Source organism: Marivirga aurantiaca (assembly GCF_016679925.1).
GTDB lineage: Bacteria > Bacteroidota > Bacteroidia > Cytophagales > Cyclobacteriaceae > Marivirga > Marivirga aurantiaca.
On the sequence record NZ_JAEQBW010000001.1, the window covers coordinates 1 to 57,671 of the forward strand.

Below are 57,671 nucleotides of genomic sequence, written 5' to 3' on the forward strand. Positions count from 1 at the left end.
ATAAACTCGATAGACCTGAGAGTGAATGGCTGAAATATCAAAGCAGATTTCGAGCGCTTCGAAAATTGATTGTTTATAGTGGAAACGGGCTAAGTACAGAAACTGCATTTAAAGTTATTTATGTCTCTGATGAGTATAATATTTTGTACGACTATTTTGAGATATCAAAAATTCATGACCAGACCTTAGTTGGGTTTTGTGATAAATTTGTTGTTGAACCGAGTGAATATTATAATGCCTCAGAAGTATTCTTTGATATTTCGAGGAAACTAATTCGTCAGGAAGAATTGCTTAATGAATAAAATACGAAAGTTGCCAACATCACCTATGAATGAATGGGGGTTCATCAGTCAGGAAATTTTGGAGGTACTTGGAAAGTCAGCCACAATGTGTAAATTTATTAATTGCTGTGGCTATGTGCGGATGGCAAGCTTAGTGGTTTCTAAGCCCCACTCATCATAGCCATAGCGTTACCCACCATTGACTCATGCAGGATATAAAAACTCTCATATTAAAAGGATATCAAAAGTTTGAATTTTCATTAGGAGATGAATCAGTGATAACTAAATATTTAAAATACCTTGAAACTCCTGACTTAGAAATTAGAAAGCAAGTAGAATTATTTCATCTCGAGCTTTTAGAGAGTCTTATCTCTATTCAAGAACATGATATAAAATCCTCCAATAGATACATTAAAAATCTAAAAAGTTCAGAAAACCTTAGAAACTTCTGGGGTGAAAAATTTGAAGTCATAATTCATAGCAAGCTAATTAAATTGGTTGATCAGAATGCAATATCCACAGTAAGAAGGGGAAAGGACGGTAAAGAACCAGATTTACTTTTTGATTTTGAAAATCATCAATTAGGAATAGAATTGACCACATTAAAATTTGAAAAAAGTCCAAATAAGTTAGAACTAGCTTCTTTTAAAAAAATGATGGACAAGATCAGTGAAAAAAATAATAATGTCTACGCCAATAAAAATACTGTCCTGTTTATTGATATCTCAAACATTGAATTCTTAAATGCATTAATGACAGGGAATTCGTCAGTAGATTTTCTTGATAAGTATAAAGACCAATTAGAGGCTTTATCAACAAAGCTTAATTTTAAATTTATTCTATTTCTGGAAAGTATTTTTTATTACGACTCAATGAAAAATTTAAAACGATGTCTCAATCCTATTGCAGGTATAACTGACAATGAGAAACCTAACTCTGTTAATCGATTTCTTAATCTGGCATTTAATGATTTTAAGAAGGGAGACAATAAAATATATAGACATCAAAACATATAATACACGGTGGGTAACATTCTGTATAAATCATGGCTGTTAGTAGGTCATTGTTCCTTCAGCTCTTTGTAGAAAGCCCGTCAATCCGCAGGATTGACTTATTGGTGAAGATTAATTTAATAAGCCAATCCTGCGGATTGCCTCGGTAGTTAACTGAAATTTTTATACTTTTAATCAGCCACGAATTTATACAGTGGCGTTAGTAGCAATTCCAGAACTTGCAAATGAAATTCTTAACGGACAGATATATTAGATCCTTATTTTTGATCGGGTTGGGTATTTATTTTATCGTAGAACACGAGATACGGGAAAGACCGCAATCAACGGAAGACCTAATCGACCTTCATGGGACAATTACTGATTATTCATTTAAGGATAATACAGGTTGGAGAGGAAACGGACGTCAGTATTATATATATTTGGACGGATATCCAACTAAATTTCAAGTAAAAGCGGACTATCTAAGATTTTTTAATAAACAACAATTTGAGTATAACTATAAACGTGATAGTCAAGTAAGACTGAGCATCCCTAGGTATCAAAAGAGTTTAGTAGGAACAGATGAGAATGTTTTTTTGACATCAATTTCAGTTAACGGATTTGAATATCTTTCAAAGGATGAGACAATTAGTAGAGAAATTACCATGGCAACTTCAAACTCGGATTACATTTTGGGAGGTGTTTCTATTGCAATAGGAATATTGGTTTTCCTATTCTATGACAAAATTAAAAAAAGCTACTAACATCACCTATGAATGAATGGGGTTTCATCGGTCAGGAAATTTGGGGGGCACTTGGAAAGTCAGCCACAATGTGTAAATTTATTAATTGCTGTGGCTGTGTGCGGATGGCTAGCTTAGTGTTTTCTAAGCCACACTCATCATAGGCATAGCGTTATGAGTAACTAGTATGGCTAAACATAAATTTACGTATTCTGAAAAATATGCAGTCTGGGAAACTCACGGTTATTGCTGTTATTGGTGTGGAGACCCGTTAGAAATTCAACAAACTACTGTTGATCATGTCATACCTGAACACTTAGAAGAGAAAGAAGATGAGTTGAATTGGGTAAAAGAACATTACGCTTTACCCAAGGAGTTTGAAGTGAACGCCTTTGAGAATTGGGTGCCTTCGCATAGCAACTGCAACAGTCGAAAAAGTATAACTCTGTATAAACCATCTCCAGCTTTTATTGCGATACTAGATTCAATAATTAAGAAAGGATCGATTGCTCGAAAGAAGTTTGAATCCATTACAAAAGCAAAGGATCGCGACAAGGTCATTGGAAAAATTATGATAGACCTTGAAGACGGCAAAATCACAAAGGATGATTTAATAGCTCTATTAGGTACAACTAATGAAAAAGTTCCAGATATATCAGAAGACGTAGACGGTAAATTACATATTCGTGTTTCTAATAGATGGAAGGTTGTTAACACAATGGATAATGATCTTGCAATGGTATCTGATGGTCGAATGGCTGGGATAACTCCAACAAATGAAAATCCGCATATCTCATGGAGTTGTCCGAATTGTGGGAGCTACGGCCCTTGGAACGGAGTAATGTGCATGAACTGCGGAATGAAGAGTGATCCATTTGATTAAAATACTCATAACATATGCTATGTATGAATGGGTTTTCATCAGTCAGGAAATTTGTAGGGATTGGAAAGTCCGCCACAAATGTTAATTTTAAATCAAGGCGTGGCTATGTGCGGATGGCAAGCTTAGTTGTTTCTAAGCCCCACTCATCATAGCTAGGCGTTGTGGTGCATCGGGGCAAACTCATATGAAATACATTTTTGCATTAACTCTTACGTTTTTCCTTTTCAACATTCAAACGAACGGGCAGGAACTTGTCAACAAATGGGCTAACTCAGTAAGCAACATTGAAGGTTTTCTAGAAATTGATAAGTCCAAGTTTGATAAATGGGACTTGAGTAATATTCTATCCAATCAAACTCAGATAAATCCACTATCAACGTACATTGGGGTATTTGGACCCAAATACAGAAGAATAGACTTTCATCTGATGGCCAGCAAAAAAGAAGGAACATATGAAGTCACTGGCAAAAGCAAGCTGGGCAATAACATCCAAAACTTGAACGGTGAATTCAACCTTCGGAAAGTGTTTTATCGCAAACAGGATTATATATCTGACACGTTGTACATCGGAGTGTTTGACTACATCCTTCGTGAACCTGGCTTAAAGGAGGGTGACGGTGAATTCAGAGGAACGTTCTCTGTTGTTTTCTATCGTATAAACAATCAAATTCAGATTTTCAAAACCTCTTCTGGTGACGAACCAAATTTCACAAACACTTTTGTAGGCGCTTGGAAACGCTACAACTCTGACGTTGAACGAACGGTAATATTCTCTTTTCATCCTGCTGGACTATACGAACGCCTTCCTTATTGTGAACCTTTGTATTCGACCAAAGACATGAACGATGATTTCACGATCATAAAAGAAGAATTCATTCAATATGGCTGGGAAGACTTTAACTACAACGGTCAAAAATCAAACTGGTGGAAATAGACGCACCACAACATTCAGTATGAAATCATGGCGGGTCAGTGGTGTACGATAGTTTTCTGCTTTCTGGAAGCTCCGCCAAATCTGCGATTTGGCCGGTGTCGAACAAAATTTGGTTGGCCAAATCACAGATTTGGCTATCTTGTACTTGAAAGTTTAACTATATCAAACCGCCACGATTCATACAGTGGCGTTGCCAACAATAATCTGTAATGTGAAATACCCTATTATGTTATAATCTTACTACTCTGCATTTCATGTACACAAGAAGCTAAATGCATTCAATTCAGCTTTTAAAACAAATGTTTTGCTTGTCAAAATCCTTTAATAAAAGTTCTCTTTTTAAGAACTAAATTTATATCTTTGTTGTAATTTTGAAACTTTTACATGGATAGAATATTTGCTAAAAGAACCTTAAGAGAATTTTGGGAAAAACATGCTGACTCTGAACAATATCTCAAAACATGGTATGATACAGCTATGAACAGTCAATGGAAAACCCCGAATGATGTTAAAAACACCTATGCAAATGCTAGTATACTAAAAGATGAACGAGTTGTATTTAACATCAAAGGAAATTCTTACAGACTTGTGGTGAAGTTCAATTTTGAAAAGCAGTGGATATTTATCCGCTTTATTGGAACGCATGCCGAATACGATAAAATTGATGCCAACAACATTTAAATAGATAATTATGACAATAAAACTTATAAAAACAGATAGCGAATATCAAGAGGCCCTCAACAGACTTGAAGAAATCTTTGATGCTAAAATAGGAACTCCAGAAAGTGATGAAGCTGATATCCTAGGACTTCTTATTGATGAATATGAGAAAAAACATTACCCTATAGATGCCCCAGACCCCATTGAAGCAATTAAAATTAGAATGGAGGAAATGGATTTGAAACAGAAGGATTTAGTCGGTGTTATTGGTGGAAAAAGTAGGGTATCTGAAATTCTTAATCGAAAGAAAAAGTTGACCGTGGATATGGTTCGCAACTTGGCTGTAAGATTAAATCTATCAGCGCAAATTCTAATAAACGACTACAAGCTAATAAAATAGTAAAATTGGCAACACTAGCTAAAAACAATGGCGGTTTTGCAGGTAATTGAAAAATACTCTCTTTTTGCTACCTTTATTTAAGCTGGAACGTGGGGAGGATTTAATCCGCCACAGTTTTTAGCCTAAACGTTAGCGGTCAGGATGGTACAGTAAAGGGACATAGTTTACAATGAATAAAAGAGAAACAGAATTAAAACATATTTCTAATGAATTCTCTATTTGGGAAGTTAAACTTCGGAATCTTAGCTCTATGAGCTTATATGATGCTCATCATTTGTCTGAAGATAGTATATGTGAACTTCTTAATACGATTTTTAATTACCAGCTCAAAAACTTGAATTCACTAAAAATGAATTACCCAGCAATTGACTTGGGGGACGAGTTCAATTCCGTTTGCATTCAGGTAACTTCAACTAAAACAACTAAAAAAATACAGGAGACTATAAATAAGTTTCTCGAAAAGGAATTAAACATAACCTATGATAAACTTTTCATAATTGTACTTGGTAAAAAACAGAAACGTTACACAACACTAAAAGTACCTGACACATTTACGTTCAATCCGGAAAGTCATATCTTAGATTTCGAAGACTTACTAAGACAAATAAAAACATTTCCAGTCAACAAGTTAGAGACTATTTCTAATCTTCTTACCGCTGAAAATAACTCTCATAATAGCAAGAAATCTATCTCTAATTCCACAAGATTAAAAAGAAATTTAGCCCTTAAAAAAAGACTTCAAAAAGACTTATTAATAGAACTCCCTAGAGAGCATTGGGAAAGGTCTTGGTACGAACCATGGATTAAATTTAAATATCATAGCGTTCTAATTAGGTCTGTTGATGATAACAAATGGCCAGAAGTTGACGATGCTCCTACAACTAAAATTAGTTCATGGTTTAAAGGGGATTTTTGGGATTTTTATGACAATGGTATAGAGTTAATAAGCGGAGGTGGAAGAGTGTTATTTGATAAAAACGGCAATTGGGATATTTTAAATTACGCTAATGATGAAAGAGATAATAATAAAAATTATCAATTGATTAATTATCATGAATATTTGAGAATACCATACGACTATATTGTTCAATATGACATGGAAACAGACCCCTATTACGGTATCCCTTCTATTTATGTCGAATATGCAAAAGACGGAATGCCCTATGAAGACATTCTACAAGGTATAGGTGGTTCTTATGAACTGAAACAGCATAGACTCCTCCTGGATAAGCAAAAAAGACGTAAATTAAAATAACAAACCGCCAACATGGAATATGAAATCATAGTGGTTTAGTGGGTTGTCATAGTTCTTCGCTACTTGCCATCGCCAATCCTGAAGATTGGCTTAATGGTAGATTGAACGTATATTGCAGTCAAAATGCTACAATTCATATACAGGCGTTAGCCTCAAGCGAAAAAAAATGAAGAACCTATTCATAGAAATAATATTTATCAGCCTAATCATCTCATGTCAATCAAATTCTGCGAGAATAAAGCAAGATACTGTTAGTGAAAAACTGGTAATCAATTATAACGGAGATGCAGATGTTGTTCAGTTCAAGATGTTTGAAGGACTTCATCAAACTTTAACAAAAGATACGATCACTGGAATATTTGAGGGATTCTTAGAAATCCCAAATCTCAATGAGGCAATATTTACTTACGATATTGTTGTTCATAAAAAAGACTCACTAAAACGGATGATTGAATTAGAGCCTGAAAGCCATCTGGTGAAACTAAATCAACATGACGCAATAGAAGAGAGAGACCAATTTCTATGGATAGGCAAAAATCGAAATGGCAATTATTTCAAAAATGAAGAACTCACAGGCTCACTGGTTACTAAAAGTATGACAAGTGAATTCTTAGAAGAAGAAAGAGAAATAACGGTATATACACCCAAGGGTGTAAGCTCAAAAATTCCATATATTTATTTTACAGACGGTTCGGTAGTTAAAGACTATGCGCCATATATAGACCGTCTAATCACAACTAATAAAATAAGGCCCATAAAGTTAATAGGCATCCATTCCAGTTCATCAAATAGATATAAAGAATATGTTAAAGGTGGTGACGATAATGAAGTATTTAGAAAACATCAAAGATTTGTTTACAAAGAATTAATACATTCAATTGAGAAGGAAACAGAAAACTGGGAAGGTAAAAGGTATTTATTTGGGTTTTCTAACGGAGCCGCTTTTTGCATGCACGCTGGACTAAATCAGCCAAATGTATTTGAGGAAATAATTGCATTCTCAACAGCAGATTATATTTCCTCAATGGCACAGTGGATCAGTCCGATAAAATTTGAGTTTGATGAATACCCTAAGTTCTATATGGGGGCAGGAAGGTATGAAAAAAGTATTTTTAATAATAATATTGAGTTTTTAGACAAGCTGAAAGACAATGAAATCCAAGTGCAGTTTAAGGAATTCGTCTCTGGTCATGACTATAATGTATGGAGAATAGAATTTCTGGAATATTTAGAAAATCGTTTCAAAAAATAAAAAGCAAGAGGCTAACACTACATATAGCTTATGGCGGGTTCAGAGGGAAAAGAAAATTTAGTACATTTAAATAAGTTTGGTGTAGGTAAACAGGAAAGCGCTTCTAAAGCCGCCACCAAGCCATATGCCTAAACGTTGGCAAACATTTAAAAAAAACTGAATGAACAAAATTCTAACATTTATAATAGTTCTAGCTTTCTACTCTTGCAACGCACAAACTAATTTTAATTCGACAATTGAATTTACTTCAGATTTAGAAAAGTTTGAAAATCTATCGGGATTGAAAGAGTCCTTAAAAGGTGTAGAAATAATTGCACTTGGAGAAAATACTCACGGACTTGGAGAAGTATTTACAGCCAAAACAGAATTAGTTAAATTTTTACATCAAGAATTAGGATTTGATTTAGTGCTTTTTGAATCAGGATATGGAGATGCTGCATTGGCTTGGGAGCAATTGGACTCACTATCTACTAGAGAATTCACAAGTGTTTTTAGCTCAAATTTTTACTACAATTCAGAAGAAATTGAAAATCTTGTAAGCTATGTAAAATCACAAAATGGTGAATTAAAAATACAAGGTTTTGATTGTCAACCACAGCAAAACTACCTAATAAAGCGAATGACCGAAATTGTTCAATCTGTGGATTCTGTATTGGCAAAATCCGTTCTATTGGAAATGAGAAGTTTTAATAACCTCTATCAATATGAAAACGATAATGACACATTGTCTTTCTACAAACAAAGAGACAGATTTATTGACTTTTTGAATAGTTATAACGATTTTTTGAATAAAAACTTAAATGAATTACTTAATTCAGGGGCGACAAAAAATGAAATTAATGCTTTGAAAAAATCAAATGAAATTTTTATAGATACGTATTCAAAAATCAATATCGGTGAGATAATGAGTTGGCCAGTAGCGGATAACATTAGAGATAAATCATTATTTGAAAAAGTAAAATGGTTTAAAGAAAGCAAACCCTAAATCAAAAATCATTATTTGGGGACAAAACAGTCATATTGAAAACAAGACAAAACCAAACTATAATGTGAATTGGATGGGACACAGTCTTAAAAATGCCTTTGCTGATAAATACTATTCAATTGGAACAATTGTTTACAGTGGAAAAAACCTAAACTATAACGGAACCTTTGATTTTGAGCATAAAGACAATAACTATCTAGCTTACCACCTTGACCAATTTCAAAAAGAAAAGTATGTATTGGACTTACGAACATACAATAAAAACGATTTTACCAGCGAACTACTTCTAGGAATGGAAAACAATGGAAATACAGCTGAATTTATTGCTAAAGACAGGTTTGACGGGTTACTTTTTATTAAGCATAGTGGTTTACCAAAGCTGATTAAAAAAGAATAAAAACGATTTGCCAACAATTTATACGTAATGCGGGCGGAAGTGCTGATATGAAAATAATTACATTTAATAAACTAACGGCTAAACGGAAAGTGAAGTGCTTTGAAATCCCGCACTACGCATAGCCTAGAACGTTATAGCACATTTTATGACAGACTCGCACCAAGACAATTTGACATATAAAAACACTTGTATGGCTTTTTACCAATACGAATAAAAAAAATAATGAAAACTTTAATACTAATCATATCAATTTCATTTATTGTGTTTCTTTTAATTAGAGCCATCCGAAAGAATAAAAACAAAGAAGAGAGCAAATTGAGCGTTTTTGAACACCCAAGTACCTTTAAAAAGCCTGACATTGAAATGGTTTCAAAATCAATAGGAGAAAATATAAATGATAAGAAGATCGAGACTATTCTTTTTGACGACCTAAATCAGAAAGAAGAAAAAGAATGAGAAATATCGAAATTGCATATTTACTTTTAGCCACAGCAATTTGGTTTGCAGGTTATTTCCATAATGGACGGTTTGTACGACCGAAATGGAAAATTCCGGGAAAATTTGTTTTTTATGTAGGAGTTTCGTTTGCCTTGACATATTGGTTTGGACATTGGGCTTTGATTTTCATCTTAGGACATCCAATTATTGGACTGATTTTTCACACAAAAGTTTGTAGAGAGAACAATATAAATTGGCTGAGCTGTGAACCAAGGGAAAAATACCTTGAATTACAAGAGAAATGGGCAAAAGGAGATTTTACTAAATCGACAAAGAAAGAATAAAAACGTGCTATAACACACAATATAAAGTATTGCGGTTGAAGTGTTTGTGTCCGGCATCCGGTTCCAAACCAACACCATCAACGGTGGACATTAGCGCGCTCCGAAAATCTGCAACGAATTTATACAGTGGCGTTATCTCTCATTAAAAATATGTTTACTAAGAATATATCCATCTTTTCAATAGTACTTTTGCTAACAACATCTGTTCAAGCCAGCCCTAATGATTTTGAACTAGATGTTATTAGCTATCACTTGACAATTGAACCTGATATTGAGAAGAAATACATTAGCGGTACTGTTGTCATTAAGTTTCAAATCGAAAATGATGCTAATTCTGTAGCATTTAAGTCTGGAAACCTTAGAGTTGATAAGGTGACTGGGGACAATGTTGTAGGTTTTGAGAATAGGGATGGTAGTTTAATCATCAAATTGTCGGAAAGAGAAAAAAAGGAAAACGAACTAACGATTGATTATCATGGGAATCCGACAAATGGGCTTTTGTTCGACTCGGACCGCGGACAAACCTTTACGATATATTCGACAAGCCAATGGATGATCTGCAATGACTCACCCGGAGATAAAGCCTTGTTCCATCTGAATATATCTATTCCATCGGATAAAGACTGTATTGCTAGTGGCCAGCTAGTGAGCCAGGTGCGAAAGAATGGTAAAATACAATATTCCTATCAACAGAATTATGAATCACCCACCTACACCTATGGATTTGCCATTGGCAATTTCAATCAAGCGGAAGAAAAATCAGGAGAAGTATTACTTAGATACTACTCACAAGATTATACTTCCGGCCAGCTTATGACCATCTTCAAAGAAACACCCACGATGATTTCTTTTTTTGAAGAGAAATCCGGTGTGAAATATGATCAATCCAGGTATTCCCAAATACTCATTGGAAATCATTATCAAGAGATGTCAGGTTATTCAACGTTGAAAGACACCTATGGAAAGCTGGTATTGCAAGACAGCACTGAAACAAATTTGATTTCACATGAACTGGCTCATCAATGGTGGGGTAATCGAGTTACTTGTAAGAGTTGGAATCACTTTTGGCTTAACGAAGCAATGGCGACTTACCTGTCTGCAGCTTACAATGAATATCGCTTCGGCCAGAAAAAGTATCAATCCGATATAGATTCTTACTATGAAGTATATGAAGCTATAAAAAACCGAGGTAACGATAAGTCTCTGGTTTTTGCGAATTGGTCAAACCCATCAAACGATGATCGAAACTTAGTCTACTTTAAGGGAGCTTATGTATTGCACCTATTAAGAGAAAAAATGGGTGATGAAATATTTTGGGACGCAATTAAATTTTATACTGCCAAATATTTTGGGGAGTCTGTTGAAACAACTGACTTTCAGAAAGCCTTTGAGGAATCATCAGGTATTCAGCTAGATGGCTTTTTCAATGAATGGATTTATAAAAACGAGAGATAGCATAATTTGAAATCATAGCCACACAATGCAAACGCACAGACCAAAGCTACGATTCATACATTTAACGTTATGGGCAATTCCCCATATAGCTAAGCCATTGACTTCGCAAGCTAACGGGAGAGTAGATAAATTGAAAGAATTAATGAAAATCGATAATATACAAATTACTGATTTTCAACATTTTATAAAACGTTAATCAGAACTCCTTAAGCTAATGGAAGGATAGGTCGATTGAAAAAAATAAGGAAGGACTAATAAGTACAAATTGCTTATTTTTAACACTTTAATAAAACGTTAGTCAGAATTGACCAAAACCTAAAAGAAGAATTATGAATGCTCACGCTGACAAAACCGAGGAGAATAAAAGCCAATCAGTTTCTGCTGTGGACTCTCAAATGGAGAGGGGTGGTGGGTCTACTTTTCAGTTTATTGATAATAGACCTGAAGCGGTTGCACAACTCAAGTTGCAAGAGATGGCTAATAATAGTTCGAGAGCAATGCAGTTGAAAGCTATACAAGATATGGCTAACAGCAGCCAACAAGCTAAACAAGCTCCTCAATTGCAATCAATTACTGATAATTATTCTTCTCAGCAGCCAACAATCCAAAAGAAAGAAAATAACACTGGGTTACCTGATAATTTAAAAAAAGGCATGGAAAACCTGTCTGGGATGTCACTGGATGATGTAAAAGTATATCGCAACTCAGATAAACCAGCTCAGTTGCAAGCACATGCCTATGCGCAAGGGACGGATATTCATTTGGGGCCAGGAAAAGATAAACACTTGCCACATGAGGCTTGGCATGTGGTACAGAAGAAACAAGGAAGAGTTAAATCTACCTTTCAGATGAAGAGAGGAGTTAACGTGAATGATGACGTTGGTTTGGAGAAAGAGGCTGATTTAAAAGGAGATGAGGCTTTACAATTCAAGTTGCAGCAACCTAAGACTGTTCAGATTAAAAAGCAACAGATTATGGTGGACGAAAAAAGTCAAAGTTATAAGGTAGTACAAAGAGTATGGAAGAAGGATGAAGCCGGAAAAACTTATTGGGAAGGAGCTTGGGATACGGCAAGACTTATGTGTAAACAACCTGATGGGGCATATGATGTAGAAGCTTATAGTCCTCCGAAACTGCTTTTTTGGAACAGTGATTCTAAAAAATATGAATCTACAAGTTCGAGTTTTGTGATCGAGAATTCAAAAACTGACAAGTTAAAGGAAGAAAAGGTAAGAGAGTATAACACCTTACTTTTTTGGAGAGAACTTGCAGATATGATCAACCTCAAAGAATCTAAGCATATTTTGGCACAAATAATTGATACAATTGACTCTGCCGATGAATCTAGTTCGGAACCCATTATACTGGCTTATAGCGGGACTTCTTTGCTGGGGATTTCAATTTACTCAGTAAAGGGGACTACAATGGGCGCACCTGAAATACCAAACAGTGAAGAGAATTGGCTTTATGTAGCATATTCAGCCGCAGACCCTCTTTCACAAATCCCCAGAGAGAAAAGAGGTCCTGTTTTTGGAGGTGTCGGTGCTGCAATGAATAAGCACTATGATCTTTTTGCAGCCATGTTTGAGCTCCCTGTTTATCGTCATGCTGAAAACCCAATATCATATGTTTCTCTAATAAGGGCAGGCTATACCGATGTTTATGCCGATAGGGATTCTTTTGAGTTACCCGAACTATGAAATATTCAAACTTAGAAAAGATTGACTCCTTGAGCTAAAGATGCAGCAGATGCTAAGAATTGAGAGAGTATATGTTTGGCTTTGTACTTTGTTGAGTGAATATGTTGTACTATTTTTATCGGTAGTCAGAAGCTTAAACAATCATTCTGCATAAATTAAAACAAATTGGATCAAAAATTGACCTTAAAACAATTACAACGCATCACATTAGAAAGTCAGGGATTGCTACAAACAGCGCCATTTGGAAAAGGAAAAAAGGCGGTACTAAATGCATTGGAACATCTGGGGTACTTACAGATAGATACATTGTCAGTCGTTGAACGGGCACATCACCATACACTTTGGACAAGAATACCGGATTATAAACCAGCGTATTTAGATGAATTGGTAAAAGAACGCAAAGTGTTTGAGTATTGGTTTCACGCTGCCTCTTATCTTCCTATGAAAGATTTTCGTTATGCTTTGCCTCAAATGTTAGATGTCAAACAGAATGAATCGCATTACTATAAGGCCGACCCTAAAGTGATGCAATATGTAATGGATGCCATTCGTGCAGAAGGCCCGAAAAAAGCCAGGGATTTTGAGAGTGAAAGCAAGAAAGCAGGGAGTTGGTGGAATTGGAAACCAACAAAATTAGCTCTTGAAAGGCTTTTTATGCAAGGAGATTTGATGATTAGTGAAAGAAATGGGATGCAAAAAACCTATGACATTACCGAAAGAGTACTACCTGAAAACATTGACTTAAGAGAACCAAGCTCAATTGAATTTACTGAATATCTGGTAAAAACATATCTGCGTGCTTATGGATTCACGACTGTAAAACAAATTACCCACCTGAAGACGGGAAAAATTGTAAGAAGAAATGTCAATGAAGTATTAGAATCAATGCTTCAGAAAGGCAAAATACAAAAAGTCAATATTGAAGGCATGCCTTCTGTGTTCATAAAAAGTGATTTAGCACAAAAAGCATTTAGTGAAAACGATTCAAATATCTGCCTTCTATCGCCATTTGACAATGCGATTATTCATCATGATCGCATCAAACAATTTTTTGACTTTGATTTTCGCCTGGAATGTTATACACCAAAAGAGAAAAGACAGTACGGTTATTTTTGTTTACCCATCTTGTTTGGCGATGTATTTATAGGCAGAGTGGACTGCAAAGCGCATAGAAAAGAGAAACAATTTGAGATTATACATCTGCACATTGAAAATCAAAATGTGGACATAGCATTATGGTTAGAACCTTTTATAAAATCAATAAAGTCTTTCGCAACTTTTAACGGTTGTCAATCTTTAGTATTAACAAAAGTAAGTCCATCAAAATTAACTGACACCTTGAAACGAGCGATATAAAAATCATGGAAGATAAAGTCGAAGACAAAACAATGTAAGCGGAATGAGGTCTGAACGGCTAAAAACGCGCATTTTGGCCCCTGACAGACTTTAATGGTGGCGGACATATAATCGCCTTGAAATCCGCTACTACTCTTACTTGATAGCTATCAGCAATCCTCCATATAGCTAATCCATTGAGTTCGCAAGCTATCGGAAGGATAGAGGAATTGAAGAATCAATGGAAAACTAATAAATATAAATTGCTTATTTTTTATACTTTAAACATTCAAATTGTCCCAAAACAGTCTTATGATGACCATTGGGCAATTAAATTTTACAATAAGGAACTAATTTTGAGATAGTGAATTGGATGTTACGGAAAAAGTGTTTAACTACTGCTAGGCTTTATTAGCAATACCACCTCCCTCCTTTTTTTTCATACCGCAAATTCCTACTTCAGGTGAACTTTGGTTAGGAAGTTATAAAAGGCACTTTAATAGCTCAATTTTAAAATATTTTTTGATATCTTGTTAAGGCACACCAAAACCTGAAAAGTAAATTATGAATATTTACGCTTTCAAAATACAGGAAAATAAAACCCGAGCTGCTGCGAATTCAGCTTCCCAAAGCAAGAACCGTAGTGAACCTACTTTTCAGTTTGCGGATAATCGACCTGAAGCGATTGTACAAAGAAAACTACAGGAGCTAGCAAACAGCCATGCTGCTCAACAACAACTGCCCCAAAAGAAAGCAAGCTCTGAGTCTGGTAGAAGGGAAAACAATACGGGTCTACCAGATAATTTAAAAACAGGCGTAGAAAATCTGTCAGGCTATTCCATGGATGATGTGAAGGTTCACCGAAATTCCGGAAAACCTGCTCAACTACAGGCGCATGCCTACGCACAGGGATCTGAGATACATTTAGGTCCGGGACAAGAAAAACACCTGCCTCATGAAGTTTGGCATGTGGTACAGCAAAAGCAGGGGAGGGTGAAACCGACCATGCAAATATTAGAGCAAAGCGGAAATAGCACCACAACGGAGAAAAGTAAAATAGAGATTAATGATGATAGTGGATTAGAAAGAGAAGCAGATGTGATGGGGGCTAAAGCACTACAAAATAAAAGTACTCTCCAGGAGAAATCTAAAATAGCATCTGATAGTTTTCCAATAAAAACAGCGCTCCAGGCTAAAGCACCTGTTCAATGCTTTTTATTGAATGATAATGGATTACGTTATAGAGGTTATTATTCGGAAAAAATACATGCAAAAAAAAATAGAACTAAAGGAAAGTACCTATTTAAAGAAATTAAAGCCATGATTGATGACGATATAGACTATCAACTTACCGTGAAGCAGGCTTTTTTAAAATTAAAAAAAGAAAAAATGGGCTCAAAACCTCAGTCAGCGAGTTCTAAAATAAAAGGAAGAGCAACAAAAAGAGATATTAGTGATGAAGAGTCGATAAAATACCTATATGGCTATACTACTCAAGGAGGTTCTGTATATAAAGAAGAGGAAGAAATATATGACGATTCCAGAAAAAGAGCAAGAACGCCCCTATCTGATGCAATTTCAGAAGATGATGATCTTAATACTTTTATAAAACGAAGAAGGGTAACGGAAACCAACAAAGTAAATCGACAAACCGAATATAGAAATGATGCTCCTCCAGAAGAAAGTAGAATGTTAATTAAAAATCACTACGTTAAACCTGCTAATTTTTACAAGAAAGCACATAAATTAAAAAGGCCATATGCTTCAGCTCATCGAACACCAAGCTTTTTTGATGCCAGAGGTGGGAAAAATGAAGGTGATGATTATAGAAATGCTGACATGACTTCTGATGCTCACAATAAACGTCACTCCAAATTTGAAGGAGGTATTCGAACAAAACTTAACCAAGATTCGAGCCTGGCTGATCTTACCTATAAAGTGGATACTAAACATAGCATTGTGAAAGACTCCAAAAACTTTGCTAAAAAAGTGAAAAAAGAACTTAAGCTTGTGGTAAGTAAGGAGCGTTTAGAAAAATTTTACAACAAAAGGCAAGAGATAGAGCCCGAGCTAGAATATATTTCTAGCGATCAAAGGAGTGTTTATGACTCCAATAGCACTAAAATTGATGAAATGAGCATTGGCCCTGATTATGAAATGGATTTACCACGTAAATTTTTTAGCCAAAAAGAACGAGACATGGAAGGATTTAGAAGGGCACAATATCATGGGAAAGGAAGTATCTACGAAACACTGGATAGCAATAGTGAAGATTCTGAATTAGATGATGAGCCTCCTGGAAAAGGTAGTAGAACAGATTATAGATCGATGACTAAATCTGAACTTAAAAATGTTATCGAGGAGCTTGAATATCATTCTGAAAAACGTTTAAGTAACGATGGATTAGAAAGTCTGAAAAAAATGAGAAAACATTACAATTCATTATAAAAGGTACTGATTATCCGAAATTAATCATAATCCGCTAATATGGGCAATCACAAAGCTGTCGAATAGTTCACTCCAATATTCTTTGTTTATATCGAGGATTAGGGTACTCTTGATAAATGCCTCACAGTCGCAAAACCAAATAAGTTTCTGATACTGGACTTAGGCACAACAAAGAATCAAATTCTCAATACTCTCTCCCAAAAATCTTCTTTCTGTGATTGGCTCCCCAATGTTGTAATTCCAAAATGACTTTTTGCAATGTTTTGGAATATTCAGTGGGTCTGTATTCAGTTCGGACCGGGAAACCGTTTAGGACTGTTCGTGTAATCAGTTGATTTTCTTCCATGTCTTTCAGCTCTTTAGACAATACTTTGGTACTTAACTTGGGGATGCTCCGCTCTATTTCTCTAAAGTGTTTATTGCCTTCCCAAATTGAAATTAGTATCAAAATCTTCCATTTACCACCGATTATATCCAATGTATCCCTTACCGGCAATAAAGCAGACATACACTCTTTATGTTCCATTTTTTTCATCTTTTTCCATTAATTGATTACCTAAAGGTAACTGATTACCAATAGGTAACTGATAACAATTGGTAATCAAAAATAATTAATTTTGCTTTATTAATAACAAAATCAAAAGAAAATGAAAAATAAGATTCTTACAGTTTTATGTGTTCTATTTGGGTTAATGATGCTTAATTCAGGTCTAAACAAATTCTTCAACTATATGCCTATGCCTGAAATGTCTGAAGAAATGATACAAATTATGGGTGGGTTTATGACAATTAAATGGATTCTTCCTTTAGTGGCAATTATAGAAATTATTGGGGGAATATTAATAGCCATACCTAAAACCAGGGCATTGGGAGCAATAGTAATTCTTCCAGTCATGGTAGGCATATTTGTTCATCATTTAACACACGATATAGCAGGTATTGGAATAGCATTGGTATTAATGGTAATTAATATTTGGGCAATTGTTGCTAACAGGAATAAGTACTTGCCAATTATAAGATAAGTAGAAAAGAAATCATTGAAAACAGAAATACCAGTGTAATACTACGAAAAGTGGTTTTATATTTAAAATATAAAGTACTACTGCCAACAATATAAGCCATAGCGGAGTTGAATGCTCTGTCTATGGTTTTTTTGTATATTTAACGTCTATGGTGGTACATCGACCATCACAATAGCTATCTTCTACTTCCGGTCAATGAGCCATCACTAAGCGTTTAGCGGAATAATTAGAGGAAATTTTAAATATCGAAAGTAATTGATTATAAATACGCTAATTTGGTATTAGTCAGAATTAGTAGTGCAACAAATTCTTCTTTGGATCGTCTACTGGAAAAGTTATCTACATTATGAATCAGAACAAATCAAAAAGCTCTTACCAACTTATTAATTATGAGTCTAATATTAAAATAAAACTGGCTTCACTTTGGACTACATTAATGTTCCTCTATATATATGCCGACTACTTTGAGCTTAAAACTCCGGGAACAATAGAAAACATGATTAGCCTTAAAACACCGGTAGGTGAAACAACTCCCGAACTATTAATTATTTTTTCTATTATTTTGATTATTCCTTCAATGATGATTTTCCTATCCATTTTTTTAAAACCTCTTATGAATAAATGGCTAAATATCATCTTCGGATTTATCTATGCAGCAATATCTATTCTTATTATTATTTCCGGAATAGGTAATAAGTGGCAAGGTTTTTTTGTGCTCTATAATATTGTGGAAGTATTTATTTTTTCAACCATAATATGGCAAGCATGGAAATGGCCGAAAACAAAGGAAATATAAGAAGTAACTAATAAAACCTGCTATAAAAAGCCACCTAATTAGCAAAACCTTTTATCATTTCCGGATTTACAATCCCTATAACGAATATTAATAGAAAGGAAAATAACATTATAAATACCAAACCCAAAATAAGTGAAAAAATGGCTTTTATGAAGTTCCATACTTTATTGCCTTTATAAAAAGCTGCTATAATGAATAAAAGATAGAGGTAAGTTATTGAGGACATTGCCAAAAAGGAAGTACTGTCTCCTGTGACCTTATAAACAATTACTAAAATTATGGATGCCCACAATGGATGAGCCTGGCCAAAAAAATTAATCACTGAAGTTTCTAAAAAATTATATCCTTTGTTTTTAAAGACTAGCCAGACGCCAAAAATGAAAAATGGCATCATTAAAAAAGAGATAAGTTTGAAATTATTCACAATAAATTGATTGAGTTTGTTTTGAAAAATTACCTGACTTTCAGTAGCATCGGAATTGATTGTGCCACTAACTGTCCCCATCATCTCAGACATGTCCACATTGATGATTGACATAAAGAGAATGTAAATGGTAATCATTACAAAATAATAGCCTACAGGACCCACATATTTTATTCTGTTGCCTTCAATAATAGAGTTAATTACTACATGCGGTCGGATGGTTAAATCCTTCATTGTTCGCAGAAAGTTGTTGTCAAAGCCAAACATTCTTTTCTGAAGTTCACCAAATACGGTGGACCAGGTTAGCCTTGAAACTCCTTGCTTTTGGCCACAATTGTGGCAGAATTTACCAACTGTTGCTTGCTCACAGTTAATACAAGTGGTAGTATTTTCCATCTCTTTTCTATTTTTAAAGGATGAATATATGGAAAACCTGCGATTAAAATAATAGAATTCTAAAGCAGTATCTGGTTTTTAAATAAATTGGAGTGGAATAAAAGAACGTCTCGTACATCTTTAGCGATCTATAGAGTGGAAATAATAGAGATCCCGGATAATACCTTCCGCTAAAGCTTCATGAATTTCCGGGATGACGTTTTAATGAAGTTTTTGGTGATCAAAGCTGAATAGGGTACTCTTGTTAAAGGCCTCAATGTTCAAAAATTAAATGATCTTTGCTATAATCGGGCGGGCTGGCCGACAAAAAGGCGGGGAGCGCGTTGAATTGCAGCGTGGGAGCATCTTTTTGTCTTGCCTGTCCCGCAACAGCGGGGATTTTCCCCGAAGGGATGCCTTTGGCATTGTTTCTTTTGTATCAAAACAAAGGAGAAAAATATGTTTTTAAGAGGTTTGAAATTTAAGTGAAAACCTCAGTATTGAGCAAAATTCTTATTTTTCGAGGGTTTATAGGCGAATTTAATTCCTGTATACCCTTAATAAAATAATTTAATCTAGTTTTAAATGAAAATTTATTCTTCATAAGAAGCCTAAATAGAAGTCTAAAATCCTACTCCTTACTTTCAGTATCCTTAACCGAACTCACCTTACTCAAAATAACCTGCTCTGAGCTTACTGTTTTAAGTTCATCTCCAATTTGCACCAATACATGATTGATATTTTTACCATTCACACTTGTATGGGAATAGCCTTTTTTGAAAATATTCTCGGGATTGACCAACTGCAATGTTTTCTCAATCATTTCCAGGCGATTGTTAGCCTTGTTGAGCTTTTGCTTAATAGCATATTGCCATTTTTGCCAAACCTGATCTAAATGATTTCCAGCTTTGTTGAAATGTTTGTTCATGGCATAGCGTAACCGGTGCTGATGCTCTTTAAGATGATATTGCTCTTTCTCAACCTTTTCATTAATAATGGCTAAGATGTTTTGTGTGGTTAATTTGATCTTTTCCTCATATTGTCGCATTCCTCTCAGCAGAAATTCAGCTACAGCTGTGGGCGTCTTCAAAGAGGTATGAGCCACTAAATCGCAGATGGTTTCATCACGTTCGTGACCTATCCCGGTGAAAATAGGCAAAGGAAACTGTGCAACATGGGAGGCTAGCTCATAATCATCGAAGCAATCCAGATCTACCTGGGCACCACCACCTCTTATGAGAACTACTGCATCAAATTCCGATGCCAAATGATGAACTTGCAGTAACGCATTTACTATGCTTTGTGCGGCTTTGTCGCCTTGCATAGTGGCAGTAAAGAGGCGGCTTTTCAGGCGGTAGCCAAACTCGTTCATCTCAATCTGGTTCATGAAATCACCATAACCAGCGGCTGATTCTGCACTTATAACAGCAATTCTTTGTGGCACCAGTGGCAATGACAATGTTTTGTTCATTTCAAATACACCATCAGCCTGTAGTTCTGCAATAATTTCCTGTCTTTTTCTCGCCCGTTCCCCCAAAGTAAAATTCGGGTCAATATCTTTCACATTGAGACTTAATCCGTATACTTCATGAAACTGTACCTGAACATTGGCTAAAACAGTGATGCCTGCCCTAAGAGGTTCCCCGGTAATAGATTGAAACCATGCGCTAATGCTCCGGTAACTATATGACCAGATGGTGCCCTTGATTTTGGCCATCAGCTTGTTGCCTGCTTCTTCCTTTTCAATAAACTCCAAATAGCAGTGGCCGTTCTGGTTGAGGCGTAATTCGCCAATTTCAGCTACAATCCAGTAGGAGGGTTCCAGTTTGGTTTGTAGTGTGTCCTTTATGAGTAGATTAAGATCAGCAAGGGAAATATGTTGCATAGAACCGGCTTAAATATTTTGGATGTTCCTGACAACGTCTTTAATAATAAAAAATAAAACTATAGCGAAGCTGATTAAAGAAAACCAAAACATAAATTTCTTATTGGCATAAGGCACTTCTTCAGAGTCTTCCTTGTCTGCAAATAATTTATCGTAAAACTTTTCTATAATTGCTCGCATTACAATTCTTTAATAAATTCCAAAAAGCCGGCATTTTTCCCCTTTGGCCTGACAACCATCAATGGAATATCAGAATCCAGCTGAATCAATCTTTCAGTGATGCTTCCCAAAAAGAATGCAGTAGTGGTTGTTCTGCCTTTAGCACCAATGATAATGGCATTTGCTTTTATTTCACGTGCTTTGTCCAACATGTCAGTAGTCACATCATCATTGGTGTCCTGCGAGTACACCGCTTTTAACTTGATACCTTTGGTATCTATTTGATTAATGAAATTTTTATAATCTTTTTCGGCATTCTTCCTCATTACCTGGGAAAATTCCTCGTAAGTTTTTCCTGTATAATGATATCCTGTGGGTACTGTATATACATTCTGAACCACGATTTCGGTTTTCCTGTCGTTTACTACAGCTATCTCAATGGCTTCTTCCAGAGCTAATACAGAGTAGTCGGAAAAATCACTTGGCACCAATATTTTATCCATGGTAGGTTTGGTGCCTTCGGGAATGATAAGCAGACTACAGGCAGCTCTTCTGGCCAGACGTTGGGAAAGGGAGCCACTTTCCGCTGCCTTTTCTCTTCTGCCCATTACGATTAGGTCTATGTCCTCTTTTTTGGAAAAATTCAATATGCTATCAGCAATTTTACCTGTCAATACCTCGAAATGAGCCTTTGGTTTGAAGTCGTTGTCAATGAAGCTGTTTAAAGCTTGCTCCATTTTTGTTTTTCTTTCTTTGATTACATCAGTAATCATATTGGGGAATTCTTTCAATACATCTTTAGGAATCTGAAGATTTTTGATGACGTTCACAAAATAAATATCCTCCACACCTGAAGTTTTTGATATGAAATCTGCAAACTCGATCATGGTGCTGTCCATTTCAGACAAGTCCAAACCGATTAAAATTCTTTTGATTGGGTACATAACTCGATTTTCTCAATTAATTGGCAAAGGTACAAACACAATGACTGATTCACATTGTTTTTTGGAACGAATATTTAATCAAATTTCTATGTTTGAATATTCAGATACTGCTGATTTCCATAGGGTTCGATAAAATGTTTGAATTCCTGTTAATTTCAATTCTCATTCAATTTTTCCTTAATGGATTCGATATCGTCCAGGTCTTTTTCTTTATAAAACTTCCTTAGTCGCTTGCGTAATTTGTAAAAACGCAATAAACCAAAGACAATGAGTAGGAAACTCAATCCAAAAGAGAAAAAACCCAGCCATCTGATATTTTCGAAATCCTTTAACTGGACAAAGCCTATGCCACCCAGAATGAGGTACAAGCTCGTCCTGATATAGGCAAATAAAGTTCTTTCATTAGCCAGTGTGGTTCTTTCCAAAGCCAGAAAGTCCCTCAGTATTATTCTTTCTTTGTTTTTATAATCGGGAACAATCTGAGGAAATCTTAATTTTTTCATCTGTATCACTTTAACACCATCTTATATTCGTACGATTTTTTTCTATCTTTATAATTGAAAAATACTATTTATTTCATCATTGAATGTTTAGTTTAAAGTTAGGTGAAACAATTAATACTTTGAAATTATAAAAAGTAAATTATGCAAAAATTAATTCTGGTGGTTTTCTTCTGCCTAATATATTCTGTTGTTGCATTCAGTCAATTCGGTATTGGAAATTCGGTATTAAAGAAAAAGGCTGAACAAGTACTCAAAAACAAATTATCTGAAAAAGCGGAAGAGAGACGGGAGGGTTTTGATACACTTACTTTTAACTATGCAATTGCTTTTCTGGATAAAACCGCATCCTTTGAAAACAAACAAAAAGGCGAAGGACTGGTAAGGGCTGCCGGTTTTCTTATTCAGGATGACAAACCAAAATCTGATTTGGATGAAGCCAGGGACGTATATGAATTTGGCAGGTTAAATTACTCCTTGGGCAATATGTTTATGGCGGAGGCTTCATTGAATTCAGCTAAATATAGCTATGAGCAACTCAACGCGACCAGTGAGCCCAACTATTATAAATCCATCGGGATTCTTGGTCTTTTGTATAGCGATATGGGGAGGTTCTCAAAAGCGGAAGAGTTCACAACTTTGGCCAAAGAAGGATGGCTAGATTTGCAGGGAGATGAAAGTATAGGATATTTAGCAGAGTTAAATAATTATTTGGTCCTTCAGATCAATATGGGCAATTACCTGGAAGCAGAAAAGTTTACGGAAGAACTAGCTGAAAAACTCAATCGTACAGGAGAAGAAAATTCATTACCCTTCGCTATTTTCCTGAATAACCAGGCAATTCTCAATCAATATATGGGGCGTAGTGACAGGGCTTTGGAACTCATACAAAAATGTGTGAGTGTCGCAAAAGAAGGGCTTTCAGAAAATAATGGCACCTATTTGCAGTTTCTGACTAACCAAGCCATATTAGAACAGGAAAATAAACAACTGGAGAAGGCAGAGGAAACCTTTAATAAGGCCTTAACTCTCCAGGCATCACGGGCGAAGCTCGGTAAAAAATCTGATCCTGATTATGCCCATATGCAGTCTAACCTTGCTGCATTGTATGTGGAAAAGAAGGAGTATGACAAAGCGGAAGAGGCTTTATTAACTGCCCTGGATATCTATAAAAGTAAATTTGGGGAAAATCATTTAACAACCGCTGAAACGCAATCGGACCTGGGCAACCTTTATCGCTTTCTGGAAGAGAATGAGAAGGCAAAGAAGCTTTTGCAAGATGCATTATATACTAAGGAAAGAAAATTGACCAAAACACATCCAAAGGTAATCCAGGGCCAGGAAGATATGGCGCTTTGGTATTGGCAGAATAAGGAGATTGAGCCTGCCAAAAGTTATTATAAAATGGTAATGAGCGCCAGCCTTGACTTTATCAAAAAGTATTTTCCGGCACTAAGTGAGGCTGAGAAAACCAAATATTGGGAACAACTAAAGCCAAGATTCTTTCGATATTACAACTTTGCTTTGTCTGAGCACCGGGAGAACCCGGAATTGTTAAGTGAATTGATGCGATACAGATTGGCCACCAAAGGCATTTTGCTGACTTCCTCCACTGCTCTTCAAAATGCTATTTTTAATGAAGATGATCCGGAATTACAAAAGTTATACCTACAATGGATCGATCAAAAACGCCAATTGGCCAATGCTTATGCACTTAGTAAGGAAGAGATTGAGGAACAGTCGTTCAATGTGGATTCACTTGAAAGAGCAACCAATACTTCTGAAAAACAACTTTCTGCCCAGTCAGATGCTTTCTCCAAAGCTTTTGAAAATCAGAACTTCGACTACCAATTGATCCAGGAGAATTTAGAGGAAACCGATGTGTTAATTGAAATTATTCAATATCCTTTATTTGATCAATCACTTACTGCTAAAAATGGATATGCTTTTATTGCAATGAGAAAAAACCAGGAAACTCCTGCAGTTGTGGTTAAAACAGATGGGGATCTGTTGGAAGGTAGATATTATGCCTATTATAATAATGTGATTAAGCAAAAGCTGGATGATCAATACTCTTATGATCAATTTTGGAAGCCTATGGAAAGCATTGTTAGCAATTCAGGAAAGGTGTTTATTTCCCCTGATGGGATTTATAATCAGTTAAATTTGAATACTATTCAGAAGCCGGATGGAAAGTATGTTATTCAGGATGTGGATATAAGATACATTGGACATCCGAATGATATACTTTTTGATAATAAGGAGAGAAATCAATCCGGTAAGTTAGCATTTCTGATTGGTGATCCAGCTTTCAATAGTGAAACCATTAGCCAGCTGCCTGGCACTAAAAAGGAGATAGAAAATATTTCAAAATTTCTCTCCAAAGAGGTCACGGTTCAGCAGTATATGCAAAAAAATGCTACCGAATCCAATCTGAAGAAGGTTGCATCTCCTAAAATTTTGCATGTGGCCAGTCATGGTTTTTTTCTTGAGGATCAGAATCTTCAGGATAACCTAATGGGTATTCAACTCCAATATATCCAACAGAATCCCTTGTTGAGATCTGGTATTTTATTAACAGGTGCCAGTGGAGATAAAGCCAGTGGAAGTGGGCAATCGTTTAATCAGGAGGATAACGGTATTTTAACAGCATATGAAGCCATTAACTTAAACCTGATGAATACGGAAATGGTGGTTTTGTCCGCATGTGAAACAGGCAAAGGAGATGTAAAAGCAGGGGAAGGAGTTTATGGCTTGCAACGTGCCTTTATTGTGGCCGGGGCGCAATCATTGGTGATGAGTATGTGGAAAGTGGATGATACGGCTACTCAGAAATTAATGAGCAGCTTTTACCAAAACAGGCTCAATTCCAGGGATGTGGCAGGCTCTTTTCGTAAAGCGCAACTTGCTATGTTGAAGGAATATAATCATCCTTATTATTGGGGTGGATTTATGATGTATTCTCGCTAAGATGGCTTAGTGTTCAAAAACCAAACAACAGGAAAGTAAAATTAAATTTTGACAAGCAAGACCTGAAATTGAATAAGAAGCCCGGTGAAAATTTGATTTTTGAGGTTTTCACCGGGCCATTTTTTTATTATGTGCTTTTGAAGCTGATCAAGATTGATTTATTGCAACATGAATTTCATGAGAAGCCTAATCATTTTCCCATAAGTTATTTCTGATTTATTTTTAAAATCCATTCGGAGATTTCATTCAAGGCAACAGGTGAAAAAGTTTGTTCAATCAGACCATATTCACTTATAGCACCAGTTTCGGCCTCCTGAAAGAGATGGTTTAAACCATCCAGTTCTTTTATGGTAGACTGTTTGTTTCCAGCTTTTTTTAATGCTTCACGAATAGCGTTTTGGTTCACTGTGGCGTCCACCTGAACATCTTTATTGCCATTTAAGGAGAGTACCGGTATTTTTATTTTTTCAAATTCCTTGGAGGGATTGTATTGAAAGAAATATTGCGCCCATGGAGATAAAGCAGAACTTATCTGTTGAGAAATGAAATTATCAACATTTGTTCCTTCAGGTAATGACTTTTTGATCATTTCCTTTGAATTTTCGAAATGGCTCATCATTTTCTTGCGCTTTTCTTCTGTACTTTCATCTGATGTAGCAATCTCTAATAATTTTTTATTAAAAAGGTAAAAGGCCTCTTTATCATTGCCTTCCATAGTGTTTAAACTTCTCGACTGCATAAGGGAGAGCTCTTTGCCAGATATGCCTGTTCCAGCCAATGAAATCAGGTAAGAAATATCCTCCGACTGATTGGCAACCATGGGAGCAATAATACCTCCTTCGCTATGACCAATGAGTCCTATTTGTTTGATATTGATGTCTTTCCTGCTTTTTAAAAACTCCACTGCACTTAATACATCAGTGGCAAAATCAGCAGTGGTGGCATTGCTGAAATCTCCTTCGGATTCAGCCGTTCCTCTGTCATCATATCTGAGTACAGCTATTCCTTTTCGTGTTAGGTGATCTGCCAGCACCAGAAATGTTTTATGTCCAAAAACCTCTTCGTCTCTGTTCTGAGGACCACTTCCTGAAATCAGAATGACTACAGGATGTTTTTTTTCAGCATTTTCAGGTAATGTAAGTGTGCCGGCAAGCGTGATTTCGTCAATATTATTATAAAACTTCACTTCTTCCGACTTATAAGGTAGTAAACCCTGCGGTTCCTGCGGCCTGTTAGGCTTGCTTTCTTTTAATTCTTTTCTTGAGAGGTTTAGTGGAAGCGATGCACCGCCCTGGTTCCATGTGCCTACTACGGAATCAGCAATAAGTTCACCTTTGTAGAAGGCTCCAATATTTGTGGCATCTAACCTGATGCTCTTATCTTCTACAGTAACTGAAGTAAAAGAAATATCTTTAACGCCTTGTTTTGGGCTGTCAAAAGAACCATGGTATCCGTTGTCTGTTTTTTCAATGGTGAAAATAAGAGGAATTTGTGTGCCTTGTGCATCTAAAATACCATTCCATTTTCCGGTAAAATCCTGTGCAAAGCAAAAATTGCTAAGTATTAAAGTGATTAATAGTAGATATAGAGTTTTCATATTTATAGTTTTTTTACTGGTTATAATATTGTCATGTATTTGCTTCGGAATAAAATGTCCGAATATCACAAAACTGCTTTAATCATTGATTCTTCCTGAAATGTATTCTCGGTGGTATAGTCCGTTTTGTACTTGTTTTCTTAAGCTATTCCACATCATTGATGCTGAGGGTTTTCTAATAATTTCTCTTTTAATATCTCTAAGTTTCTCTTCTTGGGGAGGAGAGTTTTCTGAAGTCCTAAACGGGTGACGAAATAGGAGAGTAGGAATGCACCTATTATTGCCAGCCAGATCCATATTGAAGTGTCTTTTTGCGCTAATTTCATGAAAGAGGGAATGGAAAGCGGAATGAGAAACCAAAGCAGGAAGGTTTTTGACCGTCTTATCTCAAAATTTATATTCTCGATTGCATGATTTAATCCACCCAGTAAAGAGAGGTCAAATTGCTTATTGTTTTTTACTCGTCTCAATCTGTTGGCAACAATGAACACAGTAATTAATATTAATACAATGGCTGTAACAATATTCCAGATGTTAGTGGCCTTAATAACTAAAACCATCACTGAGGTAAATAATGAAATAGCAATTAAGCCAAAGTCATTAAGGTTGTTCATTCGTTTAGCTCCTTTTAACTTAGATTGAATGCGGTTGTAAAGCTCCTTTTCATTTATTGTAAACATTGTCTGTTTGTTTTGTTGATTCCATATTCTAGTCATTTCTTCAAATTCCATGGCTTGCATAATTTTTAGATTCCTTAATGAGTTGATTTTTAATTCTATGGATTTTAACCCCTACGTTTGATGCTTTAATTCCCAATATTTCTGACATTTCTTTATAGCCGAAGCCATCGAGTAAAAGCAAAGTCAATGAGCGATCTACTTTATCCATTCTGGAAATTTTTTCATAAATCCAGTCTAAACGTTCGTCAGCATGTTCAGATTTGTCAATAATGGGCATTTCGTCATCAATACTGTCTAAATTACTTTGGTATTTATTAGTTTTCTTTACCCATCTCAAGGCTGTATTTAGTGACACCTTGTACAACCAGGTGGACACTTTAGCTTCTTGTTTAAAAGATGGGATAGATTGCCAAACCTGAATTGCTATTTCCTGAAAAAGATCATCCTGGTCCTCGGTATTAAAAGCATATGCCCGAACCACTTTAAATAGGAGTGCTTTGTATTGCGCGACCCATTCTTTAAAAATTGATTCTCTTTCTCCTTCTGTCATTTTATTGTTTACTTCATTAGTACTTATTTTATCTGAATTTATTACAGGATATAATTTATTTTAAAAATAGGGTTTCTAATTATCTTGTAAAACGCGTCCTCTTCCTTCATCAATTGATTAAAATTGATGAGTAATAATTGCTCTGGTTATGGTTATTGATAAGTTCTCTTCTTTGTCTATATAAATTTTAACTTTTAATGAATGTAAATTCCCACTCCAAATGTTTAAAAAACTTTCAGCATCTTTGTAATTCGTTATTATTGACTTAAAAAAAATTCTAGTTGAATGAAGAAAATTTTTCAGATATTATATACTATTTGGGCACTATTTATATTTCATGTTTTCATGATAATATTATTTCCCTTTTTTATCATTCCACCATTAATTAAAAAAGGGGGCTACCATCTTAGCTTTAAGGCCATCAAATTATGGTCTCTGATTTTTAGCTTCTTCAATCGGATTATTTTTAAAATAGAGGGAAAAGAAAATATTAAAAAAGGGGAGAATTACATATTCGTAGTGAACCATACCTCCTTTTTAGATACTGTGGCCATGCCCCAGGCAGTAGGTTCTTTTAAAGCATTGGCAAAAAAGGAATTAAAGAAAATCCCAATATTTGGATTTATTATCAGGGCTGTTACCGAAGTGGTAGACAGATCCAGCCCTCAAAGCCGGCAGGAAAGTACCAACCGATTAAATAAAGTACTAAAGGAAGAAGGATCTATTTTAGTGTTTGCAGAGGGAACCATGAATAGGACGGATCAACCATTACAACGTTTTTATGATGGAGCTTTCAGAATTGCTATTGATGCACAAGCCAAAATTATACCTATAGTAGTATTGGGAGCAGGTAAATTGATGAAGCCCGGAAGCTTGTTGATGAAGCCCGGAAAAGTAGAAGTGAAAATTATGCCTCCAGTAAGCGCTAAAGGGCTTACCAATAAAGATATTGTTACTTTGAAAACAACAGTATATCGACAGATGGAGGAAAAAGTGATCGAGTACAACAACAAACATAAGAGAACATAGCATTGAAATATCAGGAAAGTGTTTGGTGAATAAGGCGGGAATCCCAAAAATTCATTACTTTAGTTGAGAATCTAAAAACTAAAAAAATGAAAATTATTCTCACTGTGATTTTGCTTAGTGCAATGGTCTTGTTGCCTCATCAAGATTTTGCCCAATCTGATTGCAATCCTTACTTTTTATTGAAAGAAGGCAAGAAATGGACCACTGCCAGCTACAATTCCAAAGATAAATACCAGGGAAAACAAACCTTTCACATTCTTTCCATAAGTGAATCAGGTAATTCGTTATCTGCAAAGGTGCTATTAAGTTCATATGATAAGAAAGACAAACTTCAGATGGAAAAGGAAGTGGAGTTTGCCTGTGAGGATGGCGTGATCAAAATGGACATGGCCCAGTATATGCCACAGGAAATGATGGAATCTTTTAAAGAAATGGAAGTAGAAATGGATTTCGAAGACCTTCAGATTCCACAATCTCTTGAAGTAGGACAATATCTGGAAGATGGTGCCATGAACATGACCATTTCAGGGCCTATGACAATGAAGTTTGGTGTGCGGATGACTGACAGAAAAGTTATGGACAAAGAAAGCATTACAGTGCCTGCAGGAACTTATGACACTTATAAAATCAACGCTATCATTAAGTTTGATGCGATGGGAACTACTCGGGAAACAAAAAATGTAGAATGGATTGCCAGGGAAGTGGGAGCGGTTAGAACTGAATCTTATGATAAAAATGGAAAATTGACGAATTATACCGTATTAACAGAGTATAGTGAGTAAGAAACTGCATTTATTATCATAGTTATAACACATCTATTTCAGCTAAAGCTATTTATTTATGAGTCCGTATAAAATCTGTTTTGCCAGTAGTATTCTTTTGTTAAGCTCTTTCTTTGCCCTGGGGCAATATGATCAGATCCTGCCTCTGAAAGAACGAGCGGCCATTGAGGATTCAGTACTAAAGGAGCGAATAGAGACAGTTTTGCCTGGCTTAATGGAGAGGACTGAGATTGATATGTGGGTGATTATTTCCCGTGAGTACAATGAAGATCCCATTTTAAAAACCTTCTTGCCTTCCACATGGATTTCAGCCAGAAGAAGAACCATTTTAGTGATCTATCAGGAGGAGCCGGGTAACGCTCTGGAAACTTTTGCTATTGCTAAATATGATGTGGGAGCGGTTTTTAAGAAAGCCTGGAATTCGGATATGCAGCCGGATCAATGGAAGCGCTTAATGGAACTCATCGAAGAGAGGAAACCCAAAAAAATCGGATTGAATTATTCGGAAACATTTGCCCTGGCTGATGGAATTAATAAAACCGAATATGAATTGTTTATGAAGAATTTACCAGCTCAATATCAAGAATCAGTGGTTTCAGCTGATAAACTAGGAGTTGCATGGCTGGAAACCCGCTCTGCCACAGAGAAAATTTTGTATGAAAACCTTTGCAGGATAGCTCATCAAATCATAGCCAGAGGATTTTCTACGGAGGCCATAGTGCCCGGCCATACAACTACTGATGACTTGGTTTGGTGGTACCGACAGGAAATCAACAATCTGGGGCTTGAAACATGGTTTCATCCTACAGTGGATATCCAAAGAGCCGATCCAGAGAATTTTGACCATTTGAGAAGCTTTAGCAAAAGACCTGATTTGCAAACTATTATGCCGGGAGATTTGCTTCATGTGGATTTTGGTATTACTTATTTGGGACTCAATACTGACACTCAACAACATGCCTATGTGCTTAAACCGGAGGAAGAAAGAGTCCCCGGATATTTGGTGGAGGCATTTAAAAAAGGCAAAAAAGTACAGGATCATTTAACCGATCAATTCACTACCGGCCGTACAGGTAATGAGATACTGAAATTGGCTTTAGAAGCCGCTAAAGAGGAGGGACTGAAACCTACAATTTATACCCACCCCATTGGTTTTCATGGCCATGCAGCTGGCCCCACTATTGGTATGTGGGATCAGCAAGGCGGTGTGGCTGGCTCAGGTGATTATCCGCTATACCCAAATACTGCTTATTCAATAGAATTGAATGCAGCTGTTTTTATTACTGAGTGGCAAAAGGAAATACGAATTATGCTGGAAGAAGAAGCTTTTTTTGATGGAGAGAAAATCTACTATATAGATGGCAGGCAGGAAGCTATATATGCTATTCCAAGAAAGTAAAGAGTGTGAAAATATATGTACTAAGGCAAAAAGGTAAGACTCATGTCTTTGTCAAGCATCCAGCCTGTAATACTAAATCTGGATTTATGGGCCAGTAAAACCTCATGTTCAAGTTCACTTCGGAACAATAATAGTCTTCCAGCAATGGGATCAATTAATTTTTTCTCATTGTCCAGGTAAAGTGCCAATTCGCCACCATCACCTTTTTGCCAGTTAATGTTGAGGTAAAGCACAAAAGACAGCACCCTATGTGCATTTTGTTGAAATCTATCCACATGTCTTTTATAGAAAGTGTTTTCAGGATAAATGGCAAAATGGGTTTCGAAATCTTTTAACCCAAGATAACAGCTTTGGTTGATGTAGTCTTTCAATGCACTGATCTCTTCCATAAAATGCTTTACTGTCGGGTGGCCGGGATCTTTGTCTATCCATTGAATGTAGTCTCCTCTCACCGATTTATCTACCTGAAAAAGCACTTGCTTTCCTATACCTGCTTTTTTGAAATTACCGTCTTCCCTGTTTCCCCTTGCAAAGGCCACCAACTCTTTCACTGAAGAGGCAGGAAGGAAATCATCCCAAATAAAGTAACCCAACTCAGCTAATTGATCTATAGCGGCTTCCTTTATACTAATATCGTTTTTCATAGTCAGGGGAAATTATGGCAATAATATAAAGCAACGAAGATAGAAATTGATCGGTTATTTTATGAGGTGGATATAAATTATATTTCTTAATCTATTGGGGTAATAGTTGAACTGAGAAAAAACTGTATTTTTAAATTGTTTACTCAATGCAGTGCATGATATGGACAACCAATTTGATGTTATGTAGTAATTATATTTAAGAGGCAATCAGTTATATAGCTGGATTTAATTTTTTTTTAATTAATAATAATTGAGATATGAAATTTGCCATATATTTTTTCAGCGCTTTTATTTTAACTTCCGCAGCATGTACATCCGGTGAAAGAAAAGAGCCTCCACTTGAAGAAGAGGAGAGATTTAGCTATGATTTGCCCGATTATCAGAAAAGAGCAGATATGCCTTCAATGGTGAAGCAAATGCTCAATTACCATAATTTTGATGATTTCATGGAGAATGAGGTCATAGTTTTTGATCTAAAATTAACTTTAGAAGGAGAGGAAGAATTGAATGCCACTATTTACTCGAAAACAAATTCTTCTAAAGTGAAATTAGCACGTATTGATGGGAGCAGTGTGCTCTATGATGGAGATGAAGTATACCTGAGTCCGGATACAGCGGATTATCCAAACGCCAGGTTTGATGTGTTAGTCTGGGAGTATTTGGCACTTGCTCCCTTTAAGTTAGCCCATGATTATACAAGGTGGGGACAGCCCGAAAGACTACCACTATATCAAGATTCTACTACGGCAGTAAAGGTTTCTTTTGCCACTGATTCTATTTATTTTCCTAGTGAGTGGTTTATGGTGTATCAAAATAGACAAAGCAAATTAATGGAAGCTTTAGGGAACATAATGATTCTGGCTGCTGAAACTGTGAATGGAGCGGAAAATATGTTGCATGCTGTTACATACAGCGATTATGAAATGGTAGATACTACATTTGTGGCCGGAAAATTGGAATTTTGGAAATGGACTAGCAGGGAAGGAATTCAGGATAAGGTGGGAGAAGCAGAAATTAGTGATATAAGATTTTCCAATGAAAAGCCAGAAATGTTCAGTTTTCCTGAAACCTTTAAATTACTTCCTGCAACAGAATGATCTGAAAGATGAATTTAGTTATGGAATCAGTAACTCATTAATTTCCAAATATTTCTGACTCCTTTTCATTTATCATATCAATTACAAGGCTGCTGGCTCCAATAATAGGAGCGGATTGATTTTGCAATTGAGAAGAAATGATATTTATTTTACCTCTTAGTACAGGCATTAAATGCTTCTCCATATGAAATTTGGTGGGATTAAATATTAAATCGCCTGCAAGTGATAAACCACCAAATATAAATATGGCTTCAGGATCAGAGTGAACAACTGTATCGGCTAATTTGGTACCCAAAATCCTACCTGTATACTCAAATGCTTTTTTTGCTATAAAATCATCTTTTAAGGCATACTTGGTAATCATTTCGGCACTTAATTCATCAAAACTTACTGAACGGAGCTCGCTATCTTCTGTATGGTCTGCCAATAATTTATAAACAGTTCTTTTAATGCCGGTTGCTGATACATAAGTCTCCAGGCAACCTCTTTTGCCACAACCGCAAAAACGTCCGTTTACATAATTAACTGTAGTGTGACCTAATTCACCAGCCAGGCCATGGGCACCATTCACTATTTTTCCATTACTTACAATGCCTGCTCCTAAACCTGTGCCAAGGGTGATCACAATAAAATCTTTAATGTTTTTAGCTCCACCAAATATCATTTCCCCTACAGCAGCAGCATTTGCATCATTGGTAATCACTACCGGTACCTGAAATTCATCTTCCAGACTGTTGGCCAATGGTAATATTCCTTTCCACCTAAGGTTGGTAGCATGTTCAATTGTACCTTTATGATAGTTGGCATTTGGGGCGCCTACACCTATGCCTAATAACTTATGTTCTTTAGGATCGAGGCCTTTTTTAATTTCAGAGGCTAAAATTTTAATGAAATCCTCAAATTTCGCTTCACTTTGAGTAGGAATAGATCCTTGAAAAAGCACCTTCCCTTCCGGACTTACAATTCCATATTTCGTACTCGTTCCTCCAATATCAATCCCGATGCTAATTTTCATTGTTGCGATTAGTTTTACACAATTATTTAATTATGTTAATTAATATAAGTTTGTTTTGCTTCATTGGCAGATATCCTACCCTGGCGTTCCTTTAAAAACGGATAATCTGAATTATACGTTGTAATGTTTTTTAATAAGGTATTCGACCAACAGATCAATAGGTTCTTCTATGAATTTACCTTCTCTTAAACCATTTTCTTTTGCAACCTCTTTTACTATTTTTTCAAAATAGTAGGGAACAGAGCCAACAAAATGTACTTTATAATTTTTGTAGTTTTTTACTGAGCAGATATAAATTTGTATGAATTCATTAATGCTGTCTTTTACCATTTTATGTAAAAACGGATGTTCTATTCGCTCATTTATGAACTGGCTAAAACTTGACAGATATACATTGGCATAAGGCTTAATGTACACATTTAGTAATATGTCTTCCTTATTTAACTGGAACTCCAACTCCAGGTCCCGTTGAATTTCAGAAGGAAGTTGTCTTTTCAAATATTTCCCCAACAAACTTTTTCCAAAATGACTCCTGCTTCCTTCATCGCCCAGAATAAAATCCATTCCACTTACTTCCTGTCTTACAATGTCACCATCAAACAGGCATGCATTAGAACCAGTACCCATAAGCGCGGTAATGGATGGTTCTCCTTCAAAAGTGGCAAAAGCTGAGGCCACAATATCTTCTTTTACATATAAATGCGATTTTCTGAAAACCATGGAAATTCCCCTTTCCACTATAGTGGAAAAGTGTCTACTGGAACAGCCTGCTCCAAAGTAGTAGACTACTTTTATTTCATCTTTATATTGTAAAATTTCATCGCCAAGACTTGAAATTGTTTCGGAAATAGCCACATCGTCCATAAAAAATGGATTGATGCCTTTTGTACTTTTCCGGACAGTAAGTACTTGATCTTTTACCAGTTGCCAGTCGCACTTTGTTGAGCCACTTGTACCTATTAGTATCATTTGTTATATCGATAATATTTTAGCTATGCGTAAGTCATCTTTGTGAATATCCTTTGGCTGAGACATAATTTCATCGAATTTATTGAAAATCACTTCTTTGTGAACAATGCCTACCATTACGTCAGTTTGTCCTGCCTCAAGTCCTTCGATGGCGGCAACTCCCATTTTACTTGCTAATACGCGATCAAAATAAGTAGGTGTGCCCCCTCGTTGTAAATGTCCTAATATAGTCACTTTTGTGTCAAAATAGGAGAATCTTTCCTGTACTTTTTTAGCTATTTCCATCGCAGAGCCTGATTTTCCTCCTTCAGCTACAATTACTAAACTTGAGGTTTTGTTTTGCGAGCCACTCGCATCTAATTTTTCAATCAATTCTTCAATGGAAGTCTCTTCTTCAGGAATAATGATGGCCACAGCACCTCCGGCTATTCCACTGTTAATGGCAATGTAGCCCGAATCCCTTCCCATTACTTCAATAAAAAATAAGCGGTTATGAGAAAGTGCAGTGTCACGAATTTTGTCAATAGCATTTACTGCTGTGTTGGTGGCAGTATCGTAGCCAATAGTAAAATCCGTGCCGGGAATATCATTGTCTATGGTTCCGGGTATGCACACATACGGCATTTTATGCTCCAGGTACAAATGATGCATTCCTGCGAAAGAACCATCACCGCCAATGCCAATCAAGCCATCAATTTTCATTTTTTTAAGTTGCTCAAATGCTTTGGTCCTACCTTCCTTAGTAAGAAATTCCTTTGACCTTGCTGATTTAAGCATTGTACCTCCTCTCTGTAAAATATTGGAAACAGATCGTACTTCCATTGGCACAAAGTCACCTTCTATCATGCCTTCATAGCCACGATAGATCCCAATAATTTCTTTTTTATAAAAAATCCCGGCTCGAACTACCGCTCGAATGGCAGCATTCATTCCGGGAGCATCCCCTCCTGAGGTAAAAACGCCAATACGCTTCATTTTTGTCATATTATTTTTATCAGCAAGCCAAAGATAGTGTAATGAGTACACTTAGCAAATAGTATTTTACTATCTTTGTCGAATACTGTTTGAAATCTGAATGGAAGACTTCCACTATAATCCTCATATATCTGTTGACTGTGTTATTTTTGGTTTTGATGACCAAAAGATTAATATTTTATTGATAAAGAGAAAGCAGTCCGGTAAAAATGTTTTTGCCTTGCCAGGTGATTTGGTTCAGAAAGGTGAAGATCTTGACCATGCTGCTTCCCGTGTTTTATTCGAACTTACTGGTTTGCAAAACCTTTATTTAGAGCAGTTTAAGGCTTTTGGTTCTCCGGATAGAATTAAAGATCCGGTAGATATTGAGTGGATAAAATCTATCCGTGAGCATCCGGAAGAACGGGTAATCACTATTGGGTACAATTCTTTAGTGAAAGTGGATGGTTTTGAATTTACTCCGTCTTCTTTTGCGGAAGAGGTTTTATGGCATCCCATTGAAAAACCTCAGAAACTGGCTTTTGACCATAATGACATTGCCAACACAGGGTGGTTTATGTTGAGGGAAAAAATTAAGAGAGAGCCTATGATCGCTTTTTCATTATTGCCTGAAAAATTCACACTAAGACAACTACAAACTTTATATGAAGCCATAGTCGGTATTTCGCTGGATAAACGTAATTTCAGGAAACGAATGCTACGCAATAATTTTCTGGTAGCTATGGAAGAGCGGGAAACGGGAGTCTCCCACAAACCCGCTCAGTATTTTAGATTTGATGAAGATACCTATCGCGAGGATTTCGCCAGGGATCAATGGTTTTTGTTTTAACAACAATGGGGCTTTCGGCTTAATTTTTATTTAAATTTGGTGTAAACCTTTTATCAAATTTCCCGGAAATCCATGTGTGGCATTGCAGGTATCTGGCAGAAGTCAGGCTCATTATCAAAAGAAAAATTTAAGCAGGCTTTATCCCTTATAAGTCACAGAGGCCCTGATGATCAGGCTGTTGTTGCTAATGAGCATATGATCATGGGTACGCAGAGATTGAGAATTATTGCACCTGATGCAGGTTTTCAACCTATGCAGGATGCAAATGGACATTCCATGGTTTTTAATGGCGCTATTTATAATTATCCGGAACTGGCTAAGAAAATGGCTATCAATAGCCGATCTGATACGGAAATCCTGTTCCATGGGCTAATTAAATCGGGAGAGCAGATGGTTAGTACTTTAAAAGGTATGTTTGCTTTTGCTTTTTACGATGAAAGCTCAGACGCATTTTTATTGGCAAGGGATAGAATAGGACAGAAACCTTTATATTATTTTCAAAAAGAGGATTGTTTTTTATTTGCTTCAGAGCTGAAAACCATAGTGCAATTGATGAAAATGGCTTCATTCAAGCCTGAAATTAATGAAGAAGCAATTTATCATTACTTGTGTTTATCCAATATTCCTGAACCGGAAACCATTTATAAAAACGTGCATGCTGTAAAGCCGGGCCATATACTGACTTTTCAAAATGGAAAAGTGCTCCAAAACCCTTACTGGACCTACACCTACCAGCCTAAGTGGCAACTAAGCCGGCAAGAAATCCATGAAACTACTCTTAGTTTAATTCAGGATGCTACTAAAATGCGGCTCAGAGCAGATGTGCCCGTAGGCTTGTTCCTTTCAGGAGGGTGGGATAGTTCTGTCATTGCCTATGAAGCAGCAAAGTTGAATCAGGATATTAAAACCTACACAGTAGAATATCCTTTTACTACCAGCCAGAATGAATCAAAAATTGCGCAAAAAACAGCGTCTGCTTTAGGTCTTTCTCATGAAATAATCCCTTTGAAGCTGGAGCCACTGGAAATGCTTCAAAAAGTGATTAGCACTTTTGACCAACCCTTTGCTGATTCCAGTGCTATCCCTAATTTGGCCATAGCGCAAGCTGCAGGGCAGCATGTAAAAGTTATGCTCAATGGTGATGGAGGAGATGAACAGTTTGGAGGTTACAGAAGGTATTTCTTAGCTACTCATTATAGTAAATTCAGTTTTTTGAAATACTTGCAGCCCATCCTCCCAAATGCTGTCAGACGTTCAAAACTTGCGTTTGCCAAACGTATTGCCAATATATCAGCCATGCCGGCTGAAGAACAGTATTTGGGTTATACGGTTGATATGTGGAGGGACAGTACAATGGAGGGTATCTGGAAGGATAAAAGTATGATCCGGAATACCACCAAATCATTAATAGCTAATAAAAACATAACTGGTCTGTCAAAACTGGACGAATTGATGAATTGGGATCGCCATTTTAATTTATTGTCAGGTATATTGGTTAAAATGGATCGCTGTAGCATGGCTTATTCTGTAGAGGCCAGGTCTCCTTTTCTGGATCATGAGTTATTTGATTTTACTTCCAGGCTTCCCGATTCTTATAAAGTAGCAGGTTTTGACAGAAAAGTGCTTTTAAAGGACTTATATAAAGATAAGCTACCAAAGGAAGTAGTGACGGGCAAGAAAATATCTTTTGAAGCACCAATTAACAATTGGCTTGGTCATGATTTTCAACCTTTAGTAAAGGATCTTTTACTAAATCCACAGGCGAAAATTTACCAATACCTCCAACCCCTTGAAGTGGAGAAACTCATTTCCGGAAATAAATATATGGAATTGAATGTAGCCTATTTAATTTATAGTTTACTGATTCTGGAACTTTGGCTAATGGAAAATAGCTGAAGTGCATTTTGTAAATCTTTACAAACATTGGTTCGTTGATATTGTATTACAATTTCATAAATTTGAATTTTTCACCATCTTATCAGAGCATGCATTATGGCATATAAAAAAATTGATCCTAAATCTATTAAAACTCCTGAACTTCATGGTTTGCTATTAGGGGCTATTGCCCCACGCCCCATAGCATTTGCAAGTACAATTGATCAGGCCGGGAAAGTAAATTTAAGTCCTTTCAGTTTTTTCAATGTTTTCGGTGCAAATCCTCCTACTTTGATTTTTTCCCCCTCCAGAAGAGGACGAGACAATACCACTAAGCATAGTTTTGAAAATGTAAAAGAAGTAGGTGAAGTGGTTATTAATATTGCTAACTATCCCATGGTGGAGCAGATGTCATTGGCTTCCACTGAATATGCAAAAGGAGTGAATGAGTTTGAAAAATCGGGCTTTACAGAAGTGCCGTCTGAGAAAGTAAAACCTCCCAGAGTTGCGGAGTCCCCGGTAGCATTTGAATGTTTGGTGAAGCAAATTATTGAGACTGGTTCTGAAGGTGGGGCGGGCATTTTAGTGATTTGTGAGGTGATTTATATCCACCTGAATGAAGAAATTTTGGATGAAAGTGGAAAGATTGATCCCGTGAAACTGGATCCTATTGGTAGAATGGGCGGTAATTGGTACGCTCGTGCCAAAGAAGGTATGTTTGAGGTGGAAAAGCCATTGAGTAAATTAGGAGTGGGAGTAGATGCCATTCCGGAAGGGATTAGATTGAGCAAGTTTTTAACAGGGAATGACTTGGGGAAATTGGGCAATGTTGAGAAAATTCCGACTCAGGAAGAAATCTCTGAAATGGCCAAGGAGAAGGTAGTGCAAAAAATCATTACTGATAATGCAGGACAACCTGAGAAACTGGAAAAAGCATTGCATTTATATGCTCATGAACTATTAGCCAAAGGAGAAGTAGCTAAAGCCTGGAAGGTTTTAATGGTTTCGGCCTAGTAATTATTGGCCAAAGGGGTGTCTGAGTAAAGTAGCTCTCCCCTGTCCATCTTTGGTAAATTTGGCAATACAGTATTGCTGATATTGTTCATCAAATCTACTGTCTTTCAGGTTCAATGATGACGGAGCTTGTTGGTTTTTAAGAAAATAATAAACCTCGGTAGTGCCATATTTGGTATGAGGCATCAAATTACCATGTTTTTCCATATTCTGCCAGAGGCTGTCATTTAAAGTAAAGGCATAAATCCTGACTATGGGGCCTGTGTTATTTTCGTTTCGTACATAAGCTGTCTGCTCAAAACCGCCTTCCAAATCATGAATGTTTTCTTCGGAAAGCAGGCTGTAAAACATTAGTCCTGTGATTAATATAATGCCAATAAGAAAGTATTTTTTCATACGATGGGTTAGAATCTTAAGTACTCTTTAAACTTCTTCAAATCGGCTTTAAGTGAGTTTTCCCCATTCGGATAATCAACGTAATCCATTAATACAGTTTTTCTATCTACCAATAGTTCGCGAAGCTTTAAGTGCTGGTTGATGAAAGTGAATTCCATTTCTGGGTACAGCTCTTTTAGAACGTCCACTACATCCAAAACCTGTAAATTGCTGTCTACCACATTATAGTAACCAGAAGGAACTTTGTCGGAAAGTGCTACTTGTTGTATAATATTACTTACTCTGTCAATTGAAATAAAAGGCCTGTGTTGCTTACCATCTCCATTAATGGCTATGCGACCATTATAGTTTGCATCAAACATAAATCTGTTAATTACCGCATCAAAACGCACCGCATGTGCATAGCCATACACATTTCCTAAACGTAAAATCTGAGTATTCATCTTCTCTAAAAGCCTGGCAACATGCTCTTCTCCACGCATTTTAGAAATACCATAAATAGTCCGTGGGTTGACAGGCTGACCTTCTTCTATTAATTGAGTAGAAGCACCATAGACTGACACACTACTGGAATAGATAAATTGTTTCACATCAGATTCTTCTACGGCATAAACCAATTCAGCCGTGCCCCAATGGTTTACCTGTTCAAAATAGTGAGGGTCGGCATCGGCAAAAGGAGTGGTTACTTTAGCTGCCAGATGTATAACAGTATCAACGTTTTTCAAAGCTTTGCCTAATTTCCGGCTGTCAAGCAATTCTCCACTGATAAAGTTGATTTTTTCTGTATGAGGCAATTTATGTCCTAAAAAGAAATGGTAGTTATCTCTGCTTAAGTTATCATAAATGGTGATTTTATTCACTTGCTCAAGAGGTAAAAGATTAGCTACTAATGCTGAACCAATATAGCCGGCACCTCCGGTAATTAATATGTTTTTCATTGTATGTCAGTGACAGATAAAAATTAAAATTGGGAAATACTGATTACTTCACCAAATCAGTGTGCAAACCGCACTCTGTTTTGTTCATGCCGTACCAGCGTGACTCCCTTTCCTGCATATCCAGATCAAATTTACGTGTACAGGGCTCACAGCCTATGCTGAAATAGCCTTTCGCTTCCAATGGATGATCCGGTAATCGATATTCTTTTCTGTAGTCATGCACCATTTTGGAACTCCAGTCCAACATAGGATGGAGGCGGGTAGTATCATGAGGCGCAGCTTGTTCTACTTTCATTGCAGAACGCGTTTTACTTTGATCAGCACGCACACCATTGATCCACACATCATGCTGCATTAAAACCATATCCATAGGTTGGGTTTTGTTCAGATAACAGCAATAATCCGGATCAGAAGTAAAAAACATTTTCCCGTCAGCCCCACGCTGCATGTTTTTGGGAGTTAATGGTTTTAAGTCAACTAAGTTTTTTAATCCAAAATCAGCCATTATTTTATCCCGAAATGCTACCGTTTCCGGGAAATGATAACCTGTGTTGATAAAGTATACTGGAATGTCCTTGTCAACTCTACTGAGCATATGCAAAAGCACTAAACTGTGTGATTGAAAAGAAGAGGTAGTGAAATATTTAATTCCTTCTTTCTGATAATGTCCTATTTTCTCTTTTAGTACTTCAAATGTCATTACAGAGTATTTAAGGTTTTAGAAATTTCATTTTTCAATTTAGGAAACATCTAATACATCCTGAAATGTATTAGATGTTAACTCTACTTGCTTATTACAATCTTGAGCAACAAAATCAGGCTTGTGAGACACAAACCTGGGCTGTCTGGCCGTGGAGCGTGTCTCACGCTCCACTGTTGAGCCAATATTGAATAGGACTTCGTAACGTTAATTTGATCGTAAATTAACTAACTGTACTACCAGGATTCACTTTATTTCCGGGCTGTAGTAATTGCAGGTTTCCTTCTGCATCTTCAGCCATTAATACCATGCCTTCTGATACTTCACCCATCATAGGTCTTGGTGCCAAATTCACTAATACTGTTACTTGTTTACCTACCATTTCTTCAGCACTAAAATGTTTGGCTATACCACTTAAAATGGTGCGTTTGTCCAAGCCAGTGTCAATTGTTAGCTTAAGCAGTTTGTTTGATTTTTTCACCTTCTCGGCAGCAATTACTGTGCCTATTCTCATGTCCATTTTCATGAAATCGTCAAACTGAATTTCAGCTTTCATAGCTTCTACTTTAGGTTTCTCAGCAGTATTCGCTTTTTTGGTATCTTCCAGTTTTTTTACTTGTGCATCCACGGTTTCGTCTTCAATTTTTTCAAATAATAATTCTGCTTTATTTATAGTATGATCGGCCTCCAATAAATCAACACTGCCGGCTTTCTCCCATTCGTAAGCTTTTATATTAAGCATTCCTCTTAATTTCTCCGCTGTAAATGGCAAAAACGGCTCACATACAATGCTGAGGTTAGCGGCAATTTGTAATGAGAGATTCATTATGGTTTTTACTCTTTCAGGATTTTCCTTTTGCAGTTTCCATGGCTCTGTATCGGCCAGATATTTATTACCCAAACGGGCAAATTCCATCATATGGGCCAAAGCTTCCCTGAACTTATATTGAGTAATTTTTTCTTCAATTAAATCCGGGTAAGTGCTCAGCGACTGGATTATTTCCTCATCGTAGTCAAACCATTCACCTCTTTGAGGTACCTTTCCATCATAATACTTATGGGTAAGTACCAACGCACGGTTAATGAAGTTTCCGAAAATCCCTACTAATTCACTATTGTTCCTGGTTTGAAAATCTTTCCAGGTAAATTCGCTGTCTTTTGTTTCCGGTAAAGTAGAGGCAAGTGCATAACGTAACACATCTTCTTTTCCGGGAAATTCTTCCAGGTATTCGTGCAGCCATACTGCCCAGTTTCTGCTGGTGGATAGTTTATCACCTTCCAGATTTAAAAATTCATTGGCAGGCACATTTTCAGGTAAAATATATTCACCATGCGCATGTAAAATGGCAGGAAAAATAATGCAATGGAAAACGATATTGTCTTTCCCAATAAAATGTATTAAAGTAGAGTCATTTTTTGGATCATCCTGCTTTTTCCAATAGTCCTCCCAGTTTTTTCCGTTATCTAATGCCCATTGTTTAGTAGCTGAAATATAACCGATGGGTGCATCAAGCCAAACATATAATTTTTTCCCTTCTGCTTCTTTTAAAGGCACGTCTACTCCCCAGTCTAAATCTCTGGTCATGGCACGAGGTTGCAAGCCGGCTTTTAACCAGGAGCTACATTGACCATACACGTTCGATTTCCACTGGCCTTTTTTTCCTTCTACCAACCATTTTTCCAGCCATTCCTGGTATTTATCTAAAGGTAAAAACCAGTGTTTGGTACTTCTTAGCTCAGGTTTTTTTCCACTTAAAGTGGAAACAGGATTAATTAAATCAGTAGAGTTCAGCGAGCTTCCACATTTTTCACATTGATCGCCATAAGCACCATCATGGCCACATTTCGGGCAGGTTCCGGTAATATATCTGTCAGCAAGGAATTGGTTGTATTCCTCGTCATAATACTGTTCACTTTCCTGCTCTACAAATTCCCCCTTATCATATAAATTAGTAAAAAACTCCTGAGATAGTTCATGGTGGATAGGTGCAGATGTTCTGTGGTACATATCAAACCCAATTCCGAACTTCTCGAAAGTGCTTTTGTTTAATTCGTGGTATTTATCTATAATTTCCCTTGGACTGATACCCTCTTTTTTTGCCCTGATAGTAATGGCAGCACCATGCTCATCACTTCCGCACATAAATGCCACATCTTTTCCTCTCAGGCGTAGGTAGCGCACAAAAATATCTGCCGGTAAATAAGCCCCGGCAATATGCCCTATATGCAAGGGGCCATTGGCATAAGGAAGTGCCGCTGTAATAGTATATTTGGTATTTTTTAAATTCATTCTAACGTATTTCCCGCAAATATAGTAAGATAAAAATGCCTTAAATAATGATTTTTCATATTATAACACTAAACTTTTCTCATTTTAATAAGTCCTTTATATATTAAGCTGATTTTTAAAATAGCTTATTTAAAACTATCATTTTTCATACCTATTCATAAACTATGCAAACCGAATTATTTGAAATTAATAGAATATTAGTTGCCAATCGAGGAGAAATAGCTATTAGAGTACTGAGAGCTGCCTCAGAATTACGTATTAGAACCGTTGCTATTTACACTTTTGAAGACCGTTACTCCCTTCATAGATATAAAGCAGATGAGGCTTATCAGATTGGAAAAGATGATGATCCGCTCAAACCTTATCTGGATATTGAAGAAATCATCAGTCTGGCAAAACATAAGGGTATAGATGCTATTCATCCCGGGTATGGTTTTCTTTCCGAAAACGTGAAATTTGCCCGTAGGTGTAAGGAAGAAGGGATCATTTTCATTGGCCCTGAACCCGAGGTGATGCAAAGCCTGGGTGATAAAGTAGCAGCTAAAACCATTGCACTTAAAGCCAATGTTCCTGTTATACAGGATAGCCAAAAAGATTTAGTAGATACTGAAACTGCACTTGCTGAAGCCAACAGAATAGGTTATCCTATCATGGTAAAAGCTGCTTCCGGTGGCGGAGGAAGAGGAATGCGTATTGTCAGAAATGATGCAGATTTAAAAAAATCTTTTTCTGAAGCCAAAAACGAAGCAGGCAATGCCTTTGGTGATGACACTGTTTTCCTGGAGAAATATATTGATGAGCCTAAGCACATTGAAGTGCAGATAATGGGAGACAATTATGGAAATCTTGTGCATTTGTATGAAAGAGATTGTTCTGTACAAAGGAGATTTCAGAAAGTGGTGGAAATTGCCCCTTGCCTTACCCTTGCACAGGAAACAAAAGATAAAATATATGAATATGCTTTGGCCATTACTAAAGAGGTTAATTATAATAATGTAGGTACTGTAGAGTTCCTGGTTGATAAGGAAGAGAACATTTTCTTTATTGAAGTAAATCCACGGATTCAGGTAGAGCATACTATTACTGAGGAAATTACAGGTGTTGATATTGTGCGTTCTCAGATATTAATAGCAAGAGGATACGCATTGGATGATCCGAGAATATTTATTACACAACAATCGGATATACAGTGTAATGGTTTTGCGATTCAATGTAGGATTACCACTGAGGATCCTGAAAATGGGTTTAAACCTGACTATGGAACAATCATTGCCTATAGAAATGCAGGTGGATTCGGAATCAGGATAGATGAAGGAAGCTCCTATCCCGGGGTAACCATTTCTCCATTTTTTGATTCTATGCTGGTAAAGATTTCGGCTTCAGGAAGAACTTTGAAAGGTGCTGCTCAAAGGCTGAACAGGGCCTTGAGGGAATTCAGAATTCGGGGAGTAAAGACTAATATCGGATTTTTAGAAAATGTGATTTCACACCCTACTTTCTACAATGGAGAATGTACGGTAAAATTTATTGACGATCATCCGGAGCTGTTCGAAATCACTAAGAAATTTGACAGAGGAACCAAAACACTACGTTATTTAGCCAATGTGACTGTCAATGGACATCCTGATGTGAAATCAAAGGATGAAAACAAGATTTTCAGGGCACCTAAAATACCTGATTATAATAAATACGAGGCTTATCCTAAAGGCACAAAAAATAAACTAATAGACTTAGGCCCCGAAGGATTTTCTCAGTGGCTCAAAAATGAAAAAGCCATTCAATACACAGATACAACTTTCAGGGATGCCCACCAGTCATTATTGGCTACTCGTATGCGTACACTGGATATGATGAAAGTGGCAGAGGGTTACGCCAAAAATAATCCGCAGATTTTTTCTATGGAAGTGTGGGGTGGGGCCACCTTTGATGTTTGTATGCGCTTTTTAAAAGAAGATCCATGGGATAGATTGGCCAAATTCAGACGTGCCATTCCTAATATTTTATTGCAGATGTTATTGCGGGGCTCGAATGCTGTAGGCTATAAAGCTTATCCTGATAACCTGATCGAGCAATTTATTATAAAGGCAGCAGATACAGGAATAGATGTATTTAGGATTTTTGATTCCCTTAACTGGTTGGAAGCCATGAAGGTGAGTATTAAAACAGTTCGCGAAAAAACCAATGCGCTGGCTGAAGCTTCCATTTGTTACACAGGAGACATATTAGATCCCCATCAGAAAAAATATACTTTAGATTATTATGTGGATTTTGCCAAACAGCTGGAAGGCGAGGGCGCACATATTATTGCTATTAAAGATATGTCCGGTTTGCTAAAACCATATGCAGCCAAAGAATTAGTGGCTGCTTTAAAAGCTGAGGTGAATTTGCCTATCCATTTGCATACTCATGACACATCCTCTGTGCAATCGGCCACTTATTTGCAGGCCATTGAAGCGGGCGTAGATGTGGTGGATGTAGCTTTGGGTGCAGTTTCCGGGTTGACTTCACAACCTAATTTTAATTCTGTTGCCTCTTCCATGAAAGGGCAGGAGAGAGAATTGAAACTGGATATTGACTCTCTTAATAGCTATAGTAACTATTGGGAAGATGTCCGGGAATTCTATTATCCATTTGAATCAGGTTTGAAAGCCGGAACGGCCGAGGTTTACGATCATGAAATCCCCGGAGGGCAATATTCCAACTTACGTCCGCAGGCTGAAGCTTTAGGTTTAGGTCATAAATTTGAGTTGATTAAAAAGAATTATGCATTGGTGAATAAGTTGTTTGGTGACTTAGTAAAAGTAACGCCATCATCCAAAGTAGTGGGGGATATGGCTTTGTATATGACCTCCAACAATCTAACGCCTGATGATATTTTAACTAAGGGTAAATCACTTTCTTTTCCTGAATCGGTGGTTAGTTTATTCAAAGGAGAATTGGGCCAGCCAGTTGGTGGTTTTCCTAAAGAGGTAAGTGATATTATATTAAAAGGTGAAAAACCATTTACCAACAGGCCGAACGCGCACTTAGAACCCATCGATTTTGATAAAGAGTTTGTTGCTTTCAAGAAGAAATTCGACAAAAACCGAACTGAGCTTGATTTGCTTTCCTATTTACTTTACCCAAAGGTTTATGAGGAATATTACCAGCATATACAGGAATATGGCGATATCTGGTATGTGCCCACTCTGGCATTTTTCTATGGAATGAGAAATGGAGAAGAACTTTTAGTAGAGATAGGAGAGGGAAAAACAATTATTATCCGTTTGTTATTTATTTCTGAGCCCAATGATGAAGGTATGAGGACGGTGTCTTTTGAGTTGAATGGGCAAACAAGAAGAATTCAGATAAAAGATAATTCTGCCAAGGTAGATAAAGCTATTCATCAAAAGGTAACTGCTGATAATGAAGTAGGGGCACCTTTACAAGGGCGTATTGCTGCAATAAAAGTAAAGCCTGGTGAGGAGGTTACCGAAAACACTCCTTTATTCATTATAGAAGCCATGAAAATGGAATCCACCATTACACCTCCAAGGGCTGGTATTGTAAAAGCTGTACATTTAAAGGCTGGAGATATGGTAGTTCAGGACGATTTGGTAATTTCTTTAGAGGAGTAGTTTAAAACTTTTAGGTTGGATATCAGTATAATTAAGATGATTCCTGTTGATGAATTTCATCAACAGGATATCTATTCAAAGCCTGCATATTATAATGGCTTCATCTAATAAAATAATTTTTTACTATGCAAAAAGATCCATACAAAATTGTTCAGGAGCTAAGTACTTCAAAAGGGAAATTAAAATATTATAGCTTAAGTGAGTTGGAAAAGCAAGGGTATGGAATTTCCAAATTGCCTTTTTCTATCAGGATTCTCTTAGAAAATGCATTAAGAAATTTCGATGATTTCGCTATTACTAAAGAAAACATAGAAACCTTATTAAGCTGGAAACCTGAGCCATCAGAAAAGGATATTCCTTACAAGCCAGCTCGTGTGCTCATGCAGGATTTCACGGGCGTTCCGGCCGTGGTTGATATTGCTTCTTTAAGGGCTGAAGCTGTAAGAAAAGGAAAAGATTCCAGGAAAATTAACCCATTGATTCCGGTGGATCTGGTAGTAGATCACTCTGTACAGGTAGATTATTTTGGTACTAATTACTCCTACAAGAAAAATGTAGATATGGAGTATGAAAGAAACGGTGAACGATATCAATTCCTGAAATGGGCTCAAAAGTCTTTCGATAATTTCTCAGTGGTTCCTCCCGGAATGGGTATTTGCCATCAGGTGAATTTAGAATATTTAGCAAAAGGAGTAATTGAAAGAGAAGGATATGCTTATCCGGATACTTTAGTAGGAACAGATTCCCACACACCTATGGTAAACGGAATTGGTGTAGTAGGATGGGGAGTTGGTGGAATAGAAGCAGAAGCAGCTTTGTTAGGCCAACCTATTTATTTTATTATGCCCGAAGTAGTTGGGTTGAGGTTGACAGGTAAGCTACCATTAGGCACTACTGCTACGGATTTGGTGCTGACTATTACACATTTATTACGGGCACATGGGGTAGTAGGCAAATTTGTTGAAGTTTTTGGCCCCGGACTGGACACACTTTCTGTGCCTGATCGGGCTACCATTTCCAATATGTCCCCAGAGTTTGGTTGTACTGTTACTTATTTCCCTATTGATGACCAGACGCTCAGCTATATGAAGAAAACCAATCGAGAGGCTGATCAGATTGATTTAGTAGAAAAATATACAAAGTCCAATATGCTTTGGAGGGAGAATGAAGATAAAATTAACTACTCAAATGTAGTGGAATTGAATCTGGATGAAATTGAGCCTACGGTTTCAGGACCTAAAAGACCGCAGGATAAAATCCTGGTGAAGGATTTAAATAATCAATTTCAGAAATTGCTCCAGGGAGTTTACGGAAGGGAATACATCGAATCCGGGGAGCGACCGATTAACAGGTGGTATGGAGAAGGCGGAACGCAGCCTGATCCTAGAAGAGGGGAAACTGCGGTAAGCGAGGATGTTGTCATAGAAGAGGAGAGAGAAGAAGGGTTGAAAACTGTACATATTAGAACAAGACAGGGAGAATACAAAATAAGCGATGGATCTATTGCTATAGCGGCTATTACAAGTTGTACGAATACATCTAACCCCAGTGTAATGATAGGGGCTGGACTTGTGGCAAAAAAAGCCAGGGAAAGAGGGATTGATGTAAAGCCATGGGTAAAAACCAGTTTGGCTCCGGGCTCTAAAGTGGTAACTGACTACCTGAAATCTGCTGATTTACTGGAAGATTTAGAGGCTTTGCGATTTCATGTGGTAGGTTTTGGTTGTACTTCGTGTATCGGTAATTCCGGTCCTTTGCCACCTCCTGTTGCCAAGGCAATAGAGGAAAGTAATTTGGTAATGGCCTCTGTACTTTCAGGAAACAGGAATTTTGAAGCCAGGGTACATCCTCAGGTAAAAATGAATTTCCTGATGTCACCTATGCTGGTAGTGGTTTATGCATTGGCTGGCAGAGTAGATATTGATTTGTACAACGATCCTATTGGTTATGACAGCAATGATGAACCGGTTTACTTTAAGGATGTTTGGCCAAGCAATGATGAGATATTTGAAGTAATGGGGCGTGTGCTTACACCTGATGACTACAAAAGAAATTACGGTGAAATATTCGAAGGAAATGAGCAGTGGAGGTCAATGCAAGCACCCAAGACAGATGATTATGAATGGGATGAAAGTTCTACTTACATTAAGGAAGCTCCATTCTTCAAGAATATTTCCGAAGAAGCCCCGGCATTTAGAGATATTGAAAATGCCCATGTTTTATTATTACTGGGTGATTCTATTACTACTGATCATATTTCTCCGGCCGGTTCCTTTGGGGCTAATTCAGCAGCAGGGAAATATTTATTGGAAAAAGGAGTAAAGCTGGAAGAGTTTAATTCCTATGGCTCCCGCAGGGGAAATGATGAAGTAATGGTAAGAGGAACCTTTGCCAATGTGAGGATCAATAATAAGTTGGCGGTGAAAGAAGGTGGCTATACTACTCATATCCCTTCAGGAGAAGAAATGACCGTGTATGATGCGGCCATGAAGTATAAAGAAGTTAATCAGCCAAGCATAGTATTGGCGGGCAAGGAATATGGCAGCGGGTCTTCCCGCGACTGGGCAGCAAAAGGTACTTATCTTTTAGGCATAAAAGCTGTAATTGCAGAAAGCTATGAGCGTATCCATAGGAGCAACCTTATCGGAATGGGAGTGTTGCCATTACAATTCAAGCCGGGAGAAAGTGCAGCATCTCTTGGATTAGACGGTACTGAGCAATTTACAATTAGAGGTATTGCTGATGGGCTTAATGTGCTAAAGGAATTGGATGTAATAGCTGTTAACAAAGAGGGGAAGGAAACTAATTTTGAAGTCATTGCCCGGCTGGATTCCAATGTTGAAATTTCTTATTATCAACATGAAGGGATTCTTCAATATGTGCTGAGAGACTTTTTGAAGAAGTAAAATAGGCTGGCGAGTTTTCATGTTGACAAGTTGGGGTTGTTTGAGCCATACAACAAGTCACGATTAATTTGCTGTTAATATTATACATTGGAAACCGATATGGTGCTAGTTACATCAAATCGGTTTTTTTTATGTTATTCATATTAATAATTTGAATGTAGAGTTCAAGTCTCATAGTATAGTTATGATCAGATTACTATTTCTTGTAAATCCAAAGTAGTAATAAGCTTCATTTCTTTTACTTTAGGTTTAGAATTTCATTCGCTTTTGAAAAAGATAGCTTAACAATTTTAATGACAAAGAATTCCGTTTTATTCTGGCTGATAAGTATTGCCTTTTTTATATCTTAATTCTTAAATAGCCGATGGAGTGATGGATTCAAGCATACGATATGCATAATTTGTAAGATTCATTCCAGAATGGGGCTCGCATTGTACTCTAAATCGAAATCACGCTTTATAATCTTATATTGATAAAGAAATTATATTAGAGGTTAGAATTACGGCACTACCTATTTTTTTGATAAAAGCAATGAAAGTCTTTCAGTTGAGCTTTTTAAAGATTATTATTGGCAGTATTGATGATTGCGATTACTTTAGCGATATATTTTTAAATCCTTTAAGGTGTTGTTGATGAGACAAAATTAACGACTGCCATTATTTTCGTAGTGGCTTTCGGGATCGTTGTAGATGACACCATTCATTTTTTTGGTATTTATAAAAAAGCAAAAAGCTAAAACCCAATCTGGCGCATTATCAAAACATTTAAATCAGCAGGATTGGCTATTTTGATTACTTTAGTTCTAATTATTGGTGGATTTGTGCTTTTTAGATTGTTGTCTTTTGCGACTACCTTTTATTTTAGGATTATTTCTCTCTTTGGCTATGTTATTTGCCTTGCTTATGGATTTGATTTTGTCGCCTATTTTTTTGCTAAAAAAAAATGTTTGATTTAAATTACGCAAACAGTAAATTTTAATCTTTGAAAAAATCAGCCTTATTACTTTTAATTTGCTTATCACATCTCTTTTTTGGTTATTCTCAATCTAACAATCAGCATGAAATTAATAGTGCAAATGAAAGCCTTGTGGTAGTTTTAGAAAAACTTGAAAATACTCATAAGGTAGTTTTTAAATATAAAAGCGAATGGATTGATACAATTAGGGTGAACCTGAAAATGAAATATGAGACTATCGATGAAGTCCTTTCTCAATTACTATTAAGTAGCAGTCTAAAATATTTGAAAAGAGATCCCAACTATTATGTCATTCTGAAAAATAATTCCATTGATTTAAACTTGAATCAAAAAGAAAAAAGCAAACAACCTAAGTTGATTAGCTTAGGAAATGTTCAGTTTGAAAATACAAATGTTACTTTATCTGGATTCTTAATCTCTGGTGAGGATAATTCTCCCATAATAGGGGCTACTATTGCCATCGATGGTGAAAATAAAGCCATTTCTGATGAATCTGGTTATTATGAAATAGACTTACTTACCGGCTATCATGATTTCGAAGTAAAAACGATTGACGCTGAACCCATTTCCTATGAAATAAATATTTATTCCTCAGCCAAACTTGATCTAACTTTATTTAAAACGTATGTACAGCTAGACGATGTGGTAGTTAACGCAAAGCGACTAGATGAGAATGTTAGCGAGGTTATTGCAGGCAAGGAAAATATTACCATCGAAGAGATTGAGAAGATCCCAGCTTTTCTTGGGGAAGCAGATGTTATAAAAAGCTTATTATCCCTTCCTGGAGTTAATTCTACAGGGGAAGCCTCTACCGGTTTTAATGTAAGGGGAATTGGTGCTGGTAATAACCTGATTTTGGCTGATGGTGGATTAATTTTTAATACCTCCCATTTGTTAGGAGTATTGTCTGCTTTTAACCCTAAGGCTGTAAATAATGTAGACTTTTATAAAGGAGTTAAACCTGCAAAATATGGAGGACGAATCGGCTCAGTTTTAGATGTTCAGTTTAGCAGTGGAAGTAAGGAACGAACAGTTCTAGAAGGTGGGGTCGGGATTTTGGCCTCTAATTTAAATTTTGAGACACCAATCCAAAAAGATAAAAGTAGTATTCAAACTGCATTCAGGCTAGCCTACCCAAATTATTTGAAAAATTATGTGCGTAATAATGATTTGAAGAACAGTGCTGCTTTTTTTGGTGACGGTCAAATTAAATATTCAGATAACTTAAATGAAAATAACCAAATAACCTTTTCTACTTATTTAAGTAAGGATAATTTTAATTTTGCAAATGAATTGCACTACGATTATAGTCAATTGTTAAGCTCCATAAGCTGGGAACATGTTTATACTGATGATTTAATTTCGTCTGCATTTTATAGTTATTCTTCCTATGCATCAGGCTTGAATTCTTTTGACCTAGATCTGGGGACAGAACAGGTTTGGAATACTTCCATAGAGGCACATCAATTGAACCTAGATTACTCTTGGGATAAATTTGAAAATAATGAAATCAGTTTTGGTGTAAATAATACTTTTTATAGTCTTAAGCCAAGACAGTTTGAAGATACTAATGGGATATCAAATAATTTACCTTTAGAGCAAGCACTGGAAACGGCAGTTTATTTTGACAATTTAATTCATATTAATGATAAATTCTCAACCTATTTGGGAGGGAGATTTACGGCCTATTCAAATTTACTAGATTCGACATCTATTAACTATTCTGGCTTTGACCCTCGTGTCTCACTTAATTATTCTTTTGATAATAACTCTGCAGTAAAATTGAGTTATAATCGGTCTAGACAATTTCTACATTTAGTTTCCAATACTACATCTATATCTCCAGTAGACATTAGGAAACTCTCTAATCAACAAATTAAGCCATCAATTTCCGATCAAATTTCTTTTGGGTTTTTTAAGAACTTCTTCAATAACAACATAGAAACATCTATTGAAGTCTACAGAGGTTGGCTTTCCAATGTAATTGATTATAGAAACGGTGCTGACCTCTCACAATCAAAACAGATTGAAGAGGAGCTATTGCAAGGAACTGGAAAAAATTATGGTGTGGAAGTTTACGCAAAAAAAATGAGAGGGGATTTTACTGGCTGGATAAGCTATACTTATTCAAGGTCTTTAAATATTGTAAATGGAAAATTACCCAATGACCGTATTAATTCAGGTTTAAAGTATCCTTCTAATTTTGATCAGCCACATGTGTTAAATGTTTTTACAGACTATAGATTTAACAGAAGACTGAATTTGATATTTAATTTTGTGTACAGCACAGGAAGACCAGCAACATTCCCAACGGCAGTTTATAATGGCTATGGTTTAAATGTGGTAGATTACTCCACCAGAAACAATTATAGAATTCCAAACTATCATAGAGCCGATTTAAGTTTACATGTGGCACCTTCTTTAAAGAAGTATCAAAAAATAAGGGGGAGTTGGACATTTACATTATATAATCTTTACGGCAGACGAAATGCCTATTCTGTATTCTATAGACCTTCTATTGTGACTAATAGACTGAATTCATACAAGTTGTCAATTCTCGGAAATGTTATTCCTGCAATCACCTATAATTTCAAATTAAAATAATGAGATTTACTTTTATCCCCATATTACTTTTAATGCTTTTAGGAAGCTGCATTGACGAATTTAAAACAGATGTTCCATCTGTAAGTGGTGTTTTGGTCGTGGAAGCGCGCCTTTCAAATAATAATGATTTCACAGAAGTCTTACTTTCTCGTTCTTTAAATATAAATGGCAACAGGAGGCCTGTAGAGGTATTAAATGCCAATGTAAAGATAATAGATAACTTGAATAACCAATACCAGATGCAACAAGCAGGTGAAACCGGAAGGTATTGGTTTAAGTCAAATCCACCCCAATTGATTCAAGACAATTCTTATCAATTGCATATACAATTAGATAATGGAGAGGAATTTCTTTCGAAATCAGTGATTTATAATGCCCCAATTGAAATAGGAGAAATCAATATCGATTTTGTGTTGGATGAAGCTGTAATTAGTAGTGAGGCTATTATGGTTCCATTTTTAGATTTCAATGAAAATTTTGAAGTTCAAACTAATGAGCACGATACGCTTTATTTTTACCATGATTATGAAGGAATCTATGCTTTTCAAGCACCTTATCAAGGAAGTGATGCTTGCTATCCAGACGGTACTCGAGATCCTTCTCAATTATTTGAGGTGATATGTTATAAATTTGGAGAAAGAGATATTCCATCAAATGTTAATTATGTAGTAAATAACAGTTCCTCAGATTTAAATTTACTCCATATTCGTCCAGGATACGAATTTTTAATAGGTTATAGCATGCAAATAAGGCGTCATAGGATTAGTCAATCATTTTTTGAGTACATGACTAATCTTAAAAAGCAGGCAAACTATGGGGGCTCTATTTTTGATATTCCTCCATTTAGAGTAGAAGGGAATGTAGAAAATGTAAGCAACCCTTCAGCTCCCGCCTTAGGATTTTTTAGTGTTGAATCTGTTAATTACTCCAACAGAATTTTTATTGACAGAAATGATATTAATGGTCCCATTTATGAAAATACCACAGCAGCTAAATGTGTTAATACGTTGTATGATGATTCTGCTAGTGAAGAGAACCTATATAGACCGGCTGCTCCATGTTGTGATTGTCGAATTGAGCCTGGGTCTTCGGATCAAAAACCTGAGGTATGGCCAAATTAAATCAAATAATGAAAATAATCGCCTTAATTCTATTCACATCGTTTATAGGAATATGTACAAATTCATTGGCTTTGGCACAGCCAAATGAAAGTGTGCTGCTTACGCTAGATAAGCCATTTTATGTGGCAGGAGACTCAGTTCATTTCACTAGTTATTTAATGAACGAGAAAGATGAAAAACTAGGAGGATTAAGTAGCATATATTATGTTAAAATCTATAATGAATCCTTGGATGAAATTGTAGATTTTTCGGGTAAGACAATTGATGGATATGGCTCAGGTGCAATTCAATTACCATATAATCTTGATTCTGATACTTATCTAATTGTGGCTTATACGAAATGGATGTTGCAAAATAATCAAAGAAATTTTTTCAAAAAGCCAATTAAAGTTTTCGGAAACGAAGAGCATAAAAGTTACGAACAAATTAAAATGAATCCATCCGAATCTCTTCTGATATGGCCTGAAGGAGGAGGTGTTATAAATGATTTCGCTAATCGTATAGGCTATCAATTAAATATTGAAGATTCTGAACCAAACCAAGTAATTGAAGGGTACTTAGTCGATCATACGGCAGATACTTTGCTAAGATTTAAACCGCAAAGTGGGCAAATTGGCTTCTTTAGCTTTGTTCCCCATGCTAGTTCTACTTATAGGGTTTGTTTTAATAGTGGGGGAAAGTGGCTTTCTCAAGAATTAGGTCAGTATAGGGATAGAAGAAGTACAATTAAGTTAATTGACAGGGACAAAGAAAAATTACTGATCTATGGTTTAAGCAATAAAGAAATAGCCAATCAGGAGTACACTCTTGTTGTTAGTCATAATGAGGCGCCATATTTAAAAGGCAAACAGCAATTTAATGGCAAGAGTATTGTATTTGCTATTCCCAAAAGGTCATTAAAAAACGGTTTGAATTTAATACAACTTTATGATCAAAATAATATCCTCAGCGCTTCAAAATCATATATTTATTTAGAAAATCAATCTGCCGTTTCTATTGTTTTAAAGGATTCAATATTTGAGAATCATTCCCATATTAAAATTCCATTAGAGGTGTTTATTTCTGATTCTTCAGAATATACTACAAGTATCTCAATAAGAAATAAAGAATTGTTTTTACAAGGTGAATTTTATTCAAAACCGAGCTATCATGAGTTTACTAGGCTTGTAAACAATTCAGATGTGATGTCGTTGAGAGAGCTTCTTGATCAAGAAATGGATCTAATTCAATCGTTCCTTCTTGCAATGGATAATGATGAGAGTTTTACCAAAAGATCTGAAAAGATTGCTTTACAAGTAACTAATCCACCTGAACAGGTTATTGATTTTAAGGAAATCAATGGAAAGCTTAAATGGTCAGATGAAGCACCTAAAGCAGGCAATTGTTATATGATTTGTTCAGTTAGCAATGCTCAAGAGTCCTCTTTATACAGTACCGACATTGATGAAAATGGAAATTTTAACTTTATAATAGTCCGCCCTAAGGAGGATGCCAAAATTATTGTAAAGCCAATTTTTAAGGACAAACAAGTGCCATTTGCGCTGTCTGTTGATCACTTAGAACCTATTGTAAAGGAGGAAGACTTTAAATTAATTTTTCATGCAAAAACAGAGCAGGTAACTCAGCTGGTTATAAGGACAAATGAAAATAATGTTATCAATAGAAATTACAATTTATTGCTTAAAGGTGAAAACAACCCTCAATCGAATTTAAGTGCTTTTTTTGATTCTTATGATGCTGAGTTAGATTTAAAAGAATATATAGAGCTAAACTCTTTTGCGGAAGTATGCAAGGAATTAATTGCAGGAATAAAAATTTCAGAAAGAAAAGGAGAAACTAGAATAAACCTTAAGAAATTGGAGGCGTCTGGTTTTCAAAACCCGCCTATGAAAGAGCAACCTTTCATGATTATTGATGGCGTGCCAATTTCTAATAGTCAAATCATTACCGAGTTACCAGTATTGTCCATTGATTATATTAGGCTTTTAAATCGGGAGGTATATATTAATAACCTTCTGTTTCATGGAGTGCTAGAAATTTCAACCAGAGAAGGTGATTATCTTGCTGATAATTTGAATTCAGACTCTCTTTA

49 protein-coding genes (1 of these 49 running past the window's edge) are annotated in these 57,671 nt (G+C 36.3%); 32 read left to right on the plus strand and 17 right to left on the minus strand.

The features are described from left to right. From JKA74_RS00005 to JKA74_RS00085, 17 genes are all read left to right on the plus strand, one after another. A partial coding sequence (locus tag JKA74_RS00005; protein ID WP_201429087.1) for a DUF4919 domain-containing protein occupies positions 1–302 on the plus strand: 302 nt, incomplete at its 5' end. Positions 303–487: 185 nt separating this feature from the next. After that, positions 488–1,297: a hypothetical protein gene (locus tag JKA74_RS00010; protein ID WP_201429088.1), complete on the plus strand. Its 810-nt coding sequence runs from the start codon at positions 488–490 to the stop codon at positions 1,295–1,297. Positions 1,298–1,518: 221 nt separating this feature from the next. Continuing rightward, positions 1,519–2,037 carry a hypothetical protein gene (locus JKA74_RS00015; protein ID WP_201429089.1) on the plus strand — a complete coding sequence of 173 codons (519 nt, stop codon included), beginning with the start codon at positions 1,519–1,521 and terminating at the stop codon, positions 2,035–2,037. A gap of 166 nt (positions 2,038–2,203) precedes the next feature. Continuing rightward, complete coding sequence (locus tag JKA74_RS00020) at positions 2,204–2,899, plus strand: HNH endonuclease (RefSeq protein WP_201429090.1); 696 nt, start codon at positions 2,204–2,206, stop codon at positions 2,897–2,899. Between the two features lie 184 nt (positions 2,900–3,083). After that, positions 3,084–3,833 (plus strand): hypothetical protein, encoded by a 750-nt coding sequence (locus tag JKA74_RS00025; protein ID WP_201429091.1) that lies wholly within the window; start codon positions 3,084–3,086, stop codon positions 3,831–3,833. A 384-nt stretch (positions 3,834–4,217) separates the two neighbouring features. Beyond that, on the plus strand, positions 4,218–4,514 hold the full coding sequence (locus tag JKA74_RS00030) for a type II toxin-antitoxin system HigB family toxin (RefSeq protein WP_201429092.1): 297 nt from the start codon (positions 4,218–4,220) through the stop codon (positions 4,512–4,514). 10 nt (positions 4,515–4,524) lie between these two features. Next, entirely contained in the window at positions 4,525–4,893 is a 369-nt protein-coding gene (locus tag JKA74_RS00035) for a helix-turn-helix domain-containing protein (RefSeq protein WP_201429093.1), read from the plus strand. A gap of 169 nt (positions 4,894–5,062) precedes the next feature. Beyond that, entirely contained in the window at positions 5,063–6,148 is a 1,086-nt protein-coding gene (locus JKA74_RS00040) for an SMEK domain-containing protein (protein ID WP_201429094.1), read from the plus strand. Positions 6,149–6,314: 166 nt separating this feature from the next. After that, positions 6,315–7,400 (plus strand): alpha/beta hydrolase, encoded by a 1,086-nt coding sequence (locus JKA74_RS00045; protein ID WP_201429095.1) that lies wholly within the window; start codon positions 6,315–6,317, stop codon positions 7,398–7,400. Between the two features lie 160 nt (positions 7,401–7,560). Beyond that, positions 7,561–8,385, plus strand: coding sequence for an erythromycin esterase family protein (locus JKA74_RS00050; RefSeq protein WP_201429096.1), 825 nt, complete (start codon positions 7,561–7,563; stop codon positions 8,383–8,385). A gap of 34 nt (positions 8,386–8,419) precedes the next feature. Next, the gene (locus tag JKA74_RS20845; RefSeq protein ID WP_317193559.1) at positions 8,420–8,782 is read left to right on the plus strand and encodes an erythromycin esterase family protein; all 363 of its coding nucleotides are present in this window, start codon (positions 8,420–8,422) and stop codon (positions 8,780–8,782) included. Positions 8,783–9,004: 222 nt separating this feature from the next. Beyond that, positions 9,005–9,238: a hypothetical protein gene (locus JKA74_RS00060; protein WP_201429097.1), complete on the plus strand. Its 234-nt coding sequence runs from the start codon at positions 9,005–9,007 to the stop codon at positions 9,236–9,238. After that, positions 9,235–9,564 (plus strand): hypothetical protein, encoded by a 330-nt coding sequence (locus JKA74_RS00065; RefSeq protein ID WP_201429098.1) that lies wholly within the window; start codon positions 9,235–9,237, stop codon positions 9,562–9,564. The genes JKA74_RS00060 and JKA74_RS00065 overlap by 4 nt, the downstream gene beginning before the upstream one ends. Positions 9,565–9,714: 150 nt before the next feature. Continuing rightward, positions 9,715–11,019, plus strand: a complete 1,305-nt coding sequence (locus JKA74_RS00070; RefSeq protein ID WP_201429099.1) for a M1 family metallopeptidase — start codon at positions 9,715–9,717, stop codon at positions 11,017–11,019. Positions 11,020–11,348: 329 nt separating this feature from the next. After that, complete coding sequence (locus JKA74_RS00075; RefSeq protein WP_201429100.1) at positions 11,349–12,719, plus strand: eCIS core domain-containing protein; 1,371 nt, start codon at positions 11,349–11,351, stop codon at positions 12,717–12,719. A gap of 165 nt (positions 12,720–12,884) precedes the next feature. Further along, positions 12,885–14,075, plus strand: a complete 1,191-nt coding sequence (locus JKA74_RS00080) for a winged helix-turn-helix domain-containing protein (protein WP_201429101.1) — start codon at positions 12,885–12,887, stop codon at positions 14,073–14,075. A gap of 543 nt (positions 14,076–14,618) precedes the next feature. Next, positions 14,619–16,502, plus strand: coding sequence for an eCIS core domain-containing protein (locus tag JKA74_RS00085; RefSeq protein WP_201429102.1), 1,884 nt, complete (start codon positions 14,619–14,621; stop codon positions 16,500–16,502). 184 nt (positions 16,503–16,686) lie between these two features. On the opposite strand, the gene JKA74_RS00090 is transcribed toward JKA74_RS00085, so the two are convergent. Continuing rightward, positions 16,687–17,028: a winged helix-turn-helix transcriptional regulator gene (locus JKA74_RS00090; RefSeq protein WP_236587466.1), complete on the minus strand. Its 342-nt coding sequence runs from the start codon at positions 17,026–17,028 to the stop codon at positions 16,687–16,689. Between the two features lie 121 nt (positions 17,029–17,149). On the opposite strand from JKA74_RS00090, the gene JKA74_RS00095 reads away from it, so the two are divergent. Beyond that, entirely contained in the window at positions 17,150–17,524 is a 375-nt protein-coding gene (locus JKA74_RS00095) for a DoxX family membrane protein (protein WP_201429104.1), read from the plus strand. 346 nt (positions 17,525–17,870) lie between these two features. Beyond that, entirely contained in the window at positions 17,871–18,320 is a 450-nt protein-coding gene (locus tag JKA74_RS00100) for a DUF6326 family protein (protein ID WP_201429105.1), read from the plus strand. Between the two features lie 34 nt (positions 18,321–18,354). On the opposite strand, the gene JKA74_RS00105 is transcribed toward JKA74_RS00100, so the two are convergent. The 5 genes from JKA74_RS00105 to JKA74_RS00125 form a co-directional block, all read right to left on the minus strand. Continuing rightward, positions 18,355–19,140, minus strand: coding sequence for a DUF3667 domain-containing protein (locus tag JKA74_RS00105; RefSeq protein ID WP_201429106.1), 786 nt, complete (start codon positions 19,138–19,140; stop codon positions 18,355–18,357). A 610-nt stretch (positions 19,141–19,750) separates the two neighbouring features. Then, positions 19,751–21,004, minus strand: a complete 1,254-nt coding sequence (gene xseA / locus JKA74_RS00110; RefSeq protein WP_201429107.1) for an exodeoxyribonuclease VII large subunit — start codon at positions 21,002–21,004, stop codon at positions 19,751–19,753. 9 nt (positions 21,005–21,013) lie between these two features. Further along, a complete protein-coding gene (locus JKA74_RS00115) occupies positions 21,014–21,184 on the minus strand; it encodes a hypothetical protein (RefSeq protein WP_201429108.1) in 171 nt (56 codons plus the stop codon). After that, positions 21,184–22,107: a universal stress protein gene (locus JKA74_RS00120; RefSeq protein WP_201429109.1), complete on the minus strand. Its 924-nt coding sequence runs from the start codon at positions 22,105–22,107 to the stop codon at positions 21,184–21,186. The genes JKA74_RS00115 and JKA74_RS00120 overlap by 1 nt, the downstream gene beginning before the upstream one ends. A gap of 155 nt (positions 22,108–22,262) precedes the next feature. After that, a complete protein-coding gene (locus JKA74_RS00125; protein ID WP_201429110.1) occupies positions 22,263–22,610 on the minus strand; it encodes a YidH family protein in 348 nt (115 codons plus the stop codon). 141 nt (positions 22,611–22,751) lie between these two features. Here JKA74_RS00125 and JKA74_RS00130 point away from each other — a divergent pair, with 141 nt between their 5' ends. Continuing rightward, positions 22,752–25,577, plus strand: coding sequence for a CHAT domain-containing protein (locus JKA74_RS00130; RefSeq protein WP_201429111.1), 2,826 nt, complete (start codon positions 22,752–22,754; stop codon positions 25,575–25,577). 205 nt (positions 25,578–25,782) lie between these two features. Here the strand turns inward: JKA74_RS00130 and JKA74_RS00135 are convergent, their stop codons facing one another. The 3 genes from JKA74_RS00135 to JKA74_RS00145 form a co-directional block, all read right to left on the minus strand. Beyond that, positions 25,783–27,174 (minus strand): alpha/beta hydrolase family protein, encoded by a 1,392-nt coding sequence (locus JKA74_RS00135; RefSeq protein ID WP_201429112.1) that lies wholly within the window; start codon positions 27,172–27,174, stop codon positions 25,783–25,785. A 155-nt stretch (positions 27,175–27,329) separates the two neighbouring features. After that, positions 27,330–27,854, minus strand: coding sequence for a CrcB family protein (locus tag JKA74_RS00140; RefSeq protein WP_201429113.1), 525 nt, complete (start codon positions 27,852–27,854; stop codon positions 27,330–27,332). Positions 27,855–27,894: 40 nt separating this feature from the next. Beyond that, positions 27,895–28,404, minus strand: coding sequence for an RNA polymerase sigma factor (locus JKA74_RS00145; RefSeq protein ID WP_201429114.1), 510 nt, complete (start codon positions 28,402–28,404; stop codon positions 27,895–27,897). Positions 28,405–28,689: 285 nt separating this feature from the next. On the opposite strand from JKA74_RS00145, the gene JKA74_RS00150 reads away from it, so the two are divergent. The 3 genes from JKA74_RS00150 (at position 28,690) to JKA74_RS00160 (ending at position 31,614) form a co-directional block, all read left to right on the plus strand. After that, entirely contained in the window at positions 28,690–29,433 is a 744-nt protein-coding gene (locus JKA74_RS00150) for a lysophospholipid acyltransferase family protein (protein ID WP_201429115.1), read from the plus strand. A gap of 86 nt (positions 29,434–29,519) precedes the next feature. Next, the gene (locus JKA74_RS00155) at positions 29,520–30,215 is read left to right on the plus strand and encodes a TapB family protein (protein WP_201429116.1); all 696 of its coding nucleotides are present in this window, start codon (positions 29,520–29,522) and stop codon (positions 30,213–30,215) included. A 58-nt stretch (positions 30,216–30,273) separates the two neighbouring features. After that, a complete protein-coding gene (locus tag JKA74_RS00160) occupies positions 30,274–31,614 on the plus strand; it encodes a M24 family metallopeptidase (RefSeq protein WP_201429117.1) in 1,341 nt (446 codons plus the stop codon). 20 nt (positions 31,615–31,634) lie between these two features. On the opposite strand, the gene JKA74_RS00165 is transcribed toward JKA74_RS00160, so the two are convergent. Then, positions 31,635–32,258 carry a 2OG-Fe(II) oxygenase gene (locus tag JKA74_RS00165; protein ID WP_201429118.1) on the minus strand — a complete coding sequence of 208 codons (624 nt, stop codon included), beginning with the start codon at positions 32,256–32,258 and terminating at the stop codon, positions 31,635–31,637. 257 nt (positions 32,259–32,515) lie between these two features. On the opposite strand from JKA74_RS00165, the gene JKA74_RS00170 reads away from it, so the two are divergent. Beyond that, positions 32,516–33,355, plus strand: coding sequence for a hypothetical protein (locus JKA74_RS00170; protein ID WP_201429119.1), 840 nt, complete (start codon positions 32,516–32,518; stop codon positions 33,353–33,355). Positions 33,356–33,392: 37 nt separating this feature from the next. Here the strand turns inward: JKA74_RS00170 and JKA74_RS00175 are convergent, their stop codons facing one another. The 3 genes from JKA74_RS00175 to pfkA form a co-directional block, all read right to left on the minus strand. Continuing rightward, entirely contained in the window at positions 33,393–34,370 is a 978-nt protein-coding gene (locus JKA74_RS00175) for an ROK family protein (protein ID WP_201429120.1), read from the minus strand. Positions 34,371–34,481: 111 nt separating this feature from the next. Continuing rightward, on the minus strand, positions 34,482–35,339 hold the full coding sequence (locus JKA74_RS00180) for a hypothetical protein (RefSeq protein WP_201429121.1): 858 nt from the start codon (positions 35,337–35,339) through the stop codon (positions 34,482–34,484). A 3-nt stretch (positions 35,340–35,342) separates the two neighbouring features. Continuing rightward, entirely contained in the window at positions 35,343–36,323 is a 981-nt protein-coding gene (gene pfkA / locus JKA74_RS00185) for a 6-phosphofructokinase (protein WP_201429122.1), read from the minus strand. Between the two features lie 91 nt (positions 36,324–36,414). On the opposite strand from pfkA, the gene JKA74_RS00190 reads away from it, so the two are divergent. The 3 genes from JKA74_RS00190 (at position 36,415) to JKA74_RS00200 (ending at position 40,032) form a co-directional block, all read left to right on the plus strand. Further along, positions 36,415–37,143, plus strand: a complete 729-nt coding sequence (locus JKA74_RS00190; RefSeq protein WP_201429123.1) for an NUDIX hydrolase — start codon at positions 36,415–36,417, stop codon at positions 37,141–37,143. Between the two features lie 72 nt (positions 37,144–37,215). Beyond that, complete coding sequence (asnB, locus tag JKA74_RS00195; protein ID WP_201429124.1) at positions 37,216–39,039, plus strand: asparagine synthase (glutamine-hydrolyzing); 1,824 nt, start codon at positions 37,216–37,218, stop codon at positions 39,037–39,039. 96 nt (positions 39,040–39,135) lie between these two features. Further along, a complete protein-coding gene (locus tag JKA74_RS00200) occupies positions 39,136–40,032 on the plus strand; it encodes a flavin reductase family protein (protein WP_201429125.1) in 897 nt (298 codons plus the stop codon). Between the two features lie 3 nt (positions 40,033–40,035). Here the strand turns inward: JKA74_RS00200 and JKA74_RS00205 are convergent, their stop codons facing one another. The 4 genes from JKA74_RS00205 to metG form a co-directional block, all read right to left on the minus strand. Then, a complete protein-coding gene (locus JKA74_RS00205; protein WP_201429126.1) occupies positions 40,036–40,428 on the minus strand; it encodes a hypothetical protein in 393 nt (130 codons plus the stop codon). 8 nt (positions 40,429–40,436) lie between these two features. Beyond that, on the minus strand, positions 40,437–41,366 hold the full coding sequence (locus JKA74_RS00210) for an NAD-dependent epimerase/dehydratase family protein (protein ID WP_201429127.1): 930 nt from the start codon (positions 41,364–41,366) through the stop codon (positions 40,437–40,439). Positions 41,367–41,409: 43 nt separating this feature from the next. Then, on the minus strand, positions 41,410–42,066 hold the full coding sequence (locus tag JKA74_RS00215) for a phosphoadenylyl-sulfate reductase (RefSeq protein WP_201429128.1): 657 nt from the start codon (positions 42,064–42,066) through the stop codon (positions 41,410–41,412). A 223-nt stretch (positions 42,067–42,289) separates the two neighbouring features. Beyond that, complete coding sequence (gene metG, locus JKA74_RS00220) at positions 42,290–44,356, minus strand: methionine--tRNA ligase (RefSeq protein ID WP_201429129.1); 2,067 nt, start codon at positions 44,354–44,356, stop codon at positions 42,290–42,292. Between the two features lie 164 nt (positions 44,357–44,520). Here metG and JKA74_RS00225 point away from each other — a divergent pair, with 164 nt between their 5' ends. The 5 genes from JKA74_RS00225 to JKA74_RS00245 all read left to right on the plus strand — a co-directional run. After that, on the plus strand, positions 44,521–47,973 hold the full coding sequence (locus tag JKA74_RS00225) for a pyruvate carboxylase (RefSeq protein ID WP_201429130.1): 3,453 nt from the start codon (positions 44,521–44,523) through the stop codon (positions 47,971–47,973). Between the two features lie 125 nt (positions 47,974–48,098). After that, positions 48,099–50,879: an aconitate hydratase AcnA gene (gene acnA, locus JKA74_RS00230; protein ID WP_201429131.1), complete on the plus strand. Its 2,781-nt coding sequence runs from the start codon at positions 48,099–48,101 to the stop codon at positions 50,877–50,879. A 981-nt stretch (positions 50,880–51,860) separates the two neighbouring features. Further along, a complete protein-coding gene (locus tag JKA74_RS00235) occupies positions 51,861–54,458 on the plus strand; it encodes a TonB-dependent receptor (RefSeq protein WP_201429132.1) in 2,598 nt (865 codons plus the stop codon). Next, positions 54,458–55,579, plus strand: a complete 1,122-nt coding sequence (locus JKA74_RS00240) for a DUF4249 family protein (protein WP_201429133.1) — start codon at positions 54,458–54,460, stop codon at positions 55,577–55,579. The genes JKA74_RS00235 and JKA74_RS00240 overlap by 1 nt, the downstream gene beginning before the upstream one ends. Then, positions 55,567–57,671, plus strand: the 5' portion of a protein-coding gene (locus tag JKA74_RS00245) for a hypothetical protein (RefSeq protein ID WP_201429134.1). 265 nt of this gene lie beyond the right edge of the window; the window shows 2,105 of its 2,370 coding nt (coding positions 1–2,105); the start codon lies at positions 55,567–55,569; its stop codon lies off the right edge, out of view. Before JKA74_RS00240 ends, JKA74_RS00245 begins: the two co-directional genes overlap by 13 nt.

Bases quoted from the DNA above. Each gene is read 5' to 3' on its own strand.
- JKA74_RS00100 (WP_201429105.1), top strand. From the start codon at position 17,871: ATGAATCAGAACAAATCAAAAAGCTCTTACCAACTTATTAATTATGAG.
- JKA74_RS00125 (WP_201429110.1), bottom strand. From the start codon at position 22,610: ATGAAAAAATTAAGATTTCCTCAGATTGTTCCCGATTATAAAAACAAA.
- JKA74_RS00120 (WP_201429109.1), bottom strand. From the start codon at position 22,107: ATGTACCCAATCAAAAGAATTTTAATCGGTTTGGACTTGTCTGAAATG.
- pfkA (WP_201429122.1), bottom strand. From the start codon at position 36,323: ATGACAAAAATGAAGCGTATTGGCGTTTTTACCTCAGGAGGGGATGCT.
- JKA74_RS00060 (WP_201429097.1), top strand. From the start codon at position 9,005: ATGAAAACTTTAATACTAATCATATCAATTTCATTTATTGTGTTTCTT.
- JKA74_RS00070 (WP_201429099.1), top strand. From the start codon at position 9,715: ATGTTTACTAAGAATATATCCATCTTTTCAATAGTACTTTTGCTAACA.
- JKA74_RS00030 (WP_201429092.1), top strand. From the start codon at position 4,218: ATGGATAGAATATTTGCTAAAAGAACCTTAAGAGAATTTTGGGAAAAA.
- JKA74_RS00085 (WP_201429102.1), top strand. From the start codon at position 14,619: ATGAATATTTACGCTTTCAAAATACAGGAAAATAAAACCCGAGCTGCT.
- JKA74_RS00025 (WP_201429091.1), top strand. From the start codon at position 3,084: ATGAAATACATTTTTGCATTAACTCTTACGTTTTTCCTTTTCAACATT.
- JKA74_RS00020 (WP_201429090.1), top strand. From the start codon at position 2,204: ATGGCTAAACATAAATTTACGTATTCTGAAAAATATGCAGTCTGGGAA.
- JKA74_RS00170 (WP_201429119.1), top strand. From the start codon at position 32,516: ATGAAATTTGCCATATATTTTTTCAGCGCTTTTATTTTAACTTCCGCA.
- JKA74_RS00045 (WP_201429095.1), top strand. From the start codon at position 6,315: ATGAAGAACCTATTCATAGAAATAATATTTATCAGCCTAATCATCTCA.
- JKA74_RS00115 (WP_201429108.1), bottom strand. From the start codon at position 21,184: ATGCGAGCAATTATAGAAAAGTTTTACGATAAATTATTTGCAGACAAG.
- JKA74_RS00135 (WP_201429112.1), bottom strand. From the start codon at position 27,174: ATGAAAACTCTATATCTACTATTAATCACTTTAATACTTAGCAATTTT.
- JKA74_RS00150 (WP_201429115.1), top strand. From the start codon at position 28,690: ATGAAGAAAATTTTTCAGATATTATATACTATTTGGGCACTATTTATA.
- JKA74_RS00215 (WP_201429128.1), bottom strand. From the start codon at position 42,066: ATGACATTTGAAGTACTAAAAGAGAAAATAGGACATTATCAGAAAGAA.
- JKA74_RS00050 (WP_201429096.1), top strand. From the start codon at position 7,561: ATGAACAAAATTCTAACATTTATAATAGTTCTAGCTTTCTACTCTTGC.
- JKA74_RS00155 (WP_201429116.1), top strand. From the start codon at position 29,520: ATGAAAATTATTCTCACTGTGATTTTGCTTAGTGCAATGGTCTTGTTG.
- asnB (WP_201429124.1), top strand. From the start codon at position 37,216: ATGTGTGGCATTGCAGGTATCTGGCAGAAGTCAGGCTCATTATCAAAA.
- JKA74_RS00225 (WP_201429130.1), top strand. From the start codon at position 44,521: ATGCAAACCGAATTATTTGAAATTAATAGAATATTAGTTGCCAATCGA.
- JKA74_RS00165 (WP_201429118.1), bottom strand. From the start codon at position 32,258: ATGAAAAACGATATTAGTATAAAGGAAGCCGCTATAGATCAATTAGCT.
- JKA74_RS00105 (WP_201429106.1), bottom strand. From the start codon at position 19,140: ATGGAAAATACTACCACTTGTATTAACTGTGAGCAAGCAACAGTTGGT.
- JKA74_RS00240 (WP_201429133.1), top strand. From the start codon at position 54,458: ATGAGATTTACTTTTATCCCCATATTACTTTTAATGCTTTTAGGAAGC.
- JKA74_RS00145 (WP_201429114.1), bottom strand. From the start codon at position 28,404: ATGACAGAAGGAGAAAGAGAATCAATTTTTAAAGAATGGGTCGCGCAA.
- acnA (WP_201429131.1), top strand. From the start codon at position 48,099: ATGCAAAAAGATCCATACAAAATTGTTCAGGAGCTAAGTACTTCAAAA.
- JKA74_RS00075 (WP_201429100.1), top strand. From the start codon at position 11,349: ATGAATGCTCACGCTGACAAAACCGAGGAGAATAAAAGCCAATCAGTT.
- JKA74_RS00065 (WP_201429098.1), top strand. From the start codon at position 9,235: ATGAGAAATATCGAAATTGCATATTTACTTTTAGCCACAGCAATTTGG.
- JKA74_RS00175 (WP_201429120.1), bottom strand. From the start codon at position 34,370: ATGAAAATTAGCATCGGGATTGATATTGGAGGAACGAGTACGAAATAT.
- JKA74_RS00180 (WP_201429121.1), bottom strand. From the start codon at position 35,339: ATGATACTAATAGGTACAAGTGGCTCAACAAAGTGCGACTGGCAACTG.
- metG (WP_201429129.1), bottom strand. From the start codon at position 44,356: ATGAATTTAAAAAATACCAAATATACTATTACAGCGGCACTTCCTTAT.
- JKA74_RS00160 (WP_201429117.1), top strand. From the start codon at position 30,274: ATGAGTCCGTATAAAATCTGTTTTGCCAGTAGTATTCTTTTGTTAAGC.
- JKA74_RS00205 (WP_201429126.1), bottom strand. From the start codon at position 40,428: ATGAAAAAATACTTTCTTATTGGCATTATATTAATCACAGGACTAATG.
- JKA74_RS00140 (WP_201429113.1), bottom strand. From the start codon at position 27,854: ATGTTTACAATAAATGAAAAGGAGCTTTACAACCGCATTCAATCTAAG.
- JKA74_RS00200 (WP_201429125.1), top strand. From the start codon at position 39,136: ATGGCATATAAAAAAATTGATCCTAAATCTATTAAAACTCCTGAACTT.
- JKA74_RS00190 (WP_201429123.1), top strand. From the start codon at position 36,415: ATGGAAGACTTCCACTATAATCCTCATATATCTGTTGACTGTGTTATT.
- JKA74_RS00130 (WP_201429111.1), top strand. From the start codon at position 22,752: ATGCAAAAATTAATTCTGGTGGTTTTCTTCTGCCTAATATATTCTGTT.
- JKA74_RS00035 (WP_201429093.1), top strand. From the start codon at position 4,525: ATGACAATAAAACTTATAAAAACAGATAGCGAATATCAAGAGGCCCTC.
- JKA74_RS00015 (WP_201429089.1), top strand. From the start codon at position 1,519: ATGAAATTCTTAACGGACAGATATATTAGATCCTTATTTTTGATCGGG.
- JKA74_RS00090 (WP_236587466.1), bottom strand. From the start codon at position 17,028: ATGGAACATAAAGAGTGTATGTCTGCTTTATTGCCGGTAAGGGATACA.
- JKA74_RS00010 (WP_201429088.1), top strand. From the start codon at position 488: ATGCAGGATATAAAAACTCTCATATTAAAAGGATATCAAAAGTTTGAA.
- JKA74_RS00040 (WP_201429094.1), top strand. From the start codon at position 5,063: ATGAATAAAAGAGAAACAGAATTAAAACATATTTCTAATGAATTCTCT.
- JKA74_RS00210 (WP_201429127.1), bottom strand. From the start codon at position 41,366: ATGAAAAACATATTAATTACCGGAGGTGCCGGCTATATTGGTTCAGCA.
- xseA (WP_201429107.1), bottom strand. From the start codon at position 21,004: ATGCAACATATTTCCCTTGCTGATCTTAATCTACTCATAAAGGACACA.
- JKA74_RS00095 (WP_201429104.1), top strand. From the start codon at position 17,150: ATGAAAAATAAGATTCTTACAGTTTTATGTGTTCTATTTGGGTTAATG.